Source organism: Yinghuangia soli (genome assembly GCF_021502675.1).
GTDB classification, from domain to species: domain Bacteria; phylum Actinomycetota; class Actinomycetes; order Streptomycetales; family Streptomycetaceae; genus Yinghuangia; species Yinghuangia soli.
In genome coordinates, this window is sequence record NZ_JAKFHA010000006.1 from 288,127 (window position 1) to 343,852 (window position 55,726).

54 protein-coding genes are annotated in these 55,726 nt (G+C 71.7%); 15 read left to right on the top strand and 39 right to left on the bottom strand.

From position 1 onward, the window contains the following. Nucleotides 1-100 precede the first annotated feature (100 nt). The 4 genes from LZ495_RS14390 to LZ495_RS14405 form a co-directional block, all read right to left on the bottom strand. Entirely contained in the window at nucleotides 101-1,087 is a 987-nt protein-coding gene (locus tag LZ495_RS14390; protein ID WP_235052560.1) for an acyl-CoA dehydrogenase family protein, read from the bottom strand. Further along, a complete protein-coding gene (locus LZ495_RS14395; RefSeq protein ID WP_235052561.1) occupies nucleotides 1,087-2,274 on the bottom strand; it encodes an acyl-CoA dehydrogenase in 1,188 nt (395 codons plus the stop codon). The genes LZ495_RS14390 and LZ495_RS14395 overlap by 1 nt, the downstream gene beginning before the upstream one ends. Nucleotides 2,275-2,304: 30 nt before the next feature. After that, nucleotides 2,305-3,210 (bottom strand): SDR family oxidoreductase, encoded by a 906-nt coding sequence (locus LZ495_RS14400; RefSeq protein WP_235052562.1) that lies wholly within the window; start codon nucleotides 3,208-3,210, stop codon nucleotides 2,305-2,307. 246 nt (nucleotides 3,211-3,456) lie between these two features. Then, nucleotides 3,457-4,698 carry an amidohydrolase family protein gene (locus tag LZ495_RS14405; RefSeq protein WP_235052563.1) on the bottom strand — a complete coding sequence of 414 codons (1,242 nt, stop codon included), beginning with the start codon at nucleotides 4,696-4,698 and terminating at the stop codon, nucleotides 3,457-3,459. A 97-nt stretch (nucleotides 4,699-4,795) separates the two neighbouring features. On the opposite strand from LZ495_RS14405, the gene LZ495_RS14410 reads away from it, so the two are divergent. Then, nucleotides 4,796-5,413 (top strand): cysteine hydrolase family protein, encoded by a 618-nt coding sequence (locus LZ495_RS14410; RefSeq protein ID WP_235052564.1) that lies wholly within the window; start codon nucleotides 4,796-4,798, stop codon nucleotides 5,411-5,413. A gap of 81 nt (nucleotides 5,414-5,494) precedes the next feature. Here the strand turns inward: LZ495_RS14410 and LZ495_RS14415 are convergent, their stop codons facing one another. Together LZ495_RS14415 and LZ495_RS14420 are read right to left on the bottom strand one after the other, a co-directional pair. Then, nucleotides 5,495-5,731, bottom strand: a complete 237-nt coding sequence (locus LZ495_RS14415; RefSeq protein ID WP_235052565.1) for a hypothetical protein — start codon at nucleotides 5,729-5,731, stop codon at nucleotides 5,495-5,497. 176 nt (nucleotides 5,732-5,907) lie between these two features. After that, entirely contained in the window at nucleotides 5,908-7,473 is a 1,566-nt protein-coding gene (locus LZ495_RS14420) for a class I adenylate-forming enzyme family protein (RefSeq protein WP_235052566.1), read from the bottom strand. A gap of 193 nt (nucleotides 7,474-7,666) precedes the next feature. Here LZ495_RS14420 and LZ495_RS14425 point away from each other — a divergent pair, with 193 nt between their 5' ends. From LZ495_RS14425 to LZ495_RS14440, 4 genes are all read left to right on the top strand, one after another. Further along, a complete protein-coding gene (locus LZ495_RS14425; RefSeq protein WP_235052567.1) occupies nucleotides 7,667-8,101 on the top strand; it encodes a Rieske (2Fe-2S) protein in 435 nt (144 codons plus the stop codon). A 135-nt stretch (nucleotides 8,102-8,236) separates the two neighbouring features. Further along, nucleotides 8,237-8,521, top strand: a complete 285-nt coding sequence (locus LZ495_RS14430) for a type II toxin-antitoxin system Phd/YefM family antitoxin (protein ID WP_235052568.1) — start codon at nucleotides 8,237-8,239, stop codon at nucleotides 8,519-8,521. Next, nucleotides 8,514-8,807 carry a type II toxin-antitoxin system RelE family toxin gene (locus tag LZ495_RS14435; protein ID WP_235052569.1) on the top strand — a complete coding sequence of 98 codons (294 nt, stop codon included), beginning with the start codon at nucleotides 8,514-8,516 and terminating at the stop codon, nucleotides 8,805-8,807. Before LZ495_RS14430 ends, LZ495_RS14435 begins: the two co-directional genes overlap by 8 nt. Nucleotides 8,808-8,836: 29 nt before the next feature. Next, nucleotides 8,837-10,159: a DUF2786 domain-containing protein gene (locus LZ495_RS14440; protein ID WP_235052570.1), complete on the top strand. Its 1,323-nt coding sequence runs from the start codon at nucleotides 8,837-8,839 to the stop codon at nucleotides 10,157-10,159. Nucleotides 10,160-10,172: 13 nt separating this feature from the next. Here LZ495_RS14440 and LZ495_RS14445 read toward each other — a convergent pair whose 3' ends face one another. Beyond that, entirely contained in the window at nucleotides 10,173-11,432 is a 1,260-nt protein-coding gene (locus tag LZ495_RS14445; protein WP_235052571.1) for a DUF4328 domain-containing protein, read from the bottom strand. Nucleotides 11,433-11,565: 133 nt separating this feature from the next. Further along, nucleotides 11,566-12,210 (bottom strand): SIMPL domain-containing protein, encoded by a 645-nt coding sequence (locus LZ495_RS14450; protein ID WP_235052572.1) that lies wholly within the window; start codon nucleotides 12,208-12,210, stop codon nucleotides 11,566-11,568. A 133-nt stretch (nucleotides 12,211-12,343) separates the two neighbouring features. Here LZ495_RS14450 and LZ495_RS14455 point away from each other — a divergent pair, with 133 nt between their 5' ends. Continuing rightward, the gene (locus LZ495_RS14455; protein ID WP_235052573.1) at nucleotides 12,344-13,786 is read left to right on the top strand and encodes a pyridoxal phosphate-dependent decarboxylase family protein; all 1,443 of its coding nucleotides are present in this window, start codon (nucleotides 12,344-12,346) and stop codon (nucleotides 13,784-13,786) included. A 47-nt stretch (nucleotides 13,787-13,833) separates the two neighbouring features. Here LZ495_RS14455 and LZ495_RS14460 read toward each other — a convergent pair whose 3' ends face one another. Beyond that, entirely contained in the window at nucleotides 13,834-14,244 is a 411-nt protein-coding gene (locus LZ495_RS14460) for an SgcJ/EcaC family oxidoreductase (protein ID WP_235052574.1), read from the bottom strand. 166 nt (nucleotides 14,245-14,410) lie between these two features. On the opposite strand from LZ495_RS14460, the gene LZ495_RS14465 reads away from it, so the two are divergent. Then, nucleotides 14,411-15,535: a sigma-70 family RNA polymerase sigma factor gene (locus tag LZ495_RS14465; RefSeq protein ID WP_235052575.1), complete on the top strand. Its 1,125-nt coding sequence runs from the start codon at nucleotides 14,411-14,413 to the stop codon at nucleotides 15,533-15,535. 38 nt (nucleotides 15,536-15,573) lie between these two features. Here LZ495_RS14465 and LZ495_RS14470 read toward each other — a convergent pair whose 3' ends face one another. Together LZ495_RS14470 and LZ495_RS14475 are read right to left on the bottom strand one after the other, a co-directional pair. Beyond that, entirely contained in the window at nucleotides 15,574-16,437 is an 864-nt protein-coding gene (locus tag LZ495_RS14470; protein WP_235052576.1) for a GNAT family N-acetyltransferase, read from the bottom strand. A 78-nt stretch (nucleotides 16,438-16,515) separates the two neighbouring features. Then, complete coding sequence (locus LZ495_RS14475; protein ID WP_235052577.1) at nucleotides 16,516-16,725, bottom strand: hypothetical protein; 210 nt, start codon at nucleotides 16,723-16,725, stop codon at nucleotides 16,516-16,518. Nucleotides 16,726-16,756: 31 nt separating this feature from the next. Between LZ495_RS14475 and LZ495_RS14480 the strand changes: the two genes are divergently transcribed. Beyond that, nucleotides 16,757-18,058 carry a lipase family protein gene (locus tag LZ495_RS14480; protein WP_235052578.1) on the top strand — a complete coding sequence of 434 codons (1,302 nt, stop codon included), beginning with the start codon at nucleotides 16,757-16,759 and terminating at the stop codon, nucleotides 18,056-18,058. Between the two features lie 25 nt (nucleotides 18,059-18,083). Here LZ495_RS14480 and LZ495_RS14485 read toward each other — a convergent pair whose 3' ends face one another. After that, the gene (locus tag LZ495_RS14485; RefSeq protein WP_235052579.1) at nucleotides 18,084-18,743 is read right to left on the bottom strand and encodes a DUF4328 domain-containing protein; all 660 of its coding nucleotides are present in this window, start codon (nucleotides 18,741-18,743) and stop codon (nucleotides 18,084-18,086) included. A 309-nt stretch (nucleotides 18,744-19,052) separates the two neighbouring features. Then, the gene (gene sigJ, locus LZ495_RS14490; RefSeq protein ID WP_372498572.1) at nucleotides 19,053-20,018 is read right to left on the bottom strand and encodes an RNA polymerase sigma factor SigJ; all 966 of its coding nucleotides are present in this window, start codon (nucleotides 20,016-20,018) and stop codon (nucleotides 19,053-19,055) included. Nucleotides 20,019-20,125: 107 nt separating this feature from the next. Here sigJ and LZ495_RS14495 point away from each other — a divergent pair, with 107 nt between their 5' ends. Continuing rightward, nucleotides 20,126-22,390, top strand: coding sequence for an MMPL family transporter (locus LZ495_RS14495; protein ID WP_372498567.1), 2,265 nt, complete (start codon nucleotides 20,126-20,128; stop codon nucleotides 22,388-22,390). Nucleotides 22,391-22,760: 370 nt separating this feature from the next. Here the strand turns inward: LZ495_RS14495 and LZ495_RS14500 are convergent, their stop codons facing one another. From LZ495_RS14500 to LZ495_RS14515, 4 genes are all read right to left on the bottom strand, one after another. Continuing rightward, on the bottom strand, nucleotides 22,761-22,955 hold the full coding sequence (locus LZ495_RS14500) for a DUF397 domain-containing protein (RefSeq protein ID WP_235052581.1): 195 nt from the start codon (nucleotides 22,953-22,955) through the stop codon (nucleotides 22,761-22,763). A gap of 121 nt (nucleotides 22,956-23,076) precedes the next feature. Next, nucleotides 23,077-23,328 carry a hypothetical protein gene (locus LZ495_RS14505; RefSeq protein ID WP_235052582.1) on the bottom strand — a complete coding sequence of 84 codons (252 nt, stop codon included), beginning with the start codon at nucleotides 23,326-23,328 and terminating at the stop codon, nucleotides 23,077-23,079. A gap of 86 nt (nucleotides 23,329-23,414) precedes the next feature. Continuing rightward, nucleotides 23,415-24,257 carry a helix-turn-helix domain-containing protein gene (locus tag LZ495_RS14510; protein WP_235052583.1) on the bottom strand — a complete coding sequence of 281 codons (843 nt, stop codon included), beginning with the start codon at nucleotides 24,255-24,257 and terminating at the stop codon, nucleotides 23,415-23,417. Further along, the gene (locus tag LZ495_RS14515) at nucleotides 24,254-25,006 is read right to left on the bottom strand and encodes a DUF6879 family protein (RefSeq protein ID WP_235052584.1); all 753 of its coding nucleotides are present in this window, start codon (nucleotides 25,004-25,006) and stop codon (nucleotides 24,254-24,256) included. Before LZ495_RS14515 ends, LZ495_RS14510 begins: the two co-directional genes overlap by 4 nt. Nucleotides 25,007-25,482: 476 nt before the next feature. Between LZ495_RS14515 and LZ495_RS14520 the strand changes: the two genes are divergently transcribed. Next, nucleotides 25,483-25,842 (top strand): hypothetical protein, encoded by a 360-nt coding sequence (locus LZ495_RS14520; RefSeq protein WP_235052585.1) that lies wholly within the window; start codon nucleotides 25,483-25,485, stop codon nucleotides 25,840-25,842. Nucleotides 25,843-26,332: 490 nt separating this feature from the next. Here the strand turns inward: LZ495_RS14520 and hemB are convergent, their stop codons facing one another. From hemB to LZ495_RS14550, 6 genes are all read right to left on the bottom strand, one after another. After that, complete coding sequence (gene hemB, locus LZ495_RS14525; RefSeq protein ID WP_235052586.1) at nucleotides 26,333-27,331, bottom strand: porphobilinogen synthase; 999 nt, start codon at nucleotides 27,329-27,331, stop codon at nucleotides 26,333-26,335. 4 nt (nucleotides 27,332-27,335) lie between these two features. Continuing rightward, complete coding sequence (locus tag LZ495_RS14530) at nucleotides 27,336-28,943, bottom strand: bifunctional uroporphyrinogen-III C-methyltransferase/uroporphyrinogen-III synthase (RefSeq protein WP_235052587.1); 1,608 nt, start codon at nucleotides 28,941-28,943, stop codon at nucleotides 27,336-27,338. After that, nucleotides 28,940-29,902 carry a hydroxymethylbilane synthase gene (gene hemC, locus LZ495_RS14535; RefSeq protein ID WP_235052588.1) on the bottom strand — a complete coding sequence of 321 codons (963 nt, stop codon included), beginning with the start codon at nucleotides 29,900-29,902 and terminating at the stop codon, nucleotides 28,940-28,942. Before hemC ends, LZ495_RS14530 begins: the two co-directional genes overlap by 4 nt. Then, on the bottom strand, nucleotides 29,899-31,317 hold the full coding sequence (locus LZ495_RS14540; protein WP_235052589.1) for a glutamyl-tRNA reductase: 1,419 nt from the start codon (nucleotides 31,315-31,317) through the stop codon (nucleotides 29,899-29,901). Before LZ495_RS14540 ends, hemC begins: the two co-directional genes overlap by 4 nt. Nucleotides 31,318-31,440: 123 nt before the next feature. Beyond that, nucleotides 31,441-32,199, bottom strand: coding sequence for a redox-sensing transcriptional repressor Rex (locus LZ495_RS14545; RefSeq protein WP_235052590.1), 759 nt, complete (start codon nucleotides 32,197-32,199; stop codon nucleotides 31,441-31,443). Between the two features lie 160 nt (nucleotides 32,200-32,359). Beyond that, complete coding sequence (locus tag LZ495_RS14550; protein ID WP_235052591.1) at nucleotides 32,360-32,641, bottom strand: glutaredoxin family protein; 282 nt, start codon at nucleotides 32,639-32,641, stop codon at nucleotides 32,360-32,362. A 188-nt stretch (nucleotides 32,642-32,829) separates the two neighbouring features. On the opposite strand from LZ495_RS14550, the gene LZ495_RS14555 reads away from it, so the two are divergent. The 3 genes from LZ495_RS14555 (at nucleotide 32,830) to LZ495_RS14565 (ending at nucleotide 36,409) form a co-directional block, all read left to right on the top strand. Further along, complete coding sequence (locus LZ495_RS14555; RefSeq protein ID WP_235052592.1) at nucleotides 32,830-33,819, top strand: HAD family hydrolase; 990 nt, start codon at nucleotides 32,830-32,832, stop codon at nucleotides 33,817-33,819. 327 nt (nucleotides 33,820-34,146) lie between these two features. Further along, nucleotides 34,147-34,929 carry an ECF subfamily RNA polymerase sigma factor, BldN family gene (locus LZ495_RS14560; RefSeq protein WP_235052593.1) on the top strand — a complete coding sequence of 261 codons (783 nt, stop codon included), beginning with the start codon at nucleotides 34,147-34,149 and terminating at the stop codon, nucleotides 34,927-34,929. 145 nt (nucleotides 34,930-35,074) lie between these two features. Then, nucleotides 35,075-36,409 carry a DUF5667 domain-containing protein gene (locus LZ495_RS14565; RefSeq protein WP_235052594.1) on the top strand — a complete coding sequence of 445 codons (1,335 nt, stop codon included), beginning with the start codon at nucleotides 35,075-35,077 and terminating at the stop codon, nucleotides 36,407-36,409. A gap of 156 nt (nucleotides 36,410-36,565) precedes the next feature. Here the strand turns inward: LZ495_RS14565 and LZ495_RS14570 are convergent, their stop codons facing one another. The 11 genes from LZ495_RS14570 to LZ495_RS14620 all read right to left on the bottom strand — a co-directional run bounded on the left by LZ495_RS14570 (nucleotide 36,566) and on the right by LZ495_RS14620 (nucleotide 47,859). Next, nucleotides 36,566-37,759 carry a lysophospholipid acyltransferase family protein gene (locus tag LZ495_RS14570; RefSeq protein WP_235052595.1) on the bottom strand — a complete coding sequence of 398 codons (1,194 nt, stop codon included), beginning with the start codon at nucleotides 37,757-37,759 and terminating at the stop codon, nucleotides 36,566-36,568. Beyond that, a complete protein-coding gene (locus LZ495_RS14575; protein WP_235052596.1) occupies nucleotides 37,752-38,792 on the bottom strand; it encodes an NAD-dependent epimerase/dehydratase family protein in 1,041 nt (346 codons plus the stop codon). Before LZ495_RS14575 ends, LZ495_RS14570 begins: the two co-directional genes overlap by 8 nt. A 298-nt stretch (nucleotides 38,793-39,090) precedes the next feature. Beyond that, a complete protein-coding gene (locus LZ495_RS14580; RefSeq protein ID WP_003948845.1) occupies nucleotides 39,091-39,189 on the bottom strand; it encodes a 30S ribosomal protein bS22 in 99 nt (32 codons plus the stop codon). Between the two features lie 363 nt (nucleotides 39,190-39,552). Beyond that, nucleotides 39,553-39,726 (bottom strand): helix-turn-helix domain-containing protein, encoded by a 174-nt coding sequence (locus LZ495_RS14585; RefSeq protein WP_235052597.1) that lies wholly within the window; start codon nucleotides 39,724-39,726, stop codon nucleotides 39,553-39,555. A gap of 148 nt (nucleotides 39,727-39,874) precedes the next feature. After that, nucleotides 39,875-40,699 carry a phosphatase gene (locus LZ495_RS14590; protein WP_235052598.1) on the bottom strand — a complete coding sequence of 275 codons (825 nt, stop codon included), beginning with the start codon at nucleotides 40,697-40,699 and terminating at the stop codon, nucleotides 39,875-39,877. Between the two features lie 50 nt (nucleotides 40,700-40,749). Continuing rightward, a complete protein-coding gene (locus LZ495_RS14595; protein WP_235052624.1) occupies nucleotides 40,750-41,901 on the bottom strand; it encodes an acetoin utilization protein AcuC in 1,152 nt (383 codons plus the stop codon). A 114-nt stretch (nucleotides 41,902-42,015) separates the two neighbouring features. Beyond that, nucleotides 42,016-43,263 carry an MFS transporter gene (locus LZ495_RS14600; RefSeq protein ID WP_235052599.1) on the bottom strand — a complete coding sequence of 416 codons (1,248 nt, stop codon included), beginning with the start codon at nucleotides 43,261-43,263 and terminating at the stop codon, nucleotides 42,016-42,018. Between the two features lie 147 nt (nucleotides 43,264-43,410). Beyond that, a complete protein-coding gene (locus LZ495_RS14605) occupies nucleotides 43,411-44,106 on the bottom strand; it encodes an HAD family hydrolase (RefSeq protein WP_235052600.1) in 696 nt (231 codons plus the stop codon). Beyond that, nucleotides 44,103-44,912, bottom strand: a complete 810-nt coding sequence (proC, locus tag LZ495_RS14610; protein ID WP_235052601.1) for a pyrroline-5-carboxylate reductase — start codon at nucleotides 44,910-44,912, stop codon at nucleotides 44,103-44,105. The genes LZ495_RS14605 and proC overlap by 4 nt, the downstream gene beginning before the upstream one ends. An 84-nt stretch (nucleotides 44,913-44,996) precedes the next feature. After that, the gene (locus tag LZ495_RS14615) at nucleotides 44,997-45,923 is read right to left on the bottom strand and encodes a proline dehydrogenase family protein (RefSeq protein WP_235052602.1); all 927 of its coding nucleotides are present in this window, start codon (nucleotides 45,921-45,923) and stop codon (nucleotides 44,997-44,999) included. 145 nt (nucleotides 45,924-46,068) lie between these two features. Beyond that, nucleotides 46,069-47,859, bottom strand: a complete 1,791-nt coding sequence (locus LZ495_RS14620) for a TIGR03767 family metallophosphoesterase (protein ID WP_235052603.1) — start codon at nucleotides 47,857-47,859, stop codon at nucleotides 46,069-46,071. 191 nt (nucleotides 47,860-48,050) lie between these two features. Between LZ495_RS14620 and LZ495_RS14625 the strand changes: the two genes are divergently transcribed. After that, entirely contained in the window at nucleotides 48,051-49,673 is a 1,623-nt protein-coding gene (locus tag LZ495_RS14625; protein ID WP_235052604.1) for a protein kinase domain-containing protein, read from the top strand. 174 nt (nucleotides 49,674-49,847) lie between these two features. Here the strand turns inward: LZ495_RS14625 and ilvD are convergent, their stop codons facing one another. The 4 genes from ilvD to LZ495_RS14645 all read right to left on the bottom strand — a co-directional run bounded on the left by ilvD (nucleotide 49,848) and on the right by LZ495_RS14645 (nucleotide 54,468). After that, nucleotides 49,848-51,701, bottom strand: coding sequence for a dihydroxy-acid dehydratase (ilvD, locus tag LZ495_RS14630; protein WP_235052605.1), 1,854 nt, complete (start codon nucleotides 51,699-51,701; stop codon nucleotides 49,848-49,850). A gap of 201 nt (nucleotides 51,702-51,902) precedes the next feature. Further along, entirely contained in the window at nucleotides 51,903-52,523 is a 621-nt protein-coding gene (locus tag LZ495_RS14635) for a TetR/AcrR family transcriptional regulator (RefSeq protein WP_235052606.1), read from the bottom strand. 1 nt (nucleotide 52,524) lies between these two features. After that, nucleotides 52,525-53,328, bottom strand: a complete 804-nt coding sequence (locus LZ495_RS14640; protein WP_235052625.1) for a sugar phosphate isomerase/epimerase family protein — start codon at nucleotides 53,326-53,328, stop codon at nucleotides 52,525-52,527. A 210-nt stretch (nucleotides 53,329-53,538) separates the two neighbouring features. Continuing rightward, nucleotides 53,539-54,468 (bottom strand): Ppx/GppA family phosphatase, encoded by a 930-nt coding sequence (locus tag LZ495_RS14645; RefSeq protein ID WP_235052607.1) that lies wholly within the window; start codon nucleotides 54,466-54,468, stop codon nucleotides 53,539-53,541. An 85-nt stretch (nucleotides 54,469-54,553) separates the two neighbouring features. Between LZ495_RS14645 and LZ495_RS14650 the strand changes: the two genes are divergently transcribed. Then, nucleotides 54,554-55,309 carry a DUF3109 family protein gene (locus LZ495_RS14650; RefSeq protein WP_235052608.1) on the top strand — a complete coding sequence of 252 codons (756 nt, stop codon included), beginning with the start codon at nucleotides 54,554-54,556 and terminating at the stop codon, nucleotides 55,307-55,309. A gap of 21 nt (nucleotides 55,310-55,330) precedes the next feature. Here the strand turns inward: LZ495_RS14650 and LZ495_RS14655 are convergent. Continuing rightward, nucleotides 55,331-55,726: BACON domain-containing protein (locus tag LZ495_RS14655; RefSeq protein ID WP_443732544.1), on the bottom strand; the 396-nt coding region annotated here is incomplete at its 5' end.

A 55,726-nucleotide genomic window follows, 5' to 3' on the forward strand; every position in this document is an offset into this window, starting at 1 on the left:
GAAACGCCGCGGACGCCCGACCGGTTCTCCGGTCGGGCGTCCGCGGCGTACTGCGCCTGCCTGACGCTCGTGCTGCCTGTACAGGTCGGCAGACCCCGCGTCAGAGCGTCGCGGCCAGGGCTTCCTCGTTGTCGTCCGCGTCGCCGTACTGAGTGGCATGCACCCAGGCGCGCTTCAGGTAGAGGTGGACGTCGACCTCCCAGGTGAAGCCCATGCCGCCGTGCACCTGGGTGGCGTCCTTGCCGTTGCGGGTGGCCGCGTCGTCGGCCATCAGCTTGGCGGTGGGGACCGCGACCGCGGCGTCGCCGACGACCGGGTCGTCGAGGGTGACCGCGGCCGAGTAGACCGCCGCGCGGGCGATCTCGGTGCGGACCAGCATGTCGGCGCACAGGTGCTTCACGGCCTGGAAGCTGCCGATGATGCGGCCGAACTGCTCGCGCTCCTTGGCGTACTGGGTGGCCAGCTCGGTGAGCTTGCCGGCGATGCCCAGCTGGACGGCGGCGGTGAGCACCGCGCCCTCGCGGCGGAAGCGGGCCGCGGTCTCCGCGTCGGCGACGAGCTCGCCCTCGGGCAGCGCCTCGACGTGGTGCAGCGGCGTGAACGGGTCGACCGGGTTCTTGACCGCAGTGCCCGCGACGTCAGCCGGGGCGACCTTGCGGATGCCGTCCTCGTCGAGGATCAGCAGCACGTCGAGGGCGTCCAGGTGCTCGACCAGGATCGGGGACGCGTCGCCCTCGACCACGCCGACGATCAGCTCGCCGGACGCAGCGCCCGCGCCCAGCTCGCCGCCGAGCGAGGCGGCCAGGTGGGTGGCGACCAGCGGGCCGGGGAGGAGGGCGCGGCCCGCCTCCTCGTAGACCAGCGCGGCCTCGGCGGTGCCGAGGCCCACGCCGCCCTCGTCCTCGGCGACGCGCAGCGAGAAGAAGCCGGTCTCGGCCAGCTCCTGCCACAGCTTCTTGTCGACCATGCCGGGCTTGCGGTCGTGGTCGACGAGGTTGCGCATGCGGTCGCGGTCGAAGCGGCCCTCGCAGAACTCGCGGACGCCGGTGGCCAGGTCGCGCTGGTCGTCACTGAGCTGAAAGTCCATCAGCGCTCCTTCGGCAGGCCGAGGATGCGCTCCCCGACGATGTTGCGCTGGATCTGCGAGGTGCCCGCCGCGATCGTGTACGACAGCGAGGACAGCCGCTCGTCCATGAGGTCGCCGCTCGGCAGCCCGGCCACGTCCTCGACGACCAGGGCGGCCCGGTCGAGCAGGCGGTGGGCCAGCTCGTAGAGCTTCTGCTTGGTCTCGGAGAAGCGCAGCTTGAACACCGAGCCGCCGACGCCCGGCATGCCGGCGCGTGCGGCCTCGGAGACGTTCCACTTGGTCAGCGCCCACAGCGCCTCGAACTCGGCGGTGAGGTGGCCCAGCTCGCGGCGCAGCGCGACGTCGTCCCACGCGGTGGCGTCCTTGCGGGTGACCTTCTTGGCCAGCTCGGCGAGTTCGTGCAGCAGGCGCTGCGAGGCGACGACCTCGGAGACGAACGCGGTGCCGCGCTCGAAGGACAGCGTCACCATGGTGACGCGCCAGCCGTCGTTCTCGTCGCCGACCCGGTTGGCGACCGGCACGCGGACGTCGTCGAAGAACACCTCGGCGAACTCCGAGGTGCCCATCACGGTCTCCAGCGGGCGGATCGTGATGCCGGGGGTGTCCATCGGCACGATCAGCCAGGTGATGCCCTTGTGCTTGGGGGCGTCCTGGTCGGTGCGGACGAGCATCTCGCAGTAGTCCGCGACCTCGGCGTGCGAGGTCCAGATCTTCGAGCCGTTGATGACGTATTCGTCGCCGTCCCGCACCGCGCGGCAGCGCAGCGAGGCCAGGTCGGAGCCGGCGCCGGGCTCGGAGAAGCCCTGGCACCACACGTCTTCGCCGGACAGGATGCCGGGCAGGTACTTGCGGCGCTGCTCCTCGCTGCCCGCGGCGTTGATCGTCGGGCCGGCGTGCAGCAGGCCGACGAAGTTGGCGCCGACGTACGGGGCTCCGGCGCGCTCGGTCTCCTCGAGGAAGATCAGGTGCTCGGTCGGAGTGGCGCCCTTGCCGCCGGCCTCGACCGGCCAGTGGATGCCGGCGTACCCGGCGTCGAAGAGCATGCGCTGCCACGTGGTGTCGTACGCGCGGCGGCCGGGCCAGTCGTTGCGGTCCGGCTTGGGCGGCAGTTTGGGCAGCGCCTCGTCGAGCCATGCGCGGAGCTCGGCGCGGAAGCTCTCCTCCGCCTCGGTGTACCTCAGGTCCATCGGGGGTCCCCTTCTCGACTGGGGCGGCGCTCAGGCGCCGTAGACCGGGGTGGGGGCAGGCGCCTCGTCGACCAGCTTGGCGACGACGGGGCCGAGCTCGCTCGGCTCCCAGCGGCGGCCGGCCTTGGCCTCGGGGCCGTGCTGCCAGCCGATCGCGACGGAGACCTTGTCGCCCTCGATCTCGAAGCAGCGGCCGGTGATGTCCTTGGACTCGGCGGAGCCGAGCCACACGACCAGCGGCGAGACGTTCGCCGGGTCGTAGAAGTCGAACGAGCCGTCGGTGGGCGCGGCGACCATGTCGGGCATGGCCTCCTCGGTCATGCGGGTGCGCGCGGCCGGGGCGATGGCGTTGACGGTGACGCCGTAGCGGCCGAACTCGACCGCGGCGATCTGGGTCAGGGTGAGGATGCCGCCCTTGGCCGAGGCGTAGTTGCCCTGGCCGACCGAGCCCATCAGGCCCGCGCCCGAGCTGGTGTTGATGACGCGGCCGTCGACCGGGTTGCCCGCCTTGGCCTGCGCGCGCCAGTAGACGCCGGCGTGCCGCATGGTGGCGAAGTGGCCCTTGAGGTGCACCCGGATGACCGCGTCCCACTCGTCCTCGGAGAGCGAGACGAGCATGCGGTCGCGCAGGAAGCCCGCGTTGTTGACCAGGACGTCCAGGCGGCCGAAGGTGTCGATCGCGGTCTGGACCAGGCGGCCGGCGCCTTCCCAGTCGGCGACGTCGTCCGAGTTGATGACGGCCTTGCCGCCCATCGCGATGATCTCGTCGACGACCTGCTGGGCCGGGCCCGGCGAGCGGCCGTCGCCCTGGCGCGAGGCGCCGATGTCGTTGACGACCACGTGCGCGCCCTCGCGGGCGAACGCCAGCGCATGCTCGCGCCCGATGCCGCCGCCGGCACCGGTGACGATGACGACGCGTCCCTCGCAGATACCCATGTCGGCTCTACCGGTCCCCTCTGGAAGTACCCCTGGTCTGCCCTGGAGTCTTTGGGCGACTCCGGGGGGCGGCGCGTGCGCCGCACCCGGGAGTCTAGATCTGACGGCTAATCAAATGACGATTAGTCAAATACCCGGAGACGGCCCGCCGGACGCGTCGATTCCGCGTCGCGACGGGCCGGCCCCGTTCCCCCGTGCTGCCCTGCGTACTGCCCTGCGTGCCGCCTGCCCGCTGGTATGTCCGACCTACTTGTCGAAGTCCAGGTTGAGCATGCGGATCGCGTTGCCGCGGATGATCTTGTAGACGGTCTCCTTGTCGAGGCCGGCCAAGTGCTCCTCGGCGATCTTCTTGGTGTGCGGCCAGGTCGAGTCGACGTGCGGGTAGTCGGTCTCGAAGGTCACGTTGTCCACGCCGATGACGTCGAGCGAGTTGACGCCGTGCTGGTCGCGGAAGAAGCACGCGTACATGTTCTGCCGGAAGTAGAACGACGGGCGCTCGGGCAGCGCGTCGCCGACGCCGGCCCACGCGCGGTGCTCCTCCCACACGTCGTCCATGCGCTCCAGCGCGTAGGGGATCCAGCCCATCTGACCCTCGGAGTAGGCCAGCTTGAGCCGCGGGAAACGCGCCGGGATGCCGGCGAAGATGAAGTCCGCCATGGACGCCATCGCGTTGTTGAAGCTCAGCGAGGCCTGGACGGCCGCGGGCGCGTCGGGGGACGCGGCGGGCATCGTCGAGGACGAGCCGATGTGCATGTTGATGGTGACCTCGCGCTCCTCGCAGATGCGGAAGAACGGGTCCCAGTAGCCGGTGTGGATGCTCGGCAGGCCCAGGAACGCCGGGATCTCCGAGAAGCACACCGCGGTGACGCCCCGGTCGGCGTTGCGGATGATCTCCGCGACGGCCAGGTCGACGTCCCACAGCGGGATGATGATCAGCGGGATCAGGCGGCCGCCCGAGTCGCCGCACCACTCTTCGACCATCCAGTCGTTGTACGCACGCACACAGGCGAGCGCGACTTCCTTGTCCTTCGCCTCGGAGAAGGTCTGACCGCAGAAGCGCGGGAAGGTCGGGAAGCACAGGGAGGCCTCGACATGGTTGATGTCCATGTCCTTGAGGCGCTCCTTGGGGTCGTACAGACCCGGGCGCATCTCCTCGCGGGTGATGCCCTCGAGCGTCATCTGGTCGCGGCTGAAGCCGACGGCCGCGATGTTGCGCTTGTACGGGAAGCGCAGGTCTTCGTAGAACCACCAGTCCGCGAGCGGCCCGTCCGGGTCGGTCGTGATCTTGTAGCTGGCACCGGTGTACTGCAGCTCGCCGATGCCGGTCTGGACGTGCTTGGGACCCCGGTCGTGGTACTTGGCCGGCAGCCAACGCTCGAACAGGTGCGCCGGTTCGATGACGTGGTCATCGACACTGATGATCTTCGGAAGTTCTCCGAAGCTGTTGCCGGACTCGGTGGCGTCCTGCTCGGGCAGGTTGGCGCTCATCGGCCCCTCCTACGGACTTAAATCTGATGGACCGTCAGATTTAGCGTAATCTCTCCCCGCAGGCAACAGCAAGCCGACGGTCCGTCAGGAGGCTCACATGGCACTCGATCTGGGGACATTGCTCGCCCCGGGTACGACCGCGCTGGTCACCCAGGAATGCCAGAACGGCGTGATCGGGAAGGACTCCGTCTTCCCCGCACTGGCCGAGCAGACCCAGGGTCTGATTCCGGCCATCGACCAACTGTGCAAGACGGCCCGCGCGGCCGGCGTCCCGGTCCTGCACGCCCTGGCGCTGCGGCGCCCGGACGGCGCCGGCGCGAACCGGAACGCCCGCATGTTCGGCGCCGCAGCCAAGGCATCCGTGCAGCTCACCCCGGGATCGGTGGCCGCAGAGGTCGCAGAAGGCATCGAAGTGGCCGACTCCGACCTGGTCCTGACGAGGTATCACGGACTGGGACCGATGGCCGATACCGGTCTTGCCGCGGTGCTGCGCAATCTGGGTGCGACGACCATCGTGGGCGTCGGCGTCTCGCTCAACGTCGGCATGATCAACTTCGCGATGGACGCCGTCAACGCCGGCTTCCAGTTCGTCATCCCGCGCGAAGCGGTGGCCGGCTTCCCCGCCGAATACGCCGAAGCGGTCCTCGCCAACACGCTCGGCGCTGTGGCGACGATCACCACGACGGACGACGTCATCGCCGCCTGGTCGCGCTGACGGCAGGGTCTCGACGCGGATGTGGGGCGGTCGATGACCGCCCCACACGCATGTCGCCGTCCGGCCAGAAGTCCCCTGCGATCAGCCTGGGTCCTCCTCGGAGTTCCGGGCGGCCGCACCCAGGGCAGCGCCCAGGTAGGCCGCGAAGGCGCCGAGAATCAGAAAAGAGGCAAGTCTTTCCGCCCAACCCGAGAGGTTGATGTTCGCTGCGCTGCCGGCCGCGATCGCCACGGCTGCGGCCACCCAGAACTGCCGCCTCCGCAGCATCCACCTGATATTGGCCCAGAAGGTGTTCGGCATCGTCACCACCGCCCCCATGCCGCCCGCCCCCGCGGTCCGGCACCACCAGCATGGGCCCGCGCCCGCAGCCCCCGCAACGAGGCGGCATCACGAATCGGGCGCGGCCGACGGACGGTGCGCAAAGGCCGGGCGGCCACCGGCATCAGTGCCCGTGGCCGCCCGGCCTCGCTTCGTACGTCTGCTCTGATGCCGCGTCAGCGGGCTTCGGGGGCCCAGGGCTTGGCGTTGTACTCGTCGCGGATCTTGAACTTGAGGACCTTGCGGAGCGTCTCGTTGCGCGGCAGCGCGTCGACGATCTCCAGCTGCTCCGGGATCTTCTGCACCATCAGGCTCGCGTCCTTCAGGTACTGCACCATCTCGGCGAACGTCAGGTCCGCCTCGCCCGGCTGCCGCTCGACCACCGCGCACACGCGCTCGCCGCGCTCGCGGTCGTTGAGGCCGACGACCGCGACGTCCGCGACCTTCGGGTGCGCGAAGAGCAGGTCCTCGATCTCCCGGGCGGAGATGTTCTCGCCCTTGCGGATGATCACGTCCTTGAGCCGGCCGGTGAGGGCCAGGTGGCCGTCCGCGCGCAGCTTGCCCAGGTCGCCCGTGTGGTAGAAGCCGTCCTCGTCGAACGCGTCCTTGGTGAGGGCCGGGTCGGTGTAGCCCTTGAAGACCATCGGGCCGCGCAGCCGGACCTCGCCCTCCTCGTCCGGGCCGGCGAGCGAGCCGTCGGCGCGCACGATGCGCACCTCGATGCCGTACACCGGCTTGCCCTCGCTGTACGTCAGCTGGTCCTCGGAGTCGTTCGGACCGCCCTGCGCGATCATCGGCGACTCGGTCATGCCGTACCCGTGGCACAGCACGGCCTGCATCTCGTCGACGACCTCGCGGAACAGCTCCGGCGGCTTGGGCGCGCCGCCGCCCGAGACGATGCGCAGCGTCGGGATGACCTTCACGCCCGGCTGCTTGCGCTGCTCGTTGAGGAAGGCCACGTAGAACGCGGTCGAGCCGCCGACCATCGTGACGCCGAGGCGCGCGTACACCGGGATGACGCTCGCCGGGTCGAAGGTCTCGATGATCACCGCGGGGAAGCCGGTGATCAGCAGCGTGTTGACGTAGTCCGGACCGGCGATGTGCGCGTACGGGAACGCGATCGAGCCGATGTCGCTCTCCGACATGTCGAGCGCCTTGGCCAGGCCGATGCCGCCCGCGATCAGCGTGCCGTCGGTGTGCTGCACGCCCTTCGGGTCGGACGTGGTGCCCGAGGTGTAGTACAGCCAGCGGACCTCGTCGCCGTCGGTCGGCGCGGGCGGCAGCGTGGCGGGGTCGCCCTCGGGCAGCTCGTCGTACGCCACCAGGACCTTGAGGCCGCCGGGGACCTCCTTGGCCAGCGCCTCGCCCATCGCGACGAAGTCGAAGCCCTTCCAGGTGCCGGGGGTGAGGTAGACCTCGGCGTTCGTCTGGCGAAGGCAGAAGCCGACCTCCTTCTCCCGGTAGAACGGGATGATCGGGTTCTGCACCGCACCGAGGCGGGCCAGCGCGGTGGCCGCCACGATCGACTCGATGCGGGTGGGCAGCTGCCAGGTCACCCGGGTGCCGGCGGTGATGCCGAGCGCGTGGTAGCCGGCCGCGACCCGCTCCGCCCACGCCTTGAACTCGCCGAAGGTGACCGTGCGGTCCTCCGGGTCGAGCAGCATCGGGGTGTCGGGCGAGGACGCCGCGCGGCGCTCGACGAGCTCCCACAGCGTCTTGGCGTCGTAGATCGGATCAGACAACGTGCCCTCCACCAGAAAAGGTTCGCAACCCGGCTGCCCCGCGCGCCTCGCCGCGCTCGCACGACGGGCACAGCATGCCGACCTGACGGTACGTCAGAAGAGGTATTCGCCGGAAGGGTGGGGCAGCTCACGCAGGTGAATTGGATCACCGGATCGCTGTCTTTCCGGGCAAGGTATGCCTACCCTGCCCGGTATGAAGGTGCCGTTCCGCCGGGACCACTCCGGGCCGCCCCCGCCCACCGCGCCCCCCGAAGGCGCACTGCGCGTCGGGGCACTGGCGGACGTGCCGGAAGGCACCGTACGGCGCATCGCGGACCGCCCCGCGATCGCCCTCGTCCGGCACGGCGACACCGTCCACGCCTTCGAAGACCGCTGCCCTCATGCCGGAGCACTGCTCTCCCGCGGCACGGTCGCCGGCGACGAGATCACCTGCCCCTCGCACCGCGGCATCTTCCGCGTCGACACCGGCAAGTCCCTGGGCGACTTCAATTGCAGGGCACTGCGGACCTACGCCGTCGCCGTGGTGGATGGCATCGTCTATGTCGACACCTGCGCCCGCGCCCCACGAGACGCCAAACGCGGAAAGTGCCCGGATGCGGAGACCCGCGCAACCGGCCGCTCGGCCTGACGCGGGAGTCACTGCCTCCATGAGGCCGGCCTCTGCGGCACAGGACCGCCAATAGACCAGGGCGCTTCGACAACGGGAGTCCAACGCCACCAGTCTCTCTTGACCAGAATTCTGGGCTGACCTAGAATTCTGGTCATGCGTACATTGTCGCTTGCCACAGCCAAGACCCAGCTCTCGGCCGTCGTCGACGAGGTGGTTCGCACCCACGAGCAGATCACAGTGACCCGCAATGGCGAGCCTGCCGTCGTGATACTGGCCATCGAAGACTACGAAGCTCTGCAGGAGACGCTGGAGTTGCTTGCCGACGGTGCGGCTCGCGCCCGGGTGACGCAGGCCCAGATCGACATCGCGGACGGGGACTTCACCGACGCGGACGAAATGGCCGCCCTCATGGCCGAGCGGCGGCGCCTCAGTGAGTAGTGCCACCCCCGTCACCCCGGAGCCCTACGCGCTCCGCATCGCTCCCGGAGCCCGGCGCGCGCTGACCGACCGTCTTCCGGCTGCAGTCGCCTTTGCGGCCTTCGAGTTCATCAACGGGCCGCTCCGCATATCCCCCTACCGCGTCGGCAAGCCTCTCCATGAGCCGTTCGAGGGCTTGTGGTCAGCCCGCCGCGGCACGTACCGCATCCGCTACTCCATCGACGAGAAGGCCCGGACCATCGACGTCCTCGACATTGCCCCGAGGGCGGACGCCTACCGGACGTAGTGCCTCGGCGATGCCGGACAATGGAGGGCATGTCCTCCGCCCCCTCCGCCCTTCTCGACGAGATATTGCACGGGCTGCTTGCCGCGACCGGCGATGACGCCGTACAGGCCGTCGTCGACTCCGGGGCCTCGCGGCTGGCCGCCGAGGCCGAGGTGTGGCCGGATGCGAGCCGGGCTTACCTCGCGCTCGCGGAGCGGGTCGCCGCCGGATGCTGGGCGCGGGGGTGGCAGCCGGCGGATGTGGTGCGCATGGCGGCGCGGGCCTTTGCCGACGAGCGGCCTGCGGACCGGCACCTGCGGATCGCCGTCGACCTGGTCGCCGCCGCGCAGCGGCGTGAGTCGGCGACCCGCGGCGCCCGCTGGGCCCGGCAGATCCGCGACGCGGGGGCCGAGGTGTGGTGGGACGACGATTCCGCCTATCTCTCCGCGGTCGCCGCCCGTGAGAACCTCACCCGCTTCGAGTGCGCGGGCTACGCCCTCGAAGTGCTCCGGCTGCTCGCCCGGCTGCCGGGCATCACGCCGCTGCACGCGGAGGCGGCCGAAAGCGCCCCGCGTCCGGCCCGCGGCACGCGCGGCGCCGAGGGCGAGCCGCCGCGCATGCTGGCCCGGATCCGCGCGCTGCTCGCCAAGGCCGAGTCGACCGAGTTCCCCGAGGAAGCGGAGGCGCTGAGCGCCAAGGCCCAGGAGCTGATGGCCCGGCACAGCATCGACGCGGCCCTGCTGGCCGCGGACGGCGGCGCGGGGCGCCCGGGCGGCACGCCGGGGGCCGTGCGGATCGGCGTGGAGAGCCCGTACGACGAGGCCAAGGCCATGCTGCTGGACGCCGTGGCCGAGGCGAACCGCTGCCGCACGGTGTGGTCGCCGGAATTCGGCTTCTCGACGGTCATCGGCTTCGACCCGGACCTGGACGCCGTGGAACTCCTCTATACGTCGCTGCTCGTCCAGGCCACCGGCGCGATGACCCGGGCCGGCGGCCGTTCCCGCGGCGGCCGGAGCCGGAACAAGTCGGGGTCGCGGGACTTCCGGCAGTCGTTCCTGATCGCGTACGCCGACCGCATCGGCGAGCGGCTCGCCGCCGCGGCCGAGCGGGCCGAGAAGGAGGCCGCCCGCGAGGCGGCCGCGGCGTCCGCCCCCGAGGGCGGGGCCGAAGCCGGGACCGGATCGGATGACCGGCTCCTTCCGGTGCTGGCCGGCCGCGACGTCGCGGTGCAGGAGGCCACCGAGGAGATGTTCCCGACCCTGACCACGCACCGCGTCCGGATCCGCGACGAAGAGGGCTGGGTCCACGGCAAGGCGGCCGCCGACCAGGCCACCCTGCAGCCGCGCGCCGTCGGCCGCCGCGGCGGGCACTGACCGAAACTGCGCGTCAGGCCGGCTTGTCGCCCGTGTCGGCCTCGGCACCCGTGGCACCCGTGGCACCCGTGACGTCCTCGGCACCCGCCTCGCCCTTGGCCTCGGATGGTCCCGGTTCGGCCGGCGCGTCCTCGGCTCCCGGAGGTGGAGCCGGCACCGCGGGCGCCGAAATCACGGCGACTCCCGAAGCCTCCGCAGCCGCCGCCGCGGCGAGTGGCGGTGCGAGGGGCACCGCAGGGCCGACGGGGACCGCGACCTCAAGACCGGAGGCCGGGGCGTGCCCGGCCGCCGGGGCCCAGCCGTTCAGCGGTGCGCCCCACGCTCCCGGCGGCAGCGCCCACGTCGCCTGCGGGCCGCTCATCGCCCAGAGCTGGGCGGTGCGTTCCTCCTGCATGGCCGTGATGCGGCGGACGATCAGCAGCGCGCCGACCCCGGCGGCGAGCATCAGAAGGTCCGATACGGCGAGCACCAGGTCCGAGGCCCGGATGTCCTCGGCGCTCCCCGAGCCCGGCATGGCGAGCGGGATCCGCGACAGCACCCAGGACAGGACGAACGGCAGCCACCAGGCGACGATCAGCTTGGTCCGCCCGATGAAAGCCGCGCTGTCGTTCTTGCCCTGCGAGGCGTCGCTGCCCTTCCAGACGTCGTCGACGACCCGGGCCCCGAACCAGAGGTTGAGGATCGGGCAGAACCAGCTGCCGATCGTCCAGCCGACCCCCAGCTGCGGCGTGTACAGGCCGAAGAGATCGATGTTCTTGCGCGCCCGGAACAACCAGACGATGAACACGACGCCGGCGGCGATGAGCGCGGCCAGGGAGGCCACCCCCGCGATCGCCACGAACCTGTCCGCGGAGTTCACGTCGTCCATGGACACGGCGAGGAGACCGCCCGAATCCAGGTCCGCCATCAGCGAGGCCCGCCGGAACAGCGCGACCGCCGACAGCAGCGATGTCGCCATCGCCAGCCCCAGGGTCACGTAGACCCACACGGCCAGTCCGCGGACCGGCTTCAGCTGCATCAACTGCCAGCCTTGGGCGGGCATCTGCACATGCGTGCCGACCCGCGCGGCCTTGACCGCCGCCTCGGCGTGCAGCGCGTCCGAGGCCGAGCGCCAGTCCACGTCGCCGCGGTCCTCCGCCCAGCTCCAGGCGGCTTCGTCGGCCGGATCGGGACGGGACGCATCCGCGGAGTCCGCGGCGCCGGCCATGGGTCTGCCGCAGTTGGTGCAGCGGGTGGGCAGCGTCGAGCGCGCGCCGCAGTCGGAGCAGAGCAAGGTGATTCCCCCGGGGACAAGGGTCCGGCCAACCAGTCGGCGGCCGAAAGGCGTAGCGCGCATCATGCCGTGCGGCGCCTTCCACGTCACGGGGGATTCCGATGCCCGGGTCGCGCAGTCCTCGTACCGCGGTTCAGCGGGCGTCGAGAGCGAATCCCATCGCCACGACCGCGCGCACCGCGACCTTGCCCGAACTCAGGGAGCGCGCGCCGGAACCGCCTGCGCCGCCGCCCGCGCGGAGGTAGTTCGGCATAGCGTCGGGGTCGACCTCCCGGATGGACACCACCGGACCGAGCCGCACACCGGCGGCCTCCGCGTACGCCTCGGCCTTCGCACGCGCCGCGGCCACCGCGGCCACCCGGGCCCGGGCGTGGAGGTCCTCCTTGGCCGCGACGTCGAAGACGACGTCGTCGACCTGGTTCGCGCCTGATGCGACGGCGTCGTCGAGCACGGTCTCCAGGAGGTCGAGATCGTGCAGTTCGACGGTGAACGCCGCGGTGCACTGGTAGCCGAGGAAGATCCGCGGGTGGCCGTGCTCCCACGCCGACGCGAGGCCGAGCCGCGACACGGTCACCGCTTCGTCCGGGACACCGTGCCCGCGGAGCACCTCGCGTACCCGATTCACCGCGGCCCGGGTGACCGCGAAGGCCTCGGCCGGCTTCGGCTTGGTCTCGCTTATCGATATACGTACGCGCGCCAGATCGGGGACGGCGTCCACGCTTGCCGCGCCGGTCACCGACACGCCCCACGCGGACTCCCCGGGATGAGAGTCGATCATCCGGTCATCGAACCAGGGCAGAAGGGCCCTCGGCCAGTGCATTTGCCGCTGTCGCACCGTCCCTGCGATCGGCAGGTGGAGGGTCGGCGAACGGACGGCGGCACCAGCGCTCTTCGGCTGATTTACTGCCGATATGACTGATCCACTGAGGGACCGTCAGGACGCCGCCGCCGCGCTGGAACGCGTCTTCCGCGCCGCCGGCCCCTACCTCGACGGCCTGCACGACCTGCCCGTGCACGACGTGTCGGCCGAGGAACTGGCGGACTCCCTCGGCGGGCCGCTGCCCGAAAAGGGCGCCGGGACGCTTGCCGGCATCGACCGCTTGGTGCAGGTCGCCACGCAGGCCGCGACGCACTCGTCCGGTCCGCGCTTCTTCCATCTCGTGGTCGGCGGGTCGACCCCGGCGGCGATGGCCGCCGACTGGACGACCTCGCTGATCGACCAGGTCGCGGGGCTGAACGTCTCGTCGCCGCTGGCCGCCCGCGTGGAGACCATCGCGCTCGACTGGCTGAAGGAACTCTTCGGCATACCCGCCTCGTTCGGCGGCGTGATCACCCCGAGCGCGACGCTCGCCCACGTCACCGGCCTCGCCTGCGCCCGCGCCTGGTGGGCCGAGCGGCACGGCGTCGACGTGGTCGCGCAAGGCCTGGCCGGACTGCCCGCGATGCCCGTCCTCACCAGCGGCCTGGTGCACGCGAGCACCCGCAAGGCGCTGCAGATCCTCGGCTGCGGCCGAGACACCCTGCGCATGTTCGCGCGCGACGACACCGGACGGGTCGACCTCCCCGCGCTCGAGGCCGCACTCGCCGAACTCGACGGCGCTCCCGCAGTGATCGTCGGCAACCTGGGCGAGGTCTACGCGGGCGACTCCGACCCGCTCGACGCCATGGCCGACCTGGCCGAGCGGTACGGCGCATGGCTGCATGTGGACGGCGCGTTCGGGCTGTTCGCGGCCGTGTCCCCGCGTACCGCAGCGCTGGCCGCGGGACTGGACCGGGCCGACTCCATCACGGGCGACGGCCACAAGTGGCTGAACGTCCCGTACGACACGGGATTTTCGTTCATCCGCAACCCCTCGGACCAAGTGCGGGCATTCGGAGGTTGGGGCGCCTCCTACCTCCCCGAAGCTCCGGGCGCCCGGGTCGACTACAACACTCTCGGACCCGAATCGTCGCGGAGGGCGAGGGCGTTCCCGGTGTGGGCCACCCTGAACGCGTACGGCCGCGACGGCTACCGCGCCATGGTCGAACGCCATCTCGACGTGGCCGAGCACCTGGGCCGCCTGGTCGACGAGGCCCCCGACTTCGAACTCCTGGCACCGGTGCAGCTGTGCATCGTCTGCTTCCGCTACGCCCCGCCCGGCGTTCCGGAGGACCGGCTCGACGCCCTCAACGCCGAACTGGGCGAGGCCCTCCTCGGCGACGGCCGCGTCTTCGCAGGCATGGCCAACTACCGCGGCCGCAAGGTGCTGCGTTGCGCCATCGTCAACTGGCGGACCACGGAACCCGACGTGGAGCTCTTGCTCACCGTCCTCCGCGAGGTGGCCGCCGACCTGGCCGCGGACGACCGGCCGTAGCCGGCCCCCGCACGGGGGGGCCGGCGTACGCGTCCGCTCCTCCGCGGTCAGTCGGCGCAGTTGTGGTACGCCGCGACCTGCCAGGTCGCGGCGCCGGGGGGGGGGGCCCCCCCCGGGGCCCCCCCCCCACCCGGCGGGGGGCCCGCCCCCGGCCCCCCCCCGCCGACGGCGCTGCGGGCGGTGACGATTGCCGACTGCGCATCCGCGCCCAGCAACCGGACCCCGTCGATCCGGTCGCGGACCGTGGAGCCCTTGAGCGGACCGGCGAATCCGGCGGCCATCTCGGCGCGGATCGCCTCCCGGCCGTTCCGGAAGGATCCGGGCAGGGCAGCGGTCGCCTCAGGTGTGTAGAGGGCAGCGAACGCGGCGGCGTCGTTGGCCTCCCAGGCTGCGTACACGTCCTGGATCAGGGACCGGACCTGCTGCTCGGCGGTGTGCTGCGTGGCGGTGGTGGTCACGACTTCCTCCTGCAAGATCGACGGGATGTCGCCGATACCTACTGCCGAGCCGCGCCCAATTCATCGCCCCTGGTCCCCCGATCACCGATGACTTTCGGGCCGGCCGCCGGTACGTACGGTTCCAGGCGTCGGCGGAGCCGACCTCACGGCGAGAAAGGCAGCACGTATGGCCCCCACCGACACCCGCCCCGACGACGTCGCCGATCCTGCCCTCGACCTCGACCTCGACCTCGACCTCGGTCTCGCCCCTGGCCCTGGCCTCGCCGACCCGTCATCCGACCCCGCCGCCGAGTTCACCCGCCGCACCGATCCGCACCGCCGCGAGCTCCTGGCCTACTGCTATCGCATGCTGGGCTCCGCCCACGATGCCGAAGACCTCGTCCAGGACACCTTCCTGCGCGTGTGGCGGGCGTACGACCGCTACGACCCGCAGCGCGCGAGCATGCGCACGTGGCTGTACCGGATCGCCACCAACGTCTGCCTCACCGCCCTGGAGTCGCGTACCCGCCGCCCCCTCCCGAGCGGCCTCGGCGCACCCGACGACGACCCGCTGACCCCCTTGGAGTTCGCCCCCGAGGTCCCGTGGATCCAGCCGATCCCGGACGCCTGGCTCGCCGACCCGGGCCAAGTCGTCGCGGCCCGCGGAAGCCTGCGCCTCGCCTGGGTCGCCGCCGTCCAGTACCTGCCTGCACGGCAACGTGCCGTCCTGATCCTCCGCGACGTCCTCGAATGGTCCGCCGCCGAGACCGCCGCCCTCCTCGAAACCACCCCGGCCGCCGTCAACAGCGCTCTCCAGCGCGCCCGCGCCCGACTCGCCGGATCCGGCCTCGCCGAGACCCGCATAGCCGAAGAACCCGCCGACCGCCGAGTCGTGGACCGCTACGCCGCCGCCTTCGAGAAGGCCGACATCGAGGCCCTGACCGCCCTCCTCGCCCACGACGCCATCCTCGAAATGCCCCCGGTCAGCACCTGGTTCATCGGCCGCGAACGCTACGCCGGCTTCATGGCCTGGGTATACGACGCCAACGGCACCGACTGGCAAGTCCTCCGCACCGCGGCCAACGGCCAACCCGCAATCGCCGCCTACGTACGCCGCACCAGCCCCGCCCCGGACCTCGGACTCAGCCCCGGACTCAGCCCGGACGCGGTCTCCGAAGCCGCCACCTACAAACTCCACACCCTCCAGGTCTTCGACCTCATCGCCGGCCGCATCACCCGCAACACCGTTTTCCAGTCCCCCGAAGTCCTCGCCTCCTTCGGCCTCCCGGAGACACTTCCCCCGGCGTCCTGACCGCGGTGTCCTGACCGCGGCGGCCCGGCCCACCGCGGCTAAACGCGGCAGAGGTCCAGGACTTCGGCCTCCGGGACGAAGCCCGCCTTCGTGTAGGTGGCCACCGCTGCGGTGTTCGCGCTCGCGGTGGCGACGATGGCGCTCGATGCGTCCAGCGCGCGGAGTGCGGCTGCCGCGGCGAGGGTGATGGATACGCCGTGGCCGAGGCCGCGGTGGTTGCGGTGGACGCCCATGGGTTCGAGCAGCCCCGGCCTCCCCGGGCCGGCCGACCACACCATGCAGGCTGCCACTGCGTCACCGCCGTCGTCGTAGCCGACCAGGCAGCGCGCGTCGGCGAAGGCAGGTCCGGCCGCCAGTGCGTGCCAGCGTTCTTCGGAGAACGTCGAACCCTCGAACGCTGCCCGCTGCACCTCGGCAAAGACGTGCGCCTGGGCCGGGCCGACGGTCTCGATCCGCAGCGCCGGTTGCCGGACCGGCGCTGCAAGGTTGCGGCGCAGTTGTGTCCACGGTTCATCGGTCTGCCATCCGGCCTCGGCAAGCGCTTCGCGGACCGACGCACCGGCTGCCGCCTCGATGTTCGCCTTGCCCGCGGGGAGGATCCCGCGCTCCGGGTCGTCGATGTCCGCGGCCAGTCGTGCGGCGAGTTCCTCGTCTCGGAGGGCATCGGGTGCGGTCGCCAGCCGGAGCAACCCTGGTCCGTCGAGGAGGCCGATCGCGACGATGCGGCCGTCCCGGCTCCAGGTCCGTACGGCGGCGGCGGTCGTGTCGACGCCCGTACGCCAGAACCAGCCGACGTCACCGGGATGCAGTTGCAGGGGCGCGTCGTCCTGCTGCCAGGTGCGCAGCGCCTCCAGGATTTCGCCCAGTCCGTCTGCGTCCGGCTTGCCCGTCACGATTGCCATGGAGGAGATCACACACTGCGGGTCTGCGGCGCGCATCCGCTTTTCGGTCGGGTGGGCTCGTACCGTCCCCGGCGGCGGTCAAGTAGCGAACGACTGTTCCAGCATGTCCCGTTCAGGTGTCACGTGTCGCCTTGCCGATGCCCCGGCAAGCGCCTGATTCTCCTTGTCAAAAAGTGAACTGAGTTCATCTTGTGGGCTCACGAGCATGCGGCAATACTGCTCCGGCACCACGACGAGAGCTCGTTCCAGGCAAGCGCGGATCGGTTGGGGGCCGTAGATGCGTTCCACAGGTGCCAGGCGCAAAGCGGTCATCGGCCGCTTGCCGCGAAGCTTCGCCGCGCTGGTGTGCGTCGCCGCGCTGGCGGCGGTCGGCTGCAGCCGCGAGGGGGCCGATCGGAAGCCCGAGGGCAGCGGCAGCCGGCCCGCAATCACCGCAAATGCCCCAGGCGCTTCGACTGCTCCGGGCGTTGCCGCCTTCACCCCGGAGACGCCCGGCCCGGCCGGCGACGCGTTCTTCGACCCGCCCGCACCGCTGCCGCAGCTCAAGCCGGGCGATGTGATCCGGTACCGGCCGTTCGACATACCCCAGGGCTTCCTGGACGGCGCTGCCAAGGAAGTGGTCGTCATGTACGCGACCACCGGCTACGACGGCAAACCGGTTGCCACCACCGGCGTCGTCCACCTGCCGCCGGGCCCGGCGCCCGCGGGCGGCCGGCCGGTGGTGACGTCCAACCACGGCACCACGGGCGAGGCCCCGATCTGCGGACCGTCGCGCGGCTGGTGGGCGAAGACCGGGATCTTCGACAACCAAGAGGACTTCGAGAGCCTGACGGAGTCCCTGCTCAAGCGGGGTTTCGCGGTCGTGGAGCCGGACTACCTCGGCCTGGGCGCCACCGGCACGCCGCATGCGTACCTGTACGGGAAGTCGGTGGCGTACAGCACGCTCGACCTGATCCGCGCGGCCCGCAACCTTGACCCGGGCGTCGGGAAGACCTCCTTCTTCACCGGCGGTTCGCAGGGCGGGCACGCGGCTCTGTTCTCGGCGCACTACGCGCCGGAGTACGCACCGGAGTTGGACGTCAAGGGCGTCATCGCGGAGGCCCCTGCGGTCGGCATGGACTTCATGGCCGACATGATCGCCGAGGGCTCCGAGACGACCGCGCCGTACATCGGCATATTCCTCGGGCTCGTACGCGCCGCGGACATCGCCGAACGGGACACCATCCAGATCGAGAAGTTCCTTACGCCGGACGCCATCGCGTTCACCCGCACGCGTCCGAGCAACGAGCAGTGCATGGGCGGCGGCGGTGAGGCACCGAAGCCCGACAACGTGCTGCTGCCCGGTGCCGACCTGGGTCCGATCAACACGTACCTCAAGGCCAACGCCACCTCGTCGGTCAAGCTGCGCGTCCCGGTGCTTGTCGCGCAGGGCGACAAGGACATCCTGAGCTCGATGAACCGCTCGATGGCCGAGGGCCTTTGCCAGAACGGCATGAGTGTCGAGTTCAAGGCCTACGCGGAGGGCGAGCACACCCTTGGGCCGCTGCTGACCGCGGATGGCACGGCGTGGATCATGGCTCGCCTCAACGGTGAACCGCCGACCAACGCCTGCGTGTTCTGACCGCGACGCGGCCGCTCGGACGGCATCACACGCCGGACGAGCGGCCCTCGCGGGGCGCTTCGAGCTCCGCGATGCGCTCCCCTTGAAACGCAGAGATCTTGCCGACCACGATCATCGCGAAGAGCCCCGCCACGGCGAAGACGATGCTCGCGACCGCCGACATGCGGTCCACGGTGCGCACACCGTCAAGCGTGCTGTCGTCGACCACCCAGGCAGCGGCCCTGGACAAAAGCACCGCGAAGACGAGGAGCCCCCACCAGCAGAGAATCCACTGCTTCCGCCCGAACCCCGGGGAAGCATCCGCCTCTTGCTCCGTCGCATCAGTCACCCGACGCGCTTCACTGCCACGCCATATGTCACTCGCGATCATCGCCGGGAACAGCAGATTCAAGATCGGGACGAACCAGCAGCCGACGGACCAGCCAGGCCCGAGATCCGGCTTGTGCAGCCCGAAGTACGCGATGTTCGTACGGGAGCGGTGGAACCAGGTGATGAAGACGATGCCGGCCACCAGGGTCGCCAGAAGCACGATCCACCCCGTGGTCACCACAAACGTGTCCGCGGACTCCAGGTCGTCGATGTTCACATTCCCGGCCTTGATGTCACCGACGAGGGAGGCCCGCATGAGCTGGGCAATCGCCGCCAGGACGTACGCGACCATGGCAATGGCGAGCGTGATCTGCACCCCGCCGGTGAGTCCCTCGACAGGCTCCGGAAAACCAGGCGGACCACTCGACGCACCCCGCGCCTCGGCACCGGGACCAGAACCAGAACCAGAACCCACCGAACCGGCTGTGACTCCGGCGCAGTTCGGGCATCGCTCATCGTGCTCCGAAGAAGCACCACATCCAGGACAAGGCATAGGGATCCCCCCGCGGATCTCAGGCAGCCGAGCGGACGACAACCACACGTACGCAGCGCGCATCCTGCCAGCTCTGCGCAACGCCGTCAGCAGTTCGCGCCCTGCCGCCTTGGGCGCTGCGGCCCTCGCGTCCTAAGGCACCGCGGTCAGCTTGTCCGGGTTGCGGACGACATCGACGGCGACGATGCGGTCGCGGTCGACCAGGAAGGAAGCCACGGTCACTTCGCCCTCGGCGTCCCGGATGACGAGGCCAGGGGCGCCGTTGACGGTTCGGATGCGCGCGTCGCCGAGCGCGCCGACCGAAAAAGCCAGCAGGAAGGCGGCCACGTCGGCGGCGCCCTGCTTGATCGAGAGCAGTGCACGTACCTTGCCGCCGCCGTCCGCACGCAGCACGACGCCCGGGTCGAACAGCCGCATCAGCTCGTCGAGATCGCCGTCGTTGCAGGCTCGCGCGAAGGCACCGACCAACTGGCGCTGGCGCTCATGGGTGGGCGGAAACGCCGGGCGTTCCAGGGCGACTTTGGCACGGGCCCGGGAGGCCAGCTTGCGCACGGCCGCCGGCGTCCGGCCCACGACCTCGGCGATCTCGTCGAACGGCAGCCCGAAGACGTCGTGCAGCAGGAACGCGGAACGCTGCGCCGGGGACAACTCCTCCAGGACGACGAGTAGCGCCATGCTGACGGATTCGTCGAGCGTGACCCGGTCGGCGGGGTCGGCCGCGGCATTGCCGACCGCCGGGCCGCCGGCGGCGCGGACCGGCTCGACGAGCGGCTCGGGCAGCCACGTCCCGACGTACCGCTCACGGCGCACCCGGGCGCTGCCGAGCACATCGAGGGCCAGCCGTCCGACGGTGGTGGTCAGCCAGGCACCGAGGTCGCGGATGCCGGCGGTGTCGTCGAGATTGCGCAGGCGCAGCCAGGCGTCCTGGACGCAGTCTTCGGCTTCCGCGAGGGAACCGGTGGTCGTGTAGGCGACGCGGAGCAGGCGGGGCCGGAGCTGCTCGAAGGCCAGCGCGAGCTCGTCTTCGCGCGCTCGCGCGGCGAGGGGCTGCGGGCCGAGGGGCTGAGGGCCGAGGGGCTGCGGGCTGGTGTCGGGCATCATGCCCATGAGACGACATGGCCCGAGCGGATGTGACCTCGGGGCCGGAAGTCTTTCCGCTGGCCCCTGGCGAGTCACATCCGGCGGGGCAACGTCGTCTGCAGGTCATGGACGCCAACGAACCTGCCGCAAACCGGAACACAGGCACCACTGCGACTGCTTCGCCGCCCCCGGTGGACCGTCGCGCAGCGGATCGCCCCGAAACCGAAAGTCCCCCGCCGAACGGCATCTTCGCCCGCGTGGCCGGCTTCGCGCACCGGCGCAAGTGGGCGGCGCTGGTCCTGTGGATACTCGTCCTCGCGGGTGTGCAGGCAAGCGCGGTCATCGCCGGAAACGACTACCGGGAGGACTACTCCCTGCCCGGTACGCAATCCCAGCGGGCCGCCGACCTGCTCGCCGAGCACGGCGCCGCGCGGGCCGCGGACACCGTGCCGATCGTGCTGGCCGTCGACGCGGAACGCGGCGCGGTCCCGTCCGCGGGACTGCGCGACGCAGCCGTCCGCGACCAGGTGACGCGGATGCTCGCCCAGGTCGCGCGCACAGCCACGGTGACGGGCGTACGCAGCCCCTTCGACGATCCGTCCGCAATCTCCGCCGACGGACGCATCGGCTACGCGACCGTCTCGCTCTCCGTCCCGGCCAAGGAGATGACCAAGGCGGACGCCCAAGGCCTGCACGACGCCGTGACGCCCTTCGCGGGCGAGGGGCTGCGCATCGAACTGGGCGGTGACGTAGGACGATTGCTGGCAGCCGGAGAAGGCGGGCTCGCCGAGGGCGCAGGGCTGCTGGCAGCGCTGGTGATCCTCGTCCTCATGTTCGGTACGGTCCTGGCCGCCGGACTACCCGTCGTCACCGCGGTGTTCGCGGTCGGATCGACCCTGGCCGCGGTCGTGCTCGCGTCCCATGTCTTCACGATCGCGGACTGGACGCCGTACGTGATGATGCTGGTCGGCCTCGGTGTCGGCATCGACTACGCGCTGCTGATCTTCGCCCGCTTCCGGTCCGAACTCCTGCGCGGCCGAACACCGCGACAAGCAAACGTCATTGCCCTCGACGCCGCCGGACGCTCGGTCTTCGTGGCCGGCTGCACGGTCATCGTCGCGCTGCTGGGCCTGGTGGCACTCGGCCTCGGCTCGCTGCGCGGTATGGCCTTGTCCGTGGCCCTGACCGTCCTCGTGACCATGCTCGCCGCCCTCACCCTCCTCCCCGCGCTGCTCGCGGTGTTCGGCGACCGCTTCGCCCGCACGTTCCGCGCCAAGCACGAGCGCCGGACCGCCCGCCGCGGGCCTGTCGCCGAGGGTGCGGTGTGGCGGCGCCTCGCCCGCCGCGTCCAACGCCGCCCCCTGCTCGCGCTGCTCACCGGGCTGCTGTCCCTCGGCGCGCTGGCCCTGCCGGCCCTCGACCTGCGCCTCGGCTTCGCCGACGCGGGCAACGACGCCCCGGGAACGACCAGCCGCAAGGCGTACGACCTGCTGTCCGAAGGCTTCGGGCCCGGCTTCAACGGCCCGCTCATCGTGGTCGCCGAAAGCGGCACCGGCGACGCCGCAACTCCGCTCCGCTCCGCCGCGGCGGCCCTGACCCAGGTGCCCGGCGTCACCGCGCTCGGCCCGGTCACCCCCATCGGCGACGGCAGCATCGCCACTGTCATGGTCTTCCCGAGCACTTCGCCGCAGGCCGAGGAAACCTCACGCCTGGCCACCCGCCTGCGCGACGGCATCCTCCCGGACCTCGCGTCCGAGACCGGCACGACGTACCTGCTGGGCGGTACCACGGCCGCCGCCCAGGACTACGCGGACAAGGTCGCCGGCCGGATGCCGCTCTTCGTCCTGATCGTGGTCGGCCTCTCGATCCTGCTCCTGATGATCGTCTTCGGCTCGCTGCTCGTGCCGCTCAAGGCCGCGTTCTTCAACCTGCTCAGCATCGCCGCGGCCCTCGGCGCCATGGTGCTGGTCTTCCAGTACGGCATGTTCGGCATCGAGCCGGCCCCGATCGAGGCGTTCCTCCCGGTCATGGTCTTCGCCATCGTCTTCGGCCTGTCCATGGACTACGAGATCTTCCTCGTCGCCCGCATGCGCGAGGAATGGCGCCGCACCGGCAACCCCACCGAAGCCGTCCGCGAAGGCCTGGCCCACACCGGCTCGGTCATCACCGCCGCCGGCGCCATCATGATCGCCGTCTTCGGCGCCGTCATGCTCAGCCCCGACCGCCTCCTCCAGCAGACCGGCTTCGGCATGGCGGTCGCCGTCTTCGTCGACGCCGTCATCATCCGCTGCCTCCTCGTCCCGGCCACCATGCACCTCCTGGGCCGCCGAGCCTGGTGGCTCCCCCGCCCCCTGTCCCGCCTGCTCCCCCACGTCGAAGTGGAACGCTGACCCAGCCGGATCGCGCGGCGCTGCCCCGAGCAGCGCCGCGGCGAAGCCGGTGCCCGTTTCGACCTCCGACACCGCGTCGCTGAACCGCACATCAGCTGCCGCGGCCGCCGCCCATCCCTCGGAATTTCGGACGTGGCACCGTACGCCGCGGGTCAGTCCTGCGGTCCCCGGAAGCCCTCTGGTGAAAGGTTCCTCAACGCGGCGATCTCGATCTTGCGGGTGGGTGGCAGCATGGCGTGGGGCTTGGGCCGCGTCGAGTCGGTAACCCGCTCGCAGTTCCAGCAGTAGAGCGCGCTGGGCCACTCCAGGTCGGGCTCCACGGGCCCGCCGCACTGCGGACAGTCGGCCATGCCGCCACCCTCTCTACTGGCTACGCCGTGAGGTCGAACTCCCCGGCCTTGGCAGCTTCGATGAACACCGCCCATTCCTGCGGAGAGTACTCCTGCACGTTGCCTGTGTTGCTGTTGCGCACGGCGACCACGCCCGGCACGTTCGTGGCGACTTCCACGCACCGGCGGTCGTTCGGGTCGTACTTGCAGCGGCTGCCCGTTCGGAACTCGTACACGGTGCCTCCTCAGTCGTCTTCCTTGATGACCCACACGCCATCGACCTTGTGGACGGTGGCCCCCTGCCGCTTCACCTGGTCAGGGTTGAGCGGCAGACGGTAGACCCAGTCGTCCCGGGGCTCAGGTACGGGCACTCTCGCCGTTTGCTGACGCATGGTCGCTCTGCCCTCCGTCATGAATGGGGTCACCGTCGAGGGACACCACTCGGGCCAGAGGAGTCGACCACTCGACTCCGCCCCGGACCGGGCGCAACCATGCAGCGTCACCGATGACGTCCATCAAGTGGCCGATATTGCCGGTCAGTTGATCCCTGACAGGCTGCCCTTGGTGCCGCCGGATCAGGACTTGCAAGGCCGAGATGTCGAGTCCCATGTCCGGACACTAGGACGATCCACTGCCCGGACAGCGATGCGATTCTCGAATATTCTTCGGCCTGCCGTGCTGCTTCTCGGTCCTTCTCACGCAGTCGGCAAGGCAACTCGAGCACGCGCGATCAGGTGCTGGGCTTCCTTGCCGAAGACTGCGGCCTCGGCAAGCATCTGCCACACCCTCAGGTACAAGGCGACGTTCTCCGGCTCTTCAAGCCAAAGCTCGGCGTGCCAATCCTCGGCGATCACGAGCCTCTCGTCGTACACCCAGAATCCGTTTGCCGGCGGGATCTTAAGCCGCGCACGCAGCGGGACGATCCCGAGGGAAACCGTGTCGATCCCGACGACTCCGGCGAGGCGATCCAGTTGACCCGCCATAACGGAGGGTGGGCAGACCAACGTGGACAGGGCTGCCTCGCTCATGACGATGTGGAACTTCTTGCCTGCGGCGTAGAGGACTTCCTGCCGTCGCACTCGGGCTCGTACCGCATTCTCGACATCCCGCACGGAGCGGTGCAGCAGTTGATATCCGGTGAAGATATGCCGGGCATATTCAGGCGTCTGGAGCACCCCGACAATCATCGCGCCTTCCCAAGCACGCAGTACGGAGGCGCGTTCGTACTCGGCTCGCAGCGCGTCCTGAACCGGGGCATGCCCAGCCGCCAGTTGCCTTCGCCATGAGCGGTAGTGCGTCTCCAGATTGCGTAGGCGTACCACCAGTTCCGCAGTCGCCGACGGTGCACCGGTTCCGCGAGCCCAGGCCACGAGATCGCCTTCGGTCGCCGTCTGGCGTCCGGTCTCCAGTTTGCTGACCTTCGACTGCGGCCAGCCGAGCAAGTCGGCCAGTTCTCGGCCGGTGAGATTCGCGGCGGTCCGCAGCTCCCGGAGTCGAGTGCCGAGCAGCACCCGAGCCTGTTGGAAGTCCGTACTCACATGGCAGAAGGTAGCTGAGCGGCGAACACCTCAAAGGGCACTGCGTGATGCCAGGCGGCGTCCCTCACCTGGCAGGCGCGCGACACCTCCACAGGGTCGGTGATCAGCTCCACGCTTGCCAGGGAGTCATCGTCCTCGAAGACCAACCGAGCGATCACCCGCGAGTCGAAGAGCCAGAAATCCTCGTCCGGAAGCTGCAGACGCTTGGCATCGGCCCGCCGCAAGTTGCGAATGTCCTCACCTACGGCAGCATTTCGCCGGGCACCGTCGAGCAGGTACCGCTGCCCAACCGTCGGCGGAGCATCGACGATCCGTACGCGTTCGAAGCGCTTGCCCAGCGCGGACTGTTCGCGGCGCGACACGCACCACGGGTCGTCAAGGTCGTACCCCGCCGGGTCGCCGGCCACGAAACGACGGTAGGTGTCCGTCAGCTCGTCGGCTCGGTAAGCACGTCGGGACTCCAGGCGCCACGCTGTGTGCGCGAATGTCTCGAACATTGCGTCGAACTCGTCGAAGCCGATGAGCACCGGAACCCGCTCCGCGTCCTTCGGGCCGAACACCGCCAGCAACTCCCTTGGCACAACCACAAATCCCTCGTGTGCTTCCACATTACGCAGTTGCGACAGATCGGCGGGATCGGTCACAGCCTTGCCTTGCACGAGGTACTCACCGGAGTCCAGATCTTCGTACAGCGACGGGCACCCGTTGTTTCCGGAGTTGGTCCCGACGAAGCGCAGGCGTCTGGCCACACAGGCCTCCCTTCGGGTCACCCTGACCTCTCTCAGGATGGCAACCGCAGGGTCCATGGGGGACCGCTTTGGGCAACTCTCCCTGTGCTCATCCTTGTTGAGGTCGTTGACCCGATGCTCTGCCGAGTCGCCGCCTGGGCCTTGAAACCGGCCACGCCCATGATCGCGGGCGCGGCCTACCCCGATCCCGCCGTCGTGAAGAACCTGCGACCCGCGTGAAGCGGCACCGCCAGGGGCTTCATCTGCAGCACCGAAGCAGGGCAGCCCGAGCTTGTGAGGGCCTTGGGGTCTTTGGGGCGCCGCCGCCCGGACAGGGCGGCGGCGCGTCACTGCGCCGGGTCTGCTGATGCGCGGTGGCTAGAGTCGGACGAATGACGCGCCACCCAATCGACAGTGCTGGTCCTTTGGCACGCCAGGTCTGCAGCAGACTTGCACCGTCCGGCCCTGAAGCGGCGCTGGGGCAGATCCTCCACATTGTGCGGACGTACCAGGCTCTCGAATTCGACGTTGCCGAGATCGGCGACGCCGACGGCTTCCTGTTTCAGTACGGCGGCAACGTGCTGGACGTCGGGGCACCCTTCGCACTGAGCTTCGTACGGCAACTTGAGCAGGTCGACGCGGACGGCGAGTTCGTGGCGTTCTTCCAGGTCGGCTTCGCGTTCAAGTTCGCCATGGACGCCGACCTCAAGGGCCTGCAGAACTCGCACGACTGGTGGTTCCGGGGCCAGACGCAGCCGTTCGACGAATGGCTCGCGAAGGTGTCCGAGGATCGCGTCTGGCCGCTTGTCCGCGACCGCGGGCCGTCGCGCTTCGACATCGTGTACGGGCAAGTCTGAACGTCGTCGGTCGAAGCAGGTGTCCCATGCGCGGCGCTGCCTCGGGCAGCGCCGCGCAGAACCTTGGCTGTTCGTTCGGGGACTCGCCTGCAGCACCGAAACAGGGCAGCCCGAGCTTGCGAGGGCCTTTGGCTCTTTAGCGCGCCGCCGCCCGGACGGGCGGCGGCGCAACGTCTCGCCGCCGGCTTCGGGGCTGACTCCCCTTAGCTCGCAGGTCGTTGAACTGCCGCGCCCGGACGACCTCCGATCCGGCGGTCGTGGGCGACCTGCGATGGGCATGGAGCGGCACCGTTTGGGGACTCGCCTGCAGTACCGAAGCAGGGCAGCCCGAGCTTGCGAGGGCCTTTGAGTCCTTGGGGCGCCGCCGCCCGGGGAGGGCGGCGGCGTAACGTCTCGCGGCCGTGGACGACCTTCTATGGGCGTGGATCGGCACCGTTTCGGGACTCGTCGGCGGTCCCGAAACAAGGGGACCCGAGCTTGCGAGGTCCGTTTAGTGGAGTTTGCGGGCGGCTTCGGTGGCCCAGTAGGTGAGGATGCTGCTTGCGCCGGCGCGGCGGATGCTGGTCAGGGTTTCCATGATGACGCGGTCGCGGTCGATCCAGCCGTTGGCGGCGGCGGCTTCAACCATCGCGTACTCGCCGCTGACCTGGTACGCGGCGACCGGAACGTGGACCTCGTCGGCAATGCGGCGGACGATGTCGAGGTAGGACATCGCCGGCTTCACCATGACCATGTCGGCGCCCTCGGCGATGTCCAGGAGGACCTCGCGGAGCGACTCGTCGGCATTCGCCGGGTCCTGCTGGTACGTCATGCGGTCGCCCTGGAGGGTCGACTCCACTGCCTCGCGGAACGGGCCGTAGAAGCCGCTCGCGTACTTGGCGCTGTAGGCGAGGATCGAGGTGTCGGTGTGGCCTGCGGCATCCAAGGCCCGGCGGACGTGGCCGACCTGGCCGTCCATCATGCCGCTCGGGCCGAGCATGTGGGCGCCCGCCTCGGCCTGGACGATGGCCATCTCGGCGTAGCGCGCGAGGGTGGCGTCGTTGTCGACCGTGCCGTCCTCGCGCAGCACGCCGCAGTGGCCGTGGTCGGTGAACTCGTCGAGGCAGAGGTCCGACATGATCACGGTCGCGTCGCCCACCTCGGACGCGACGTCGCGGAGCGCGACCTGCAGGATGCCGTCGGGGTCCGTCCCTGCCGTGCCGCAGGCGTCCTTGGCGGACGGGATCCCGAACAGCATCAGGCCGCCCACACCGAGGGAAACGGCCTCGTGGGCGGCTTTGCGCAGCGTGTCGCGGGTGTGCTGGACGACGCCCGGCATGGACGAGATCGGGATCGGTTCGGCCGCGCCCTCGCGGACGAACAGCGGCAGGATCAGGTCCGCGGGGTGCAGCCGGGTCTCCGCGACCAGACGGCGCACCGCCGGGGTCCGGCGCAGCCTCCTCGGTCGAACCAGAGGGAACCCGCCGGACCCTGACGATGCGTCAGTCATGGGACTACTTCGCCTTCCTCCGCGAACCGGGGCGGCGCTCACTGGGCTTCGTCACCGGTTCGCCTGCTTCGATGAGGGACGTACGCCGCGCCGCGCCGAACTCGGCGAGCGCTTCTGCCAAGGCTGCCACAGAAGGCTCCGGCGCCATGACATCCACGCGCAATCCGTGCTCTTCCGCGGTCTTCGCGGTCGCCGAGCCGATGCACGCGATCACCGTGACGGCGTGCGGCTTGCCCGCGATGCCGACCAGGTTGCGGACCGTCGAGGACGAGGTGAACAGGACCGCGTCGAAGCCGCCGCCCTTGATCGCCTCGCGGGTGTCGGCCGGCGGCGGCGCCGCGCGCACGGTGCGGTACGCGGTGACGTCGTCGACCTCCCAGCCCAGTTCGACCAGGCCGGCGACGAGGGTCTCGGTCGCGATGTCGGCGCGCGGCAGGAAGACGCGGTCGATCGGGTCGAAGACCGGGTCGTACGGCGGCCAGTCCTCCAGGAGCCCGGCGGCCGACTGCTCGCCGGACGGCACCAGGTCGGGCTTCACGCCGAACTCGATCAGCGCGCGGGCGGTCTGCTCGCCCACCGCGGCGACCTTGATGCCCGCGAAGGCGCGGGCGTCCAGGCCGTATTCCTCGAAGCGCTCGCGCACCGCCTTGACGGCGTTGGTCGAGGTGAAGGCGACCCACTCGTAGCGTCCGGTGACCAGGCCCTTGATGGCCCGCTCCATCTGCTGCGGGGTACGCGGCGGCTCGACCGCGATGGTCGGCACCTCGTGCGGCACCGCACCGTACGAGCGCAGCTGCTCGGACAGCGACGCCGACTGCTCCTTGGTGCGCGGCACCAGCACGCGCCAGCCGAAGAGCGGCTTGGTCTCGAACCACGAGAGGTTGTCGCGCTGTCCGACCACGTCGCCGACGACCACGACGGCCGGCAGCGTCACGCGCGCGGCCTTGAGGTCCGCGGCCACGGCGGCCAGCGTCGAGACGACGGTGCGCTGCTCGGTCGTGGTGCCCTGGGTCGTCACCGACACCGGGGTGGCCGGCTTGCGCCCGCCCGCGACCAGCTCCTGCGCGATCTCGGCGATCTGGTCGACCGCACCGCGCAGTACCAGGGTGCCGTCGGTCGCGCCGACGGTCGCCCAGTCGATGGAGGCCTCGGCTATGTCGAGCACGCGTACGCCGCCGCCCGCGCGCGGGCCGGTCAGCGGCACGCCCGCGTACGCCGGGACCGCCGTGCACACCGGCACGCCGGGCACGACCTCGAACGGCACCTTGGCCTTGGCCACCGCGCTGATCTCGTCCACCGCGCCCTGGTCGACGACCGGGTCGCCGTCCACGGTGCGCACCACGGTGCGTCCCGAACGGGCCGCGGTCACGAGCAGCTTGGCGCGGCCGGCCGCGGCCAGCGGCTCGCCGTCCTCGGCGGCCGCGGGGTCCACGACCTCGACGTCCGGACGGCAGTGGAACAGCACCTGGGCCCGGGTCGACGCGTCGGCGACGACGACGTCGGCCTCGGCCAGCACCTCGACGGCGCGCAGGGTCAGCAGCCGGGGATCGCCGGGACCGGCGCCGACGAAGGTGACAGTACCGCTGGGCTTCTTCTTCGCTCTGGGGCTCAAGGGACGCGCTCCCCCATAAGACCGGCGGCACCCCGGGCGAGCATCTCTGCGGCCAATTCGCGGCCGAGGGATGCTGCCTCGTCGAGGGGTCCGGTGGCGGACAACCGCACGCTGTGGGAGCCGTCGCCGTTCGCGACGACCGCCCGCAGGTACAGCTCGGTGACCTCCTCGCCGTCGGACTCTCCCACGGACACGTCCGCGAGAGCGCCCACCGGAGCCGAGCAGCCGGCTTCCAGTTCGGCGAGCAGCATGCGCTCGGCGAGCACGGCGGCCCGGGTGTCCGGGTCGTCGAGCACGGCGAGCAGTTCGACGAGTGCCGCGTCCGTGGACACGCACTCGACGGCCAGCGCCCCTTGACCCGGGGCCGGCAGCATTTGGAGCGGGTCGAGGACCTCGGTGGCCTCGTCCGCACGGCCGAGACGGGCCAGGCCCGCCTTGGCGAGGACGACCGCGTCGAGCTCCCCGGACGTCACGTACCCGATGCGGGTGTCGACGTTGCCGCGGATCGGCACGATCTCGTGGCCCAGGCCCAGCGCGCGCAACTGCGCGGCGCGGCGCGGCGAACCGGTGCCGATCCGCGAGCCGGCGGGCAGTTCGCCGAGCGTCAGGCCGTCGCGGGCGACCAGCGCGTCGCGCGGGTCCTGGCGCGGCGGTACGGCGGCCAGGGTGAGGCCCTCGGGCTCGGCGGTGGGCAGGTCCTTGAGCGAGTGCACCGCGAAGTCGATGCTCCCGTCCAGGAGTGCGTCGCGCAGCGCGGAGACGAAGACGCCCGTGCCGCCGATCTGCGCCAGGTGCTCGCGCGAGGTGTCGCCGTACGTGGTGATCTCCACCAGCTCGACCTGACGGCCGGTCAGCTTGGTGAGCGCCTCGGCGACATGGCCGGACTGGGCCATCGCCAGCGCGCTGCGCCGGGTGCCGAGCCGCAGCGGAGCCTCGGCGGCGTGCGATGCCTCGGTCATGCCGCACCTTCCTCTCCGGCGGCCTGCGCCGGGATGCCGGGCACGTCCGCGCCCAGCACCTGCGCGAAGTCGATGTCGCCACTGCCCGGGTCGCCGGCCGTGTCGCCGGCCGGCAGGTCGGCGCGGCTGACCGCGGCCATCGGGCCCGGGCCCAGGTCGAACAGGGTGCGCAGGGCCTCGGCGTACGACGCCCCGCCCGGCTCGCCGGCCAGCTGCTTGACCCGCACCGTCGGCGCGTGCAGCAGCTTGTCCACGATACGGCGGATGGTCAGCTCGACCTCGGCGCGCTCCTTGGCGGCCAGGTCCGGGGTACGCCCGGCCAGGCGCTCCAGCTCGGCGCGCACCACGTCGGCGGCCATCGCGCGCAGCGCCACGACCGTCGGGGTGACCACCTGTGCGCGCTGCGCGGCGGCGAACTCGGCGACCTCGTCGCCGACCAGGCGGCGTACGACGTCGACATCGGCGGTGCCCGAGGCGCCCGAGCCGACGTCGGCGAGGAGTTCCAGGTCGACCAGGTGCACGCCGTCCATGCCGCGCACCGCGGGGTCGACGTCGCGCGGCAGCGCCAGGTCGATCAGCACCAGCGGGCGCTCGGTGCCGCGCTCGCGGCGCGCCGCGAGGACCGCCTCGACCTCGGCCGCGGTGATGACCAGGCCGGTCGCGCCGGTACAGGAGATCACCAGGTCCGCGGCGGACAGCGCGTCGGGCAGCGCGGTCATCGGCACGGCCCGGCCGCCGACCTGGTCAGCGAGGTGCTCGGCGCGCTCGTACGTGCGGTTCGTGATGGCGATGTGGCCCGCGCCCTGGCGCTGCAGGGTGGTCGCGGCCAGCGCGCTCATCGAGCCCGCCCCGACCACCAGCGTCCGGGTGCCGCCCACCGGCCCGGCGGCCAGCTCGGCCTGTTCGAGGCCGACGGTCACCAGCGACTGCCCGGCGCGGTCGATGTCGGTCTCGCTGTGTGCGCGCTTGCCGACCCGCAGCGCCTGCTGCGCCAGGTCGTTGAGCACGCGGCCCGCGGTGTCGTACTCCTGCGCGAGCGCAAGTGCGGTCTTCAGCTGGCCAAGGATCTGGCCCTCGCCGACGACCATCGAGTCGAGGCCGCACGCCACCGAGAACAGGTGGTGCACCGCCCGCTCTTCGTAGTGCACGTACAGGTGCGGGGTCAGCTCTTCGATGCCGACGCCGGTGTGCTGCGCGAGCAGCCGGGACAGGTCGGCGACGCCGCCGTGGAAGCGGTCCACGTCGGCGTACAGCTCGACCCGGTTGCAGGTGGAGAGCAGCAGCGACTCCGCGACCGGTTCGGCGGCCGCGACGTCCTGCAGCAACTTGGCCTGCGCGTCACCGGATACGGCGACGCGCTCCAACAGGCTGACCGGCGCGGTGCGGTGGCTCAGCCCGACGACGAGAACACTCATGCCGCACCTCGCTGGCGCTCGGCGCCGCATTCGCGAAATGCATCCTCTTGTTGGATTCGCTCGCTGCGCTCGCTCATCGCGCCACCAAGGACGGAACGGAACTGACGTGCGTGGTCCGGACGTTCACGCCGGCATCACCTCGGGCAGGTCTCCGGCCGGGCCGCCCGCCGGGGAGGCGGCAGGCTGCGCGGCGGCAGGAAGGTCGGGGGCAGCGGGGTCGACAGCCGACTTGCGCTGCTCGTGGAAGGCCAGGATCTGCAGCTCTATCGACAGATCGACCTTGCGCACGTCGACGCCCTCAGGGACGGAGAGGACGGTCGGGGCGAAGTTCAGAATGCTCGTGATACCGGCCGCGACGAGCCGGTCGCACACGCCCTGCGCGGCAGGCGCAGGGGTGGTGATGACCCCGATCGAGACGTGGTCGTCGCGCACGATCTGCTCGAGGTCGTCCATGTGCCGCACGACCATCCCGGCTATGCGCTGGCCCGCGACCGCGCGGTCGGCATCGAGCAGGGCCGCGACGCGGAACCCGCGGGACGCGAACCCGCCGTAGTTGGCTAGTGCGTGCCCCAGGTTGCCGATGCCGATGATGGCGACCGGCCAGTCCTGGGTCAGCCCGAGCTCGCGGGAGATCTGGTAGACGAGGTACTCGACGTCGTAGCCGACTCCGCGGGTGCCATAGGAGCCCAGGTACGAAAGGTCCTTGCGCAGCTTCGCGGAGTTGACCCCGGCAGCGGCCGCGAGTTCCTCGGAGGACACGGTCGGCACGCCGCGCTCCGAGAGCGCGCTCAGCGCCCGGAGGTACAGCGGGAGCCGCGCCACCGTCGCCTCGGGAATACCGCGTCCCCGGTGCGCCGGTCGCTCGGTACGGCCTGTAGCCACGGTGCTCCTGTGGGTGGGACCTGCGGTTTCGAATGCCAGGTTAGGCTTTTGTGAACGTGTGCACAAAGCTGATGTCCGTTTTGTGTACCTGCCGTGACATGCATCACGCGCCGGTTCCCGGATCTCCCTGTGAGGTCGCTCACACAAGGTGACGCGCCACTCACGCCAGGGCAGCGCGCAGGCGCCGCTCGTCGACCCGCCAGAAGTCGTGCTGGCGGCCGTCCACGAAGGTCACCGGGATCTGCTCGCGGTACTCCTCTTCGAGCTCGGGATCCGTCGTGATGTCCACCTCCTCGAAGGCCACGCCCAGTTCGGCGGTGACCCGCACGATCACCGCGCGCGCGTCGTCGCACAAGTGGCAGCCCGGCCGGGACAGCATCGTCACGAGCTGCGCCGACGGGCCCTGCGGAGTGGCGGCGGACCGCCTGCGGAAGAGGCTCACCCTCCGATTGTCGCCGCCCGCGGAGGCGATCGGGACCAACGCGCCGGGCATCCGGCCGCTGCCCCGGCGCGCGGCGGTCGAATCCGATCACCGGCGATCCGGACCCGGCACTTCCATGTCGCCCGAACGACAACGGACCAACACATGACCGCCACACGACTGCAACGCAAGGCCGTTACGCTCGCGGTATGGCCCTGCTGCGCCGGAGTGTCCGCATTCGCTCGCGTGCCTCGCTGAACCGCGCCGTGAAAGCCGGAGAGGCCGCGGCGGCCGCCGCCCATGCCTCGGTGCAGGCCGGCCGCACCGCCGGAGCCGAGGACGGCACCGGGACCACAGCCGACAGCGCCACCGCCGCGACGCCCTCCGGCGCCGCCGCGGAACCCCCCGCGGAAACCCTCGAACCGGTCGTCCTGGGCGCGGCGTTCTTCGACCTCGACAACACCGTCATGCGCGGCGCGTCGGTCTTCCACCTGGCCCGCGGCCTGTACGCACGCCGCTTCTTCGAGAAGCGCGACATCATGCGTTTCGGCTGGCAGCAGGCCCGGTTCCGGCTCGGCGGCGAGCACATGGGCCACGTCGGCGACGCGCAGGAGACCGCGCTGTCGTTCGTGAAGGGCTACTCGATCGAGGAAGTCACCGCTCTCGGCGAGGAGATCTTCGACGAGTACATGGCCGACAAGATCTGGCCCGGTACGCGCGCCCTCGCGCAGATGCACCTCGACGCCGACCGGCAGGTGTGGCTGGTCACCGCGGCACCCATCGAGATCGCCACCACCATCGCCGACCGGCTCGGCCTGACCGGTGCGCTCGGCACCGTCTCGGAGACCCGCGGCGGACGCTACACCGGGCGCCTGGTGGGCGAGTTGCTGCACGGCGAGGCCAAGGCCGAGGCGGTCCGCGGACTCGCCGCACGCGAACACCTCGACCTCGCGGACTGCTCGGCGTACAGCGACTCCGCCAACGACATCCCGATGCTGTCGCTGGTCGGCGACCCCTGCGCGGTCAACCCGGACACCCGGCTGCGCCGCCACGCCCGGGAACACGGCTGGCGCGTCAAGGATTACCGCACCGGACGCAAGGCCGCGAAGATCGGCATCCCGGCCGCGGCCGGACTCGGCGCGGTGGCCGGCGCCCTCGCCGCGGGCACCGCGGTACGCCGCCGCGCGGCCCTGTCCTGACCTCTCCCGCGGCCCCTCGGCCCCTCCCCGTCGGCGTGCCCATGCGGCGCGGGACGTGTACCACCGTGTCCTGACACGCCCAACACGCGGAGATGTGCGGCTTATAGCACTCGGCGTTCAGCGCGTCCCGGGAATGGCCCAAACAGCACACTTCCGCTGGCCATGCGGGTAGCTTCGCATCGCCGATGAGCACACTTGGTATTCCTTCCTTTACTAAGCGTTATTCTCGATCGGCGCACAGCAGTCCCCGTTGTCCCTACGATGGGTGACCGTCCCCGCACATTTAGTCATGACGCCGATGATGATGCCGACGCAACAGGGAGTCCCGTGCACCGAATCGTCCGGGTTGACGTGACCGGGCTGGCGACGCTTCGAGCGGCGGTGAGCGCCGCGCTCGACCCCTGGCCCAACGACTTCGCCCTCGCCGCCGTCACGGACGCCGGGCAGACCCGTGAGGGCGTTTTCTCCGGCGTGGTCCCCCGGGCGGCCCGTACCGGCACCACCGAGCCGGCCCGCCCGGCCCGCGGTTCCGGCTACACCCGCGGCACCGCCCCCGACGGCGAGGCCGGGCGCATCATGGCGCTGGTCGAACTCGCCCAGGACGGCGACGGCGAAGCATTCGCCCAGTTGTACGACAACTACCTCGACACGGTGTACCGCTACATCTACTACCGGGTCGGCGGCCGGGCCATCGCCGAGGACCTCACCAGCGAGACCTTCCTCCGGGCCCTGCGCCGCATCGGCACGTTCACCTGGCAGGGCCGCGACTTCGGCGCATGGCTCGTGACGATCGCCCGCAACCTGGTGGCCGACCACTTCAAGTCCAGCCGCTTCCGGCTGGAGGTCACCACCGGCGAGATGCTCGACGCCAACGAGGTCGAGGCCAGCCCCGAGGACTGCGTCCTCGAATCGCTGTCCAACGCCGCTCTTCTCGACGCCGTCCGGCGTCTCAACCCGCAGCAGCAGGAGTGCGTCACGCTGCGTTTCCTGCAAGGACTTTCGGTCGCCGAGACGGCCCGCATCATGGGCAAGAACGAAGGCGCCATCAAGACCCTGCAGTACCGCGCGGTACGCACCCTGGCCCGGCTGCTCCCGGAGGACGTGCGGTGAATCACACTTCCGTAACCCCCGAGGGCATCGGCTCGTTCTCCCAGATAGCGACCCCCGCGGGGGCGCCACGCGGCGGGGAGCCGACTCACGGCCCCCGACCCGTAGACGTCCCTGGACGGGCTTCCGGGGAGAGGAGGTGCGGCCCGTGAGCATCGCGGTTGTTGACCGGCGACGTGTATTGGCCTTCGCCGAGGCACTGGAACAGATCGAATCCGGCACCGCGCCGCGCCGGGGGGCGACCCGCGCGGGCGGAGACGGGCACGGCGGCAGCCGCGGGAGCGGCGGCCACGGGGGCGGCGGGGGCGGCCACGACGGGGACGGCCACGACGACGCGTCCGACGACGCCGGCCTGCACGCGGCCATGCGCGCGGTGGCCATGCTGCACGCCGAAAGCGCGGCAGGCCCGGCACCGTCCGCGGACTTCCGGACCGCGCTGCGCAGCCGGCTGCTCGACGAGGCATCGGCTCTCCCGGCCGCCGTCGCCTCGGTCCCCGCGCCGCGCGGCGCGCACCGCAAGGCGGCTCCCGTCCCGCGGCAGCGCACGGTCCGCTGGCGGCGCCGCTGCGCGGTGGCCGGCACCGTCCTCGTCTTCACCGCGGGCGGCCTCGGCGGCATCGCGGTGGCCAGCTCGGACGCGCTGCCCGGCGACATGACGTACGGCGTGAAGCGCGCCGTCGAGGACATCCAGATCTCGATGGCCGGCTCGGACCGCGAGCGGGGCGAGCGCTACCTCGCCCAGGCCCGCACCCGGCTCGCCGAGGCCGAGCGGCTGCTCGACCGCGACGGCGACGGCGCGATCGGCAAGAGCACCATCGGCCACCTGCGCAACGTGCTCGACGACATGCGCTCGGAGACCGAGAACGGCCGGGCGCTGCTCACCCGGTCGTACCAGGCGAACCAGGCCAAGATCGGCCCGATGCGGGACCTCGCCGACTTCGCCCGGACCGGCACCGAGCGCATGGAGCGCATCGACGCCCGGCTGCCCGGGGACGTCGCCACCGAGCGCAACATGGTGTGGAACCTCCTGCTCGACATCCACCGGCAGGTCGCGCCCATCCCGGGCGTGTTCACGCCCAAGGAGTTCGAGCAGGCCGGCAAGGGCGCGACCACCGGCCCCGGGCGCGGCACCACGCCGGTCGTCCCGGGCCAGGCGAACCCGTCGGGCGGCGCGACCGTGCCGCCCGCGGCGGGCGCCGACGGCCTCGTCCCGCCGCTCGCGGGACAGCCGGGCGGAGTCCCGGCGGCCCCGGGGGCGAGCACGCCGCCGGCCGGCGGCGGGATCCTGCCGAGCGTCAACGTGCCGCTGCTGGAACCGACCCCCGCTGCCACGGACTCGCCTTCGCAGAGTCCGAGCCCGGTGGGCGTCGAGGTCCCGGCGCCGGTGCTGCCTCCGGTGGGATTGAGCATCCCGCCGCTGCTGCCCGGCCTGCCGGGCATCGGCATCACGATCGGCGGCCCGCCGGCGACGGAGAACCCCTGATCCGCACCGCCGCAAGCACGATGCGGACCAGGTAGGAAGACATGTGAACGCGGTGGGGGGGGGGGGCGGCCCGCGCCGCGGGGGCCCCCGGCCGCGTCACCCCCCGGCCCCCCCACCACCGCGTTCACATGTCGTCGCGAGAGCCTCGCGCAGGCGTCAGAAGAACACCGAACGCCGCTGCATCAGCACCCGGTAGATGGTGTGCTGGATCGTCTCGCGCACCTCGTCGGTCAGGTTGAAGACCACCATCGGATCGTCCGCGGTCTGCACCGGGTAGGCGTCGGTGCGGATCGGTTCGCCGAACTCGATGTGCCAGCGCGTCGGGAGCGGCAGCAGCCCGACCGGGCCGAGCAGCGGGAACGTCGGCGTCACCGGGAAGTACGGCAGCCCCAGCAGCCGGGCCAGCGTCCGGAAGTTCCCGATCATCGGGTAGATCTCCTCGGCGCCCACGATCGCGCACGGCACGATCGGCACCCCGGTGCGCAGCGCCGACGACACGAAGCCGCCGCGCCCGAACCGCTGCAGCTTGTAGCGGTCCTTGAACGGCTTGCCGAGCCCCTTGTAGCCCTCCGGCCACACGCCCACCAACTCGCCCTGCGACAGCAGCCGCTCGGCATCCGCGGGATGCGCCAGCGTGTGCCCGCTCTTGCGGGCCAGCTGGCCGACCAGCGGCAGCTGGAAGACCAGGTCGGCGCCGAGGAGCCGCAGATTGCGTCCCTCAGGGTGGTGGTCGTGCACCGCGACCTGCGTCATCAGCGCGTCCAGCGGCAGCGTCCCGGAGTGGTTCGCGACGATCAGCGCGCCGCCCTTGTCCGGGATGTTCTCCAGGCCCTTCACCTCGACCCGGAAGTACTTGTCGTAGACCGGACGCAGGATCGACATGATCAGCGCATCAGTGAGCTCCTGGTCGAAGCCGAACTCGTCGACTTCGTAATCGCCGGTGATGCGCCGCCGCACGAACGCCAGGCCGTCCGCCGCCTTGTCCTCCCAGCCCGGGCCGGCCAGGCCGTCCGCGAGACCGCGCGCGGCGCCGCCGACCATGCTGCCCAGCGTGCCGCCGAGCGCACCCGCCAGACCGCCGAAGAGCTTGCCGCCCCCGCGTGCGCCGGGGTCGTCCGCCGGGCCGTCCGCGGGGGTGTCCACGGCCCGCACCGGACTGTGTCCGCCGGGCCGCCGCCGGGCCGCCGATTCGCGGACCGGGACCTCCTCGTCGACCCCGTACGCACCGGCCGGTTCGGCGGCCGCCGCCACGGACCGGGCGGTCCGCGGCGTCCGGCGGCTGCCCCGCGCCCCGGTTCCCCGGGCGCCGCCCGCGGAGCCGTCGAACGGGATGATCCGGGCGTCACCCATCGGAACTCCTCCTGGTCAGCAGTAGGGACGCGACGCGGTCCGGCACCTGGCCGACGCGCTCCGGGTCGAGCAGGCCGCGCAGTCCGCGGCCCCGGGCAAAGTCCTCGAACGTCTCCGCGGTGGTCCGCCGCGGCACGAACTCCAGCCGCTCCCGGGCACGCGTGGTGTCCACCACGCGCCCGTGGGTCAGCAGCCGCACCTGCTCCGCGGACAGGTTCGCGACGCCGAACCGGCGCAGCCCCTGCCCGACCAGGCCGACCGCGGGAGACGGCACCGGCACCACGGGCCGGCCAAGCCGCCGCGCGGCCTGGGAGAGCAGCAGGATGCCGGAGCCGGCGATGTTGTACGTGCCGGGCTGCCCGGCGGTCATGGCCACCCGCAGCGCGTCGAGCGCGTCGTCCTCGTGCAGGAACTGCAGCCGCGGGTCGTAGCCGAGCACGGTCGGCAGCAGCGACAGGCCGAAGTAGTCGGCCATCGGCGAGGCGATCGTGGGGCCGAGGATCGGCGCGAACCGCAGCACGGTCACCGGCACGTCCGGGCGCCGGCGCGCGAAGCCGCGCACGTACCCCTCGACCTCGACGGCGTCCTTGGCCCAGCCCGAGGCGGGCGGGACCCGCGGCTCCATGTCCTCTTCGAAGATGGCCGGGTCGCGCGGCGAGGCGCCGTAGACGGCGGTGGTCGAGCGCACCACCAGATTGCGGACCGAGGGCGCCTTCTGGCACGCAGCGAGCAGCTGCATGGTGCCGATGACGTTGGTCTCCTTGGTCGCGGTCGAGGTGCCCGGGTATCCGGCCGGCGGCGTCTCGGCCGGGCTCAGGTGCACCACGGTGTCCACCGATGCGGACGCGACCACCTTGGCGATCATCGGGTTGCGGATGTCGGCGTGCACGAATTCGACGCCGTCCAGCTCGTACCGCGGCTCGACCGCATCCACGCCGATGACCCGCTCGACCCCGGGGGTGCGCAGGATCATCCGGGCGAAGCGGCTGCCGAGATCGCGCGTCACACCGGTGACGAGAACGACCTTGCTCATGGGTTCCTTCCCCGAGTTGTCGGCGGGCGCGGGCCGCGGCGGCCACCGCATACGTCCGGTGTCCGGCCGCGCACATCAGGCGACGAGACTCAACGTAGTCGCCGCCGAGGTGCTCCGGGACCGGGTTAACCAGTCGTTCACACCGAACGGCCGAGCGAAACCCAACGCCTGGCCGAACGCCCTGCCCGCGGTCCCCTCCCGGAAACGCGCAAGGCCGCCGCCTCGTGCCCGCAAGGGGCACCGAGGCGGCGGCCTGAAGCGTCGGCGAGCCGATTCCCGCGCATGCGCGGGGCAGCCGCTACTTCTTGTTGCGGCGCTGGACCCGCGTCCGCTTGAGCAGCTTGCGGTGCTTCTTCTTGGCCATGCGCTTACGACGCTTCTTGATGACAGAGCCCACGGAAACCCTCGCTCACGTGTACATACGGACGACCCCGCCTGCGCGGAGAGAACGGGATCACCCCCGGCTCGCGGGGGTGCATTCCACTGCGCGGAGCCGAGTCAGCCCGCACGTCTGGCGCATAGCCTACTCGCCGACCCCGAGCACCCCGAAATGAGGAGGCCCGGGACGTTTGCGGCGTACGGCGATTCCCGGGCGCCATCGTGCCCGGCGGGCGCCCGGGACCGGGTCGCGTGCCGTTCCACCACCGGCTTTGCGGGCCGGCGGCATGCCGGTATTGCGCCGGTGTGACTTGCCGGTTTCCTGCCGTTCCGCGCGCCGCAGTGCGGGGCCCTACGCGGGCTCGTCGTACGAGTCCCGCAGTTAGTCGTGGACGGCTTGTTCCGGAACCCGGAACGACCGCCCAACCCTGATCGCGGGCATCTCACCGCTGTGCACCAGCCGGTACACAGTCATCTTCGACACCCGCATCACCGCAGCCACCTCGGCCACAGTCAGAAAATTGACCTCGTTGAGAGGCCTCTCTCCAGAAGCCATGCCGCACCTGAACCATTCAGCACGCGACGGGCACCGGCTTCCCCTCCGGTGACATCCACACGCACGTGCGTTCTTTCAGGGTAGTGGCGGGTGGTACCAGTGGGGAAGAGGAGGAGTTATTCGGCCCGTTTCGCCCATCCGGCTTGATTCAGGACAGTCCTGCCCGATCCAGTACGTACGCCAGCAACGGGCGGTACAGATGGGGCTGGACGTTGTCGTCGAGCGGCACCGCCACCTCGACCGTGCCCTCCTCGGCCCCCACGAAAAGTGCGGGGTCGTTGCAGTCCGCGAAGCCGATCGCGGACACGCCGGCCTGGCCCGCGCCGCCCGCCCAGCCGTGGTCGCCGACCACCAGGCCGGGCAGTCCGGCGCCGTTGTCGGCGAGCTCGGCGAGCATCGCGCGGATCGGGCGGGCCGAGTGCGTGTGCCGGGGTGTGCCGATGTCGTCGACCACCACGCCGACCCAGCTGCGGTAGTCGATGGACCGCGTCTTCGCGCCCTCCGAGGCGGGGGTCTGGTAGGTCCAGTCGCGGCCGGGGCGCAGGAGGGTACACCCGGCATCCTCGAGCGCGCGCGCCAGCGGGCGGTAGAAATCCAGGAGCCCGTCCGGGTGGCCGGTGGCGACCAGCACGGTCTCGCCGCGCTGCGCGGCGAGCGCGAGGCGGTCCGCGTAGGCGTCCAGTGCGGCGATCGTCAGGTCCGGGTCGATGGTGTCCTGGCCGTGGATGTGGCCCGGGTCCGCGACGACTCCGCAACGGCGGACCATCACCGCGAGCACCTCGTCCGGCGTCCAGGATCCGTCCGGTTCGAGGCCGAAGAGATAGCCGGGGTGGCGTTCGCTCATCAGCCGGAAGTGCCGCAGGTTGTTCTCGCGCGGCGTGGCCACGTCGCCCGCGATGCGGCTGCGCACCAGGTGGGCGCGCAGTTGCGGAGGATCGGGGACCTTCCCGTGGCCGACTGCCGTCACGTGCACCTGCCTCAGGTCAGATTCCAGCGTTCGAGTCCGGAGTTCGATCCGGTGCTTCAGATGTCGAACAGAGGGTCGAGTCCGTGCGCCGGGAAGACCGCCCGCCGGGTCGCGAGGACCGCCTGGTCGAGCCGGTCGGCCGGGTCGTAGCCGCCCGCGAACGGGCGGAAGACCGGGGTGCGGCCGTCGGTCATGCGGTACGGCCCCTGGTCGCCGGTCCGGATCCGGACCTGCTCGCGCCACTCGAACGGCAGCTCGGTCTCCGGGTCGATGGGCGCGTGCGCGGCCTCGGCGACCAGGTGCGTCCAGGTACGCGGCACCACGTCGGTCGCCGCGTAACCGCCGCCGCCGGTGGCGATCCAGCGGCCGCCGCAGAACCGGTGCGCGAGGTCGTGCAGGGCGACCTGGGCCAGGCGCTGCCCGTCCACGGTCATGCCGAGGTGCGCGAGCGGGTCCTCGATGTGCGTGTCGGCGCCGTGCTGGGTGACGATCGCGTCCGGCCGGAAGGCCTCGACCAGCGGCGGCACGACGGCGTGGAACGCGCGCAGCCAGCCGGCGTCCGCGATGCCGGGCGGCAGGGCGACGTTGACCGCGGTGCCCTCGGCGTCCGGGCCGCCGGTCTCGTCCGGGAACCCGGTGCCGGGGTAGAGGAAGCGCGGGCTCTCGTGCAGCGAAATGGTGAGCACGCGCGGGTCGTTCCAGAACGCGGTCTGCACGCCGTCGCCGTGGTGCACGTCGATGTCCACGTAGACGACGCGCTCGGCGCCGAGTTCGAGGAGCCGGGCGATGGCGAGCGCGGTGTCGTTGTAGACGCAGAACCCGGCCGCGGCGGACGGCATGGCGTGGTGCAGGCCGCCCGCGAAGTTGACCGCGTGCGGGGCGGCGCCGGACCAGACCGCGTCGGCGGCGGCCAGCGAGCCGCCCGCGATCAGGGCGGACACCTCGTGCATGTTCTTGAACGCCGGGGTGTCGTCGGTGCCGATGCCGCACGAGCCGTCCGCACACGAAGGATCGGCACCCGCGGCGCGGACCGCGGCGATGTAGTCGGCGGTATGCACGAGTTGCAGCTGCTCGTCGGTGGCGGCTGCCGGGGCGACGACGGCGAGGCCGTCGGCTCGGTCCAGCCCGTAGGCGCGCACCAGGTCGATGGTGAGCTGCAGGCGGATCGGCTTCATCGGGTGCCAGGCACCGAAGTCGTAGCCGGTCATCCGGTCGTCCCACAGGAGTTGCACAGCCTGGCTCACGCTGCCACCTCGCTTTGCCGGGCCCGGCGTTCGCCGAACGCGTCCCTCCTGCTGGTTCGCTCGCTCACGATCAGGAGGCTACCGGTCGCGCACCGTCTCCCGGCTGTTGCCGTGACCGGCTTCACCCTGCGGCGCGAACGCGCGCGCCAGGGGCAGCACGGCGAGCACCAGCACGAGGGGCAGGGCCATCGCGGCCCGGAAGCCGGCCAGGTCGCCGACCACCCCGACGAGCGGCGTGCCGATCAGGAAGCCGGCGTAGTTGAAGAGGTTGAGGCGGGCGATGGCAGTGTCGGGGTCGTGCGGGCTGGTCGCCGCGCCGGCCGCGAAGGTCTGCGGGACGAGGACGCAGATGCCCAGGCCGAGAACCGTGAAGCCGGCCAGGGCCACCGCGGCGCCGGGGGCGGCGACCACGACGGCGAAGCCGGCCGCGGCGGTGAGCGCGCCGGCGCGGACCACCGGGAGGGCGCCCCAGCGGCGTACGCCCAGGTCGCCGATGCTGCGGCCGACCAGTGCGGTGACCATGTAGACGAGGTACGGCAGGGCCGTGTTGTCGTCCATGTGCTGCACGTCCTCGGCGTACACCGCGCCCCAGCTGGAGACCGCGGAGTCGCCGATGTAGACGAACGTCATGACCGCGCACAGCGGCAGGATCGTGCGCCACGGCACAGCCGCCGCGGCCCCCGGCGCGTCGACGGCGGGGCGTTCGGGGCGGGTGGGCAGGTAGCGCCGGCCGATCAGGAACGCGGCGGGTGCGGTGATCGCCGCGCTGATCGCGTACATGACGACCAGGGCGATCTCTTTGTGGTCCGCGAAGGTGGCCAGCCCGGCGCCCGCGATGCCGCCGAGGCTCCAGGCGGCGTGGAAGCCGTTCATGACGCTGCGGCCCTGCCGGGCCTGGATGCCCACGGCCTGCATGTTCATGGTGGCGTCGACGGCGCCGAGTGCGAGGCCGAACAGCACCAGCACGGCCGCGAGTTGCCAGACCTGGTCGCCGGCGCCGACACCGATCACGGACGCACACACCACCGGCTGGGCGATGCGCAGCACGTGGTGGCTGCCGTAGCGGGCGGCGAGCTTCTCGGCGGCCGCGCTGCCGAGACCGGCAATGATCGGTACCAGCGAGAGGACGAGGGTGAGGCCGCCGTCGCCGAGTCCGTAGCGGTCCTGGATCGCCGGGACCCGGGTGACCAGCACCGCGAACGAGGCGCCCTGGATGAGGAAGCAGGCCAGTACGGCGAGCCTGGCGCGGCGGACGGCGCCGTCGTCCGGCCGCCCGGGTATCGGGGCGGCGGCTCCGGCGGAGTCCTGAGGTTCGGTGGCCTGCATGGGCCGGGACGTTACTGGCGGGTTCGGCAACTGACGAGAGGTGCGGACGATCTTTTGCCGGACCGTGGTGCAGCGGTCCCGCCCCGCCCCGGATCGTGCCCGGGGCGGAGTCGGGTCGGGGTCGGTTCGGGGTCGGTTCGGGGTGTCTCAGCCGGTGCCGAGGAGCAGGTCGCGGATGTCCGCCATGCGCGCCGCCTGCGCGGTGGCGTCGGCGACGCGGTCGGGCGGGGTCATGGCGGTGTACGCGTAGACCCGCATGCCCGCGGCGCGGGCGGCGGCCACGCCGAGGGGGCTGTCCTCGACGACCGCGCAGTCCTTCGGCGCGGCGCCCATCTTGGCGGCGGCGAGCAGGAACAGGTCGGGGGCGGGCTTGCCGTGCGCGACATCCTGGCTGCTGAAGATCGCCGCGTCGGGGAAGCGGTCCAGCAGGCCGGTCTTCCCCAGCGTGAGGCGGATGCGCTCGTGGGTGCCGGACGAGGCGACGCAGAACGGCACCCCGGCGGCGGTCAGCGCGTCGAGCAGGCCGGCGACGCCGTCCACGGCGGTGAGCTCGGCGCGGAAGGCCGCGAACACGCGTTCGTGGTACTCGTCCTCGAAGTCGGCCGGGAGTTCGAGGCCGTGCCGTTCCCGGTTGAGGTCGCGCACGCGCTTCATGGACCCGCCCATGTAGTCGCGGATCGCGTCCTCGGTCGAGGTCGGGACGCCGTACCCGGTGAGCAGTTCGCCGAGGACCGCGTTGGCGAGGCGCTCGCTGTCCACGAGCACGCCGTCGTTGTCGAAGACCACCAGGCCGGGGCGCGGGCTCGCGCCCCGGCTCGCTGCCTGGCCCTCTGCCTGGCTCACTGCATGCCCTTCGCGAGCTCCTTGGAGCGGTTGGCGGCCGCTTCGAGGGCGGCGAGCAGGGCCGCGCGGACGCCGTGGTTCTCGAGTTCGCGGATGGCCGCGATGGTGGTGCCGGCCGGCGAGGTGACCGCCTCGCGGAGCAGCGCCGGGTGCTCGCCGGAGTCGCGCAGCATGACGGACGCGCCGACAGCGGCCTGCACGATGAGGTCGTGGGCGGCGGCGCGCGGCAAGCCGAGCAGGATGCCGGCGTCGGTCATGGCCTCGACGAGGAGGTAGAAGTACGCGGGTCCGGAGCCGGACAGGGCGGTGACCGCGTCCTGCTGCTTCTCCGGGACGCGGATGGTCTTGCCGACGCCCTGGAAGATCTCCTCGGTGCGCTTGAGGTGTTCCTCGGTCGCGTGGGCGCCCGCCGAGATGGCGCTCATGGCCTCGTCGACCAGGGCCGGGGTGTTGGTCATGACGCGGACGACCGCGGTGCCGGGCGCGAGGCGGGCCTCGATGAACGCGGTGGGCACGCCCGCGGCGCCGGAGACGACGAGCCGGTCGGCGGGGATGTGCGCGCCGAACTCGTCGAGCAGGGCGCCCATGTCCTGCGGCTTGACGGTGAGGATGAGGGTGTCGGCGGCCTTGGCGGCCTCCGCATTGGTGACCGCCTCGATGCCGTAGCGGTCGTGGAGTTCCTTGGCGCGCTCGGCCCGCCGCGCGGTGACCAGGAGGTCGCCGGGGCGCTTGCCGCCGCGCAGCATGCCGGACAACAGGGCCTCGCCGATCTTGCCGGCGCCGATCACCGCGACCCGCTGGGTCATGGCATCCACCTCGTGCTTCCAAGTGCTTCTGGCCGTCGTGCCCGCGCGCCTTTGTGCAGGCACGTCTTCCGGCGCGCGGCCGGGTCACTTCTTGGTGGCCAGCGAGCGCAGGAAGAACGTCATGTTGGCGGGTCGCTCGGCCAGTCGGCGCATGAGGTACCCGTACCACTGGTCACCGTACGGTACGTAGACCCGGACCCTCTCCCCCTGGGCGGCCAGGCGGGTCTGCTCGGCGGGGCGGACGCCGTAGAGCATCTGGTACTCGTAGGTGCCCGGTTCGCGCCGGTTGCGGGCTGCGAGCATGCCGGTGAGCTCGATGAGCCGCGGGTCGTGGGTGGCGGCCATGGGGTAGCCGGGGCCGGCCATGAGGATCTTGAGGCAGCGCACGTAGTTGCGGTCGACATCGGCGCGGTCGGTGAAGGCGACCGAGGCCGGTTCGTCGTAGGCGCCTTTGCAGAGCCGGACGCGCGATCCAGGGGCGGCGAGGTCGCGGCAGTCGGCTTCGGTGCGCCGCAGGTAGGCCTGCAGGACGGCGCCCACCCAGGGGTAGTCGGCGCGCAGCAGGTGCAGCACGGCGAGGGTGGCGTCGGTAGTGGTGTGGTCCTCCATGTCGAGGGTGACCGTGGTGCCGGCCGTCTTGGCGGCCTCGCAGATCGCGCGGGCGTGGTCGAGCGCGACGTCGGCGCCGTCCGGGAGGTGGCGGCCGATCGCGGAGAGTTTGACGGAGACTTCGGCGCGGCCGGCCAGTCCGGCGTCGTCGAGGCGGCGGAGGAGTTCGACGTAGGCGTCCCGGGTGGCGCGCGCCTGCCCGGGGTCGCGGGTGTCCTCGCCGAGGTGGTCGATGCTGGCGTACAGGCCCTGGGTGCCGAGGTGTTCGGCGGCCCGGACGGCGTCGAAGGCGCGTTCGCCGGCCACGAAGCGGTGCACCAGCGTGCGGGTCACGGGGGCCGTCTCGACCAGGTTCTTGACCTTGTCGCTTCGGGACACGGAAAGCAGGGCCTGGCGCAGCACGGATGCCTCGTTTCACGGCTTCGCGGCACGCCCCGCCGGAGAGCGGGACGGCGGACGCAGGAGCCTTTGCGACCCCTGCGTCCACATTACGTCCGCTACTGTCCGTTTTGCCGGGAGCCGGAAGTGTGAACCCGGGTGCGTGCGGTCAGCTCTTGAGCCACCCGGGGGCGGGCAGCAGCAGCTCGACGTTGCGGTCCCCCGCGGCGCCGCGCTTGCCGTCCTCCGCGGGGTCCTTGCGGTCGCGCTCCTGCCAGTCGTTGGCGGCCAGCTCGCGGGAGAGGGCGGCCAGCGCGATCGGGTCGTCGAGGCGGCCGCTGTTGGACGGCGGTGCCGCGCTGTCGACGATGGTGCCGAACACCGACAGCGTGCCGTCCTTGTTGTCGGCGATCTCGACGATGCGGGCCTGCTGGGGCCAGTCGATGTGCGCCGCGGTGTTGACCTCCCAGAAGCCGCCGGGGGCGGCGGCGCCCGCCGGGCGGGGGTGCGGCCGGACCGCGTTGCGGTGCGAGTGGCCGTTGACCCACGCGACGACGTTCGGGAAGCGCAGCAGCAGCTCGACGAGCTTGGGGCCGAGCACGCGGTCCTGGCCGTTGGGGTTGTCCATCGAGGTGGACGTGTGGTGGCTGAACAGCACGAAGAGCTTGTCCGGGGCGGCGTTCTGGACTTCCTTGCCGTCCGGGCCGAGGTAGCGCGAGCTGCCCGCCTTCAGCTGGCTCTCTATCCAGGCGAACTGCTCGGCGTCCAGGGAGCCTTCGGAGCCGCCGGCCTGGTTGACGGTGTCCATGGTCAGGCACCGCACCGGGCCGTGGTCGACCGCGTAGTACGCGGTGCCCTTGGCCTTGTTGTCCTCGGTGAAGCCGTGGCCTTCCGGCTTGCTCGCGGTGCGGAAGTGCTCCTTGATCATGTCGGCGCGCGTCACCGGGCGGCGGTCCGGGTCCGCGCTGACCGGGCGGGACGGCCCGGACAGCAGGGTCTGCACGGCCTGCTGGTTGCCGGACTGGACCTGGGCGAGCAGCGCGAGCACGTTGGCGCCGGGCGCCATCCCGATCACCTTGGTGCTGCCGACCGCGGCCTTGGCGATCGCCTCGCCGGGCAGCAGGTTGCCCTGCGCGAGGCCGTCGTGGTTGCCGTACGCGGTGTACCAGGGGGTCTTCAGGCCGCTGGCCTTGAACGGCTTGCGGGCCGCGTCCAGCAGGCCGGGGGCGGTCGGGAAGCCGTACTTGGCGCGCGGCCAGTCGTCCGCCGCGCCGGGCGGCGTGCCGTCCGGGTGCCAGTAGCGCTCGTCGTACGAGATCTGGTCGGCGACGCCCTCGTACTTGGTCTTGTCGCCCGAGTCCGGGGTGATCTGCTGACCGTCCAGCAGGTCGATGTACCAGCGCAGTTCGTTGTACTGGCAGTTGTCGGTGTTGTCGCCGGTGACGATCGTGAAGGCCACCGGGCCACCGGTCGCCGGGCCCTTCTCGATCTTGTTGACCGCTTGCACCATGGCCTCGCCGACCTGGGCGGACATCATCTCCTGGGCCCGGTAGGCCCCCTCGACCGGCAGCACCGACGCGAACGGCTCGCCCGGGTCCCGGTTGCGGTCCAGGAACTCGACGCGGGCCGGCGACTGGCAGTCCAGGATGTGCAGGTCGGAGAGCTGCGTGAAGGCCAGGACCGGCTTGCGGGCCGCGGCGCGCGTCTTCGCGGCGGCCTCGTCGCCGCCCTTGCCGCCGACCAGTTCGGTGCGCACGATGTACGGCTCGCCGGGCCCCTCGACCACCTTGCGGTAGCCGCCCGCCCCCGGGGCGGCCAGCACGAGGGTCTTCTCGACCGTGGTGGACCAGGCGTTCGGCGCGAGCGGCGGACCGGTCGGCTGCCCCGGAGCCGGCTTGCCGCTCTCGGTGGCCTTCGGCTCCTTCGGGTCGTCGTCGTCCGAGCAGCCGCTGAGCACCACGCCGCCTACGGTCGCAGCGCCCGCATATCGCAGGACTTCCCGCCGACTCACACCCATCTCGCGGCCTCCCCAGTCGTTTCGTCCGTGTGTGGCCGGTTGACGCTACTGGTGCGTAGGGGGCCTTGCAAGGCAACCGCGGCACCCGGCCCGGTCCCGGCCCTTATGCTGCGGTCGCGGGGGGGTGGACGCGGATGAGCGAGCGCCGCACGGCGGTTCCGGCCCGGGTGGGGCCGTACCGCATCCTGCGCGAGCTGGGCGCAGGCGGGATGGGGCGGGTCCTGCTCGGCGAGGCGGTCTCGGGGCGCCGGGTCGCGGTCAAGCTGATCCATGCGCATCTGCTGGACGCGCCGCAGGCGCGGGAGCGCTTCGCCCGGGAGATCACGCTGCTGCGCCGCGTCAGCGGGGCCTTCACGGCGCCCGTCGTGGACGCCGACACGGAGGCCGACGCGCCGTGGGTCGCCACCCAGTTCATCGACGCCCCGACGCTGGAGGACGGGGTCGGGGCGAACGGCCCGCTGCCCGCCGAGCAGGTGTGGCGGCTGGCCGCCGGGCTGGTCGAGGCGCTGCGCGAGATGGGCCGCGCGGACGTCGTGCACCGCGACCTCAAGCCGAGCAACATCCTGCTGACCGACGACGGCCCGCGCGTGATCGACTTCGGCATCTCGCACCTCGTCGGCGACGCCCGGATCACGCGGGTCGGGTACTTCATCGGCACGCCGGAGTACATGGCGCCGGAGCAGGCCACCGAAAGCAGCATCGGGGCGGCGGCGGACGTGTTCGCGCTGGGCGGCGTGGTGCTGTTCGCGGCCACCGGGCACGGGCCGTTCCCGGCCGAGTCGATCCCGGCGCAGCTGGTCAAGCTGATGACCGAGGAACCCGATCTGACGGGCCTGCCGGACGAGTTGCGCGAGCTGGTCGCCGGGTGCCTGGCGAAGAAGGCGGCGGACCGGCCGAGCGCCGACGACCTGGACGCGCTGTTCCGGCAGCGGAGCGGCGTGCCGCGCCCCGCCCGGTTCGCGCCGCGGACCGCGCCGGACGACGAGCCGGAGCTGTACACGGTCACGTCGCCGCGGCCGGAGCCGTCGCCGGTGCACGAGCTGACGACGTCGCGGCGGCCGACGCCCGAGCCGGCGCCTGCGGGAACGTCGTGGGCGTGGACCAAGGCGGTCGTCGCCGTGCTTGCGGTGCTCGGCGCGCTGGCGGTGCTGCTGTGGAAGCTGCCGGGGCTGTGGGAGGAAAGGAGCCCGGGCGGCAAGCCCGGCGACCCGGCTACTGCCACCACGGGCGCGCCGCAGCCCGGCGCAGCACCCTCCGCGCCGCCCGGTTCGGCACCGCCGAGTCCGGGCGAGCCCGGCTCGTTACCGCCTGCTGGGAGCCTCGCGGGGCTGCCGGCCTGTGCGTCCCCCGGCAATGCGGAGCTGGTCCTGACCGGGAGCAGGCCGCAGGACAGCAAGTACCGGGTCGGCGAGCAGGTGAAGCTGACGCTGGAGGTCCGCAACACCGGCAAGGAGACCTGCGCGGTCGACCTGTCGCAGAAGACCGCCACGGTCGAGATCAAGTCCGGTGCCGACCACATCTGGTCGCCCGCCGACTGCGCACCGGCCGAGACCCCGCCGGAGATCACCCAGATCCAGCCCGGCAAGTCGGTCACGCGCACCTGGACCTGGACGTGGACCCGCAGCGACCCCGCGCGCTGCAACGGCCGGGCGCCCGCACTCGGCACCCCGCCGGTCGGCGCGCGCATGGCCGCGACCGCCAAGATCTCCGGCATCCAGTGGGCGAGCAAGCCGTACGAGTGGACCGTCTCGGGTTGACCGACCGGGCCCGCTTGCCCTGTCTGCCTTCCCCCGCCGGCGTCGGCTCCCCGTCCCGCCTGCCCGGGTCGGCCTGCCCCGCCCCGGCTGCGTGCCCGGCCCGTGCCGGAAACGCCGACTGCCCCCGCCCCCGGGAGGGGCAGAGGCAGTCGGGATGCGTGCAGCAGGACCGGGTCAGTCCAGCAGCGAGACGTCGCGCACGGCGCCCTTGTCGGCCGAGGTGGCCATCGCGGCGTATGCCTTGAGCGCCGTGGAGACCTCGCGCTCGCGCGTGGCCGGCCGGTACTTGCCCAGCGTGCCGAGCAACTTCTCGCGGCGCGCAGCCAGTTCCTCGTCCGAGACGTCCAGGGCGATGGAGCGGTTCGGGATGTCGATGGAGATGATGTCGCCGTCCTCGACGAGGGCGATGACGCCGCCGGCCGCGGCCTCCGGGGAGACGTGGCCGATCGACAGGCCCGAGGTGCCGCCGGAGAAGCGGCCGTCGGTGATGAGCGCGCACTTGGCGCCCAGGCCGCGGCCCTTCAGGAACGACGTCGGGTAGAGCATCTCCTGCATGCCGGGGCCGCCCTTGGGGCCCTCGTAGCGGACGACGACGACGTCGCCTTCCTTGACGCGCTTGGTGAGGATCGCGTCGACCGCTTCCTCCTGCGACTCCACGACGACCGCGGGGCCGGAGAAGGTCCAGATCGACTCGTCCACGCCCGCGGTCTTGACCACGCAGCCGTCCGCGGCGAGGTTGCCGACCAGGATGCCCAGGCCGCCGTCCTTGCTGTAGGCGTGCGCGGCGTCGCGGATGCAGCCCTTCTCGACGTCGAGGTCGAGGCTCTCCCAGCGCTCGGACTGGCTGAACGCGGTCGCGGACCGCACACAGCCGGGAGCGGCGTGGAACAGCTCGACGGCCTCCGGCGACGGCGAGCCGCCGCGGACGTCCCAGGTCTTGAGCCACTCGGCGAGCGAGTCGGCGTGCACCGCGTGGACGTTCTCGTGCAGCAGGCCGGCCCGCTGCAGCTCGCCCAGCAGGGCCGGGACGCCGCCCGCCCGGTGCACGTCCTCGACGTGGTACGGCGCGTTGTTGGGGGCCACCTTGGCCAGGCACGGCACGCGGCGCGACAGGGCGTCGATGTCGCCCATGTCGAAGTCGACCTCGCCCTCCTGGGCGGCGGCCAGCAGGTGCAGGATCGTGTTGGTCGAGCCGCCCATCGCGATGTCGAGCGCCATGGCGTTCTCGAACGCGTCGCGCGAGGCGATGCTGCGCGGCAGGGCCGACTCGTCGTCCTGGTCGTAGTAGCGCTTGCACAGCTCGACCGCGGTCGCGCCGGCCTTCTCGTACAGCGCCTTGCGGGCGGTGTGCGTGGCGAGCACCGAGCCGTTGCCGGGCAGCGCCAGGCCCATCGCCTCGACCAGGAAGTTCATCGAGTTGGCGGTGAACATGCCGGCGCACGAGCCGCAGGTCGGGCAGGCGGCTTCCTCGATGCGCTCCAGGTCCTCGTCGGAGACCGCGTCCGAGGCGGAGTCGGCGATCGCGGTGATCAGGTCGAGGTGCGCGCGCACGGTGCCGTCGACCATGACGGCCTTGCCGGCCTCCATCGGGCCGCCGGACACGAACACCGCGGGGATGTTGAGGCGCAGCGCGGCCATCAGCATGCCGGGGGTGATCTTGTCGCAGTTGGAGACGCACACGATGGCGTCCGCCTGGTGCGCGTTGACCATGTATTCGACGGCGTCGGCGATCAGCTCGCGGGACGGCAGCGAGTAGAGCATGCCGCTGTGGCCCATCGCGATGCCGTCGTCGACGGCGATCGTGTTGAACTCGCGCGGGATGCCGCCGGCCTGCTTGATCGCGTCGGAGACGATGCGGCCCACCGGGGCGAGGTGGGTGTGACCGGGTACGAACTCGGTGAAGCTGTTCGCGACCGCGATGATCGGCTTGCCGAAGTCCTCGCGCTCGACGCCTGCCGCGCGCAGCAGCGCCCGCGCGCCCGCCATGTTGCGGCCGTGGGTGACCGTCCGAGACCTCAGTTGCGGCACTGGGAACACCCTTTCGCTCGTAGTCCTGGTCGTACGCAGCGCGCCCGGCGCCCTGGAGGGAGGCCGGGAATCCGACGCATGCGGTACTCACGAGCTTACGGCGGCGGCGCGCAAGGCGGGTCGGACGTCCAGGATGCGGCCACCTGGTGAGACGGCCGGGCAAACCGGCAGGTGGCAGGCCTGCCTGCGGTTTCCCGGTGGTCAGGCGCCCTGGAGGTAGCGCTGCAGGGTGGGAGCGATCTCGGCGGTGAGGACCTCGGGGTCGGCCGACGCGATGGGCTCCAGGCACAGCACGTACCGGGTGAAGGCCACGCCCATGAGCTGCGCGGTGCACAGGTTGGCGCGCAGCGCGGCGTCCCGGACGCCCAGCTCGCGGACCACCCGGCCGATCATCTCGTGGGTCATGAATTCCTTGATGAGGCCGGCCGCAGGGGTGCCGGACAGGACCGTGCGCAGCATGGCGAGCATGCGCGGCCGGATGTCGGGCTCCTCCCAGAGCGCGAAGAAGTAGCGGGCCAGGCGCTCGCCCATGCGGTCCGGGCCGTCGGTGGTGAGCTCGGGGACCAGCGCATCCGGGTCGAAGGGCAGGTCGAGGGCCGCGATGAAGACGTGTTCCTTGGGCCCGAAGTAGTGGTGCACCAGGGCCGGGTCCACGCCCGCGCTGCGGGCTATGCCGCGGACCGAGGTGCCTTCGTACCCGCTCCGGGCGAACTCGGTGCGGGCCGCCTCCAGGATCTGCCGGCGGGTGTCCGGCGCGCCGGTGCGCCGCCCGGCGGGGCGGCCGGGGCCGCGCCGCTCGGGAGCGTCCCCCGGCGCGGCCACCTCAGATGACCTCGGCCGGGGCGGCCAGGTGCAGGCGGGTGAAGGCGAGGGCCTCGGCCAGGTCGGCCTCGCGCTCGGCGCGGCCGGAGACCCGCCGGGTGTTGACCTCCAGGACGACGGTGCCGGCGAAGCTCTGCCGGGCGAGCCGCTCCAGCATGGCCGCGCAGGGCTGCGTGCCGCGGCCCGGGATGAGGTGCTCGTCCTTTATCGAGCCGCTGCCGTCCGCGAGGTGGACGTGGCCGAGGCGGCGGCCCATCTTGGCGGCCAGGGCCATGGCGTCCACGCGCGAGGTGGCGGTGTGCGACAGGTCGAGGGTGAAGTGCCGGAAGTCCTCGTCGGTCGGGTCCCAGTCGGGCGCGTAGGCGGCGACTTCCTTGTCGCGGTAGCGCCACGGGTACATGTTCTCGACCGCGAACATCACGTCGGTCTCGTCGGCCATCCGGTGGATGCCGCGGACGAAGTTGCGGGCGTAGTCGCGCTGCCACCGGAAGGGCGGGTGCACGACGACGGTGCGCGCGCCGAGGCGCTCGGCGGCGACCCGGGCCCGGACCAGCTTCTCCCACGGGTCGGTGCCCCAGACCCGCTGGGTGATCAGCAGGCAGGGGGCGTGCACCGCGAGGACCGGGATGCCGTGGTGGTCGGAGAGGCGGCGGAGTGCCTCGATGTCCTGGCTGACCGGGTCGGTCCACACCATGACCTCGACGCCGTCGTACCCGAGCCGGGCGGCCATCTCGAACGCGTCCGCCGTGGTGTCCGGGAACACCGATGCGGTGGACAGCGCGATCTTGGCGTCCGGCACGCGCAGGATCGCGTCCGGGACGCGCGGTTCCACGGCGGGCACGGACGCGACCGTCGGCACCGCGAGCCCGTTGGCCGGGCGGCGCGCGAAGTGATCGAACGGATCCCTGGGGGCGGTCACGCGCCAAGAGTAGAACGCGCGCCCCGCCGCGGGACCCCCCTACCGGCACAGTCACTGCGCGCTGACCTGGAACGTCCCGTTCCGTACGGACTGCCGTCAGTGCCCCATCCAGTCCAGTCGGCGCAGGATGATGCCCTCGCGCAGGGCCCACGGGCAGATCTCCAGTTGGTGCACGTCGAGCAGGTCGAGTGCGGCGTCCGCGACGACGGCGCCGGCGACGAGCTGCGACGCCCGGCCCTCGGAGACGCCGGGCAGGGCGGCGCGCTGCACGGTGCTCATCTCGGCCAGCCGGGGCAGCCAGTCGGCCAGTGCCGAGCGGGTCAGCACGCGGCGGGCGTATGGGCCCTCGCTGGACCCGGGGGCGCCGGCGATGCGGGCGAGTTGCTTGAAGGTCTTGGAGGTGGCCACCACGTGGTCCGGGCGGCCGAGCCGACTGAACTCGGCGACGGTGCGGGCGATCTCGGTGCGCACGTGCTTGCGCAGCACGCGTACCTCTTCGGGGTTCGGCGGGTCGCCGGGCAGCCATGCGCGGGTGAGGCGGCCGGCGCCCAGCGGCAGCGAGACGGCGGCGTCGGGCTCCTCGTCGATGCCAGCCGCGACTTCGAGCGAGCCGCCGCCGATGTCGAGGACCAGCAGCCGGCCGGACGACCAGCCGAACCAGCGGCGTACTGCCAGGAAGGTGAGGCGGGCCTCGTCCGCGCCGGTCAGCACCTGCAGGTCGACGCCGGTCTCGCGGCGCACCCGGGCCAGCACGTCCTCGCCGTTGGCGGCCTCGCGCAGGGCGGAGGTGGCGAACGGCAGCAGGTCCTCGACGCCCTTGTCCTCGGCGACCTCCAGCGCGTCCGCGACCGTCTCCACGAGGCGCTCGACGCCCGGCTCGCCGAGGCTGCCGTCCGGCTCCAGGAGTTCGGCCAGCCGCAGGTCGGTCTTGTGGGAGTACGCAGGCAGCGGCCGGGCGCCCGGGTGGGCGTCGACCACGAGCAGGTGGACCGTGTTGGAGCCCACGTCGAGAACACCGAGTCGCATGCATCGACGCTAGCTCACCGCGTGCCGCCGGCGGTGCGCAGCGCGGAGACGTGCCCGCCCCCGTTCCGGCCCTTACTCTTGGCGCGTGCCCGAAGTAAGTCTGGATTTCCCCCGTGCCTGGTTCGAGTTCGCCGACCCCGCTCCCCGCGAGGACCCGGACGACGCCGAGCAGATCTTCCGCTGCGACCTGACCTGGCTGACCTCGCGCTGGACCTGCGTGTTCGGCAGCGGCTGCCAGGGCATCCAGGCCGGGCGCGCCGCCGACGGCTGCTGCACCCTCGGGGCGCACTGGTCGGACGACGACGACGAGAAGCGCGTCATGGAGTGGGTCGGCCGGCTCACCCCCGAGACGTGGCAGCACCACGAGACGGGCACCCGGGACGGCGTCAGCGAGCCGGACGAGGACGACGAGATGCGCACCCGCCGGGTGGACGGCGCATGCCTGTTCCTCAACCGGCCCGGCTTCGCGGGCGGCGAGGGCTGCGCGCTGCACGCCCAGGCGCTGCGCGAAGGCCGGCATCCGCTGGAGGCCAAGCCGGACGTGTGCTGGCAGCTGCCGATCCGGCGGACCTTCGACTGGGTCGACCGGCCGGACGAGACGCGGGTGCTGATGGTGGGCATCGGCGAGTACGACCGGCGCGGCTGGGGACCGGGCGGGCACGACCTGCACTGGTGGTGCACGGGTGCGACCGAGGCGCATGTGGGTTCGGAGCCGGTGTACGTGTCGTATGCGCCGGAGCTGCGCGAGCTGATGGGCGACGCCGCGTACGAGGAACTGGCGAAGGCGTGCCAGGCGCACGAGGCGCGGCGGTACGCACCGCATCCGGCGGACCCGGCCTGAAAAGCCTCTGAGGAGCCTGCTTCAGGGCTTGGCGGCGGCCGGCGAGGCGGACTCGGCCGGCGCGGTCGCCGACGGGGTCGGCTCCGGTTCGGTCGGCGAGGCACTGCCGCCGGACGTCGTGCCCTCGATGGTCACCTGCGAACTGCCCGGCTGGATCCGGACGTCCGCGCTCCAGGAGCCTTGGGGGGCGGCCGCGGAGTCGACCGTGACGGTCACCGTCTCGGCCGCGCCCGGCGCGAGCGTGCCCGAGCCGCGGCTGAGCCGGAGCCAGTCGGCCGGGGTGGACGCGGTCCAGTCGACCGGCGAACTGCCGGGATTCCGCAGGGTGATGACGGTGCGGTCGCGGTCGTGCGCGGCCTCGACGACGAGTGCCGCGGGCGGCGCCGGTGCCGGGCCGGCGGCCGGCGGCGCGGCGAC

What these genes read in the sequence shown, in the direction of transcription:
- LZ495_RS14585 (WP_235052597.1), bottom strand. Translation starts at nt 39,726, where the DNA reads ATGGCTTCTGGAGAGAGGCCTCTCAACGAGGTCAATTTTCTGACTGTG.
- LZ495_RS14415 (WP_235052565.1), bottom strand. Translation starts at nt 5,731, where the DNA reads ATGGGGGCGGTGGTGACGATGCCGAACACCTTCTGGGCCAATATCAGG.
- LZ495_RS14400 (WP_235052562.1), bottom strand. Translation starts at nt 3,210, where the DNA reads ATGGGTATCTGCGAGGGACGCGTCGTCATCGTCACCGGTGCCGGCGGC.
- LZ495_RS14555 (WP_235052592.1), top strand. Translation starts at nt 32,830, where the DNA reads ATGGCCCTGCTGCGCCGGAGTGTCCGCATTCGCTCGCGTGCCTCGCTG.
- LZ495_RS14410 (WP_235052564.1), top strand. Translation starts at nt 4,796, where the DNA reads ATGGCACTCGATCTGGGGACATTGCTCGCCCCGGGTACGACCGCGCTG.
- LZ495_RS14495 (WP_372498567.1), top strand. Translation starts at nt 20,126, where the DNA reads ATGGACGCCAACGAACCTGCCGCAAACCGGAACACAGGCACCACTGCG.
- LZ495_RS14570 (WP_235052595.1), bottom strand. Translation starts at nt 37,759, where the DNA reads ATGGGTGACGCCCGGATCATCCCGTTCGACGGCTCCGCGGGCGGCGCC.
- LZ495_RS14455 (WP_235052573.1), top strand. Translation starts at nt 12,344, where the DNA reads ATGACTGATCCACTGAGGGACCGTCAGGACGCCGCCGCCGCGCTGGAA.
- hemC (WP_235052588.1), bottom strand. Translation starts at nt 29,902, where the DNA reads ATGACCGAGGCATCGCACGCCGCCGAGGCTCCGCTGCGGCTCGGCACC.
- LZ495_RS14450 (WP_235052572.1), bottom strand. Translation starts at nt 12,210, where the DNA reads ATGATCGACTCTCATCCCGGGGAGTCCGCGTGGGGCGTGTCGGTGACC.
- LZ495_RS14505 (WP_235052582.1), bottom strand. Translation starts at nt 23,328, where the DNA reads ATGGGACTCGACATCTCGGCCTTGCAAGTCCTGATCCGGCGGCACCAA.
- LZ495_RS14645 (WP_235052607.1), bottom strand. Translation starts at nt 54,468, where the DNA reads ATGCGACTCGGTGTTCTCGACGTGGGCTCCAACACGGTCCACCTGCTC.
- LZ495_RS14425 (WP_235052567.1), top strand. Translation starts at nt 7,667, where the DNA reads ATGAAGGTGCCGTTCCGCCGGGACCACTCCGGGCCGCCCCCGCCCACC.
- LZ495_RS14430 (WP_235052568.1), top strand. Translation starts at nt 8,237, where the DNA reads ATGCGTACATTGTCGCTTGCCACAGCCAAGACCCAGCTCTCGGCCGTC.
- LZ495_RS14395 (WP_235052561.1), bottom strand. Translation starts at nt 2,274, where the DNA reads ATGGACCTGAGGTACACCGAGGCGGAGGAGAGCTTCCGCGCCGAGCTC.
- LZ495_RS14440 (WP_235052570.1), top strand. Translation starts at nt 8,837, where the DNA reads ATGTCCTCCGCCCCCTCCGCCCTTCTCGACGAGATATTGCACGGGCTG.
- LZ495_RS14595 (WP_235052624.1), bottom strand. Translation starts at nt 41,901, where the DNA reads ATGACCGGCTACGACTTCGGTGCCTGGCACCCGATGAAGCCGATCCGC.
- LZ495_RS14600 (WP_235052599.1), bottom strand. Translation starts at nt 43,263, where the DNA reads ATGCAGGCCACCGAACCTCAGGACTCCGCCGGAGCCGCCGCCCCGATA.
- LZ495_RS14575 (WP_235052596.1), bottom strand. Translation starts at nt 38,792, where the DNA reads ATGAGCAAGGTCGTTCTCGTCACCGGTGTGACGCGCGATCTCGGCAGC.
- LZ495_RS14465 (WP_235052575.1), top strand. Translation starts at nt 14,411, where the DNA reads ATGGCCCCCACCGACACCCGCCCCGACGACGTCGCCGATCCTGCCCTC.
- LZ495_RS14405 (WP_235052563.1), bottom strand. Translation starts at nt 4,698, where the DNA reads ATGAGCGCCAACCTGCCCGAGCAGGACGCCACCGAGTCCGGCAACAGC.
- sigJ (WP_372498572.1), bottom strand. Translation starts at nt 20,018, where the DNA reads ATGCCCGACACCAGCCCGCAGCCCCTCGGCCCTCAGCCCCTCGGCCCG.
- proC (WP_235052601.1), bottom strand. Translation starts at nt 44,912, where the DNA reads ATGACCCAGCGGGTCGCGGTGATCGGCGCCGGCAAGATCGGCGAGGCC.
- hemB (WP_235052586.1), bottom strand. Translation starts at nt 27,331, where the DNA reads ATGACTGACGCATCGTCAGGGTCCGGCGGGTTCCCTCTGGTTCGACCG.
- LZ495_RS14470 (WP_235052576.1), bottom strand. Translation starts at nt 16,437, where the DNA reads ATGGCAATCGTGACGGGCAAGCCGGACGCAGACGGACTGGGCGAAATC.
- LZ495_RS14625 (WP_235052604.1), top strand. Translation starts at nt 48,051, where the DNA reads ATGAGCGAGCGCCGCACGGCGGTTCCGGCCCGGGTGGGGCCGTACCGC.
- LZ495_RS14390 (WP_235052560.1), bottom strand. Translation starts at nt 1,087, where the DNA reads ATGGACTTTCAGCTCAGTGACGACCAGCGCGACCTGGCCACCGGCGTC.
- LZ495_RS14540 (WP_235052589.1), bottom strand. Translation starts at nt 31,317, where the DNA reads ATGAGTGTTCTCGTCGTCGGGCTGAGCCACCGCACCGCGCCGGTCAGC.